Genomic DNA, 55,667 nt, shown 5'->3' with positions numbered 1-55,667 from the left:
CTGACGGGCATCACATTGGTTTGCCAAGACTGGGGCGGACTCATTGGCTTGCGGCTGGTTGCGAGTATGCCCGAGCGGTTCTCTCGTGTGGTTGTGGCGAACACGGCCCTACCTACCGGTGACGTGCCCTTGGGTGAGGCATTTCTTTCATGGCGGGAATACTCGCAATCCGTGCCGGAATTTAATTCGGGACGCATCGTATTCGGTGGCACAACATCCAAGATTTCAGATGAAGAGGTCGCAGCCTATAACGCACCGTTCCCGGATGCGCGCTATCTGGCAGGCGCTCGTGAGTTTCCAGTGTTGGTGCCCGACACGCCTGACAATCCAGCTTCAGAAGCCAACCGAGCCGCATGGGAAACCCTCAAGACCCTGAACACTCCGTTTCTGACTGTTTTTGGAGAAGATGACAGCGTCATGGCGGGGGTAGACAAACTGTTCCAAAAGTCGATCCCCGGGGCAGTTGGTCATAATCATATCGTTGTGCCAAGAGCCGGGCACTTCATTCAAGAAGATGCTGGCAGAGAGCTAGCACACGCAACGTTGAAATTCATTGAGCAAACATAGCGGCTGTCAGATTAGTGACTTCCCCTACGGCTTTAACGCACACCAAATTTGCGACGCAAATGCTCGGCCAAGGCCGTTATGCGACGTGGTTGGGCTCGGCTCGGCGGAAACATCATTTGCAAAGGTTTCGGCGGTGGGAGGAAGTTGCGCAAGACAGAAACAAGTCTGCCAGATCGAACATCGTCGCCGACATCCAGCTCGGACTTCAAGACGACCCCATGGCCTGCGATCGCCCAATCGCGGATCAGTGAACCATCATTGACTATTCGACTTCCCTTTACCGATACGCGCTGGGCATTTGGTCCTGATCCAAACTCCCAAACGTTGTCAATCACGTCGCCAAACCTCATAATCAGGCAGTTGTGGTTTAATAGATCTTCTGGTTTTTCAGGCGTTCCGAATGAGGCCAGGTAACTTGGGGACGCACATACGAAACGTTGGTAGCTTCCTAGATTTCGTAACCTGAGCGAGCTGTCTGTTATGTTGCCGAAGCGAACGGCGAGGTCGAAACCCTGGCCGACAAGGTCGACATAGCCGTCCGAGAGGGACAGTTCGATTGAGACGGCAGGGTTCTCTTCGGTGAATTCGGCGATAACCTTGGAAACAATGCTCCGTCCCAAGTCAATGGGCGCGCTTATGCGAATTGGACCAGACAGAGTTTCGGCACCGTGCCGAACTAGCGTATCCAGGTCCGCAACCGCACTGAGTACGCTTCTTGCGCCGTCAGCTAGTGTCCGGCCTTCTTCGGTCAAGCTAATAGAACGGGTGGTGCGGTTGAACAAAACCACACCGTAATATGCCTCCAGAGCCGCGAGCCGCTCGGACACTGTCGTGCTAGAAATCCCCGTCTCGCGCGCCGCGGCCACAAGACTGCCTTTCTCGGCTATCGTCAGAAACAAGCGAAGATTGTCTAAAAGCATTAAACGGAATTTCCGGATTATATGTTCGATCTTGCCCTGTTTATCCCGAAAGGGCTGCGGCGTAAATCTTGCGCATCGCTCAAGAACACAAGGGATCCATTCCAATGGCCAAGCTGACAATCGTCGCGAACATCAAAGCCAACCCCGACAAGATCGACCTAGTAAAAGGTGAGCTGATCAAGCTCATCGACACAACCCGAGCCGAAGAGGGTTGTATTAACTACGACCTGCACCAGGACAACGATAACCCAGCTCATTTCGTGTTTTACGAAAATTGGGAAAGCCGAGAGCTTTGGCAAACCCACATGGGTGCTCAGCACCTTACGGCTTACCTGGAAGCAACCGAAGGCGCCGTTGCAGAATTCACGTTGAATGAAATGACAGTCATCGGTTGATACAGAACCGGACAAAGGAGCACGCCATGAAAGCCGTGGGATACCGCGAGACAGGGTCAATTGATCGGGCGGACGCCTTAGTCGACTTCGAGGCCGACAAACCGACGCCGAAGGGGCGCGACTTGTTGGTGAAGGTGCAGGCCGTGTCAGTGAACCCGGTCGATACGAAAATTCGGCAAAAACGTGCTCCTGTAGGTCCAGCACCTGATATTCTGGGGTGGGACGCGGTAGGCGTCGTCGAAACCGTTGGTGAAACGGTTGGGACTTTCAGTCCGGGAGATACAGTTTGGTATGCCGGGGCGATCAACCGACCGGGAACCAATGCCGAGTTTCATCTGGTGGATGAACGTATTGTCGGAGCCGCGCCAAAATCCATACCGGCGAAAGCGGCTGCGGCTATGCCGCTCACGACGCTTACTGCTTTTGAGATGCTGTTTGACCGCTTGCGAGTCCTGGATACCGTTTCCGGCGGGACCAATACGTTGCTGGTTATTGGTGGCGCAGGTGGTGTCGGGTCAATCACCATTCAATTGGCGCGGGCTCTCACTGACTTGACGGTGATTGCAACTGCGTCCCGACCCGAGACACAAGACTGGGTTCGAGAGCTAGGCGCGCACCATGTCATCAATCACGCGGAACCTTTTGGCTCACAACTCAATGCGCACGGCATCGAAAGCGTGGATTTCATCTATTCGACAAACCATTCCCAGCTTTATGCGCCCCAAGCTGGAGAGGTGATGACACCCCAAGGGCGCTTTGGGTTGATCGATGATCCTGAGACCTTCGACATCGCGCCGTTCAAACCTAAGTCGATCTCATTGCATTGGGAGTTCATGTACACTCGGTCGCTTTTTGGGACTGGAGATATGAGTCGTCAAAGCGAAATCCTGAATCAGGTCGCCGGGTTGATAGATGATGGAAAGATCAGATCCACAGCGACTGATACACTCGGTAGGATCAATGCTACAAACTTAATGAAAGCCCATGCTATCCTAGAAAGCGGCAAGGCCAAAGGGAAGCTTGTGCTTGAGGGTTTTTAGATGAGAATTGAGCGGCTGGATCATGTGAATATCGTTACGACCAGATTGCCTGAGATGGTTACTTGGTATGAAAAGGTCTTGGGTTTGAAACTTGGGGCCCGCCCTGATTTTCCGTTTCCCGGAGCATGGTTGTATGCGGGTGATGACGCCGTGGTCCACCTTGTGGGTCACGAAGGAACGCCAAATGTCGGCTCCGAAGTGAAGCTCAAGCTCGAGCATTTTGCGCTCTCAGCCACGGGCTTGAGCGCATTCGAAGAAAAACTGAACTCGAGTCAGGTCCAGTATCGCAAAACTGACGTCCCGGGGACTGGAATGGTCCAAATCCACGTGGCCGATCCTGATGGAAATCATATTCATATTGATTTCGAAGAAACCGAGTAAGTGCAAACCCTCGGAATAGTCGGGCCGCAAAATCAAGCTCGTAACTCTTTGCCGATCAATGATCGAGATCCTTGCCGGGTTGCTTCCAAGAATTACTCGGACCAACATTTTTTGGCGGTACAAACGTCAATTTGGAGATCAGCATGCCGGACCTCGAAACAAACAAGAAAAACGTCATAGCTTTCTACGAAATGATGTTCAACGCGTGTCGACCCGCCGAGGCCATCGCAACCTTTGTTGGGGAAACCTATACGCAGCACAACCCGCATGTTGGCGACGGTAAGCAAGCCTTTGTCGAGTACTTCGAGCGCATGGCCGCCGAATACCCGGGAAAGCGTGTGGATATCAAACGTGCCTTTGCTGAAGACGATCACGTTATTCTGCATTGCCATCAAATCTGGCCCGATGGTCTCGAGTACGCAGGGATCGATATTTTTCGCCTAGATGCTGATGGCAAGGTTGTCGAACACTGGGACGTTCTTCAGGAAGTTCCAGCAAACAGCGAGAATGACAATGGCATGTTTTGACTTCGCCGTTCTAACTGCAGAGCATGGAACTTCGAAAGCTGCTGTCTGCTAAACCACGATAGTCAAAGGGTATAAGTCTGATCCAGGAGACCCGCCGAGGCGTATCTATCAAGAACCGTTTAATTAGGAGATAAATATGTTCTCGAAGAGTATTCTTACGGCCACCGTTGGACTATTTGCAGCCACGTCCCTTCAAGCTGGTGTACAAATTCGCTTTATAGAAGGCGCACCCAAGGACCGTTTTGTTCTGACAAATGTCGGAGCTTGCGAAGTAGAAGCCTCGACCCTCAAAATTGACTTGTCGCAATCTGCCGGACGTCTGATTTTCGACGTTACCGAAAAGGGTGCTGGCGTGGAGGTATTCCAACCTCTCGAATTCGTTGAGGGTGCGGATGCTCTGCGGCAAATCCCAGGGGTCGTGGACGGGCAAGATACAATTGAACTTGAGATCGCCTCCCTCGCAGCCGGGGACACACTCGCCTTTACCATCGATGTCGATGATACTATCGGGCAACGCGAAATCACCGTAACGGGGTCGGAGATCGAAGGCGCCACGGTGTCATTTACCGATGCGGATGAGACCAGTACTGCGACCTTCTCTTCCGAAGCATTTGTGAACGTGGCGACACAGGACTGCTGAAAGCTATCCCAAAATGTCGAACTGGTTAATCCGCATAGCATTCCTTGCGCTCATGGTGGGCGGCGGCATCCTGATCGGGACACTGACTGCACCCGGCGATTGGTATGCGCAGCTTTCTAAACCGGCTTTCAATCCACCAAATTGGGTTTTTGGGCCGGTTTGGACGGTGCTATATGTCTTGATCGCTATGGTGGGTTGGCGTCAGTTCGAAACAGACCGAAGCTCGACCGCCATGAAGCTGTGGTGGGCGCAGATGGGTCTGAACTTTTTGTGGTCCCCAGCCTTTTTCGTACTTCAACTGCCGTGGATTGCCCTTGTTGTCATTGTCGCGTTGTTGGCTGTGATCGTCATGTTCATTGCTCGGGTCAGGAATTCAGATCGGGTTTCCGCACTGGCCTTCCTGCCGTATTTTGCATGGGTCGCATTTGCCACGGCGCTGAACCTTTCCATTGCGATATCGAACTGAGAAGGAACTATATGCGTGCCAACTTCATTGGGCTTGTTTCAGGTCTTGTTATCATCGGATGCACAATGGCTCAGGCTGATGAAAAATTAACTGAAGACTTCTCCAAGTCTCCGGAGACGCGTTGGGATTACGTTGCTGACACCGTCATGGGAGGAGTGTCCTCAGGTCAGGTGCAGTTTCCTTCGGAAGGTGATGTTGCATTCGCGCGGTTGACCGGAACCGTCAGTACGGAAAACAACGGCGGCTTCATCCAGTTCCGGCGCAAGTTGTCTGATCGGCCAGATGAGGGTGTATCAGGCGTCAGGTTATTGGTACGGGGGAACGGTGAGCAATATTTCGTTCATCTCAGAACCCGCGGCACGGTGCTTCCGTGGCAATACTATCAGGCCGCTTTCGCAACTTCCGACGAATGGACCGAAGTTCACTTGCCTTTGTCAGGTTTCAAGGCTTCTGGTGCCATGTTGCGCGCTATTCCCGTTGCTGACGAAATTACCTCAGTTGGAGTTGTAGCCTTCGGGCGCGATCACGAGGCCCGCATAGATGTCAGTGAGATTGGTTTCTACTGAAGGCCTCTCAAGAAAGGGCTGTGATATTCAGATAGGTCTGCTTGACACCGGTTGAGATCGAGTTGTGCCAATGCCTGAACGCGGATGTGCTGTTTCTTCATTTTGGGTGCTGAACCTGTCTTTTCTGAGCGAACATTTGCAGCGTGCGGCGTTCCGAAGAGACAACTCCACAGGCAGTCTTCAGTTAATGAAACTTAATCAAAGCAAAATACATTCAGCAAAAGACAACTCCCACATGAAGCTCATCTAAAGGAGTGAGTATCATGAAGAGGATTACAGCTTTGGGCCTTGTTGCCCTGACCCTATCATTTGTTGGCACTGGTGCGTTTGCGGACTGCTATTTTGGAAACGATGCGGTAACCGGGATGGAAACGATCATCTGTGAGACGGACGCTGGCTTTTCCAGTTGGGGCACATTGATCGCCGAAGCTTAAGCGATTCGGGGTTCGACACTAAATTGTCTGTGAATTTGGTTAAATCAGATCGAACTCTGCAATTGGTAACACCAAAGCTAAGGAAAACTCAGCGCCAAGAGTGGTGACGTGAAAAACTCGTCTATAGTTTTTGCGCGATACGGGTCTCGCTGCGATGCAAGAAACTGCTCTAGTTCTTCACCTTGGTTTGCATCGCTGTAAATCTCCAATTTGAGTAGCCTGGCACCGATTCTTGGCGTCTGCGTCTCTCTGACCTGGCAATGTGGTGACCTCTGTTGTGGGGAGCTCGATCGTGCTTTGCATTGACCCGTCACGACACCGCCCCACCTTTCTAACTCAGTTAGGAGCATCCTGAGTGTTTGTGAGGACCATTGCCTTATTGTTTTTTGCTGTGTCGACCCCGGCCACGGCATTGCAGCTTCGCGAAACAGGGCGGTATGAGCTCAATCAACCCGCAAGTCTTGACTACGATCCGACGTTTTGTGGGTTGTGGATTGCGAACGAGGGGCCCGATGCCATTCTCGTTACATTGCAAGGTGATGAGTTGCGCCGCATATCCAGCGATCTCTTCCGTATCAAAGCAATTGCTATTGAAGGGGATCACTTGTTGCTGGGAGATGGTCTCGGCAGTCTTCAACGTGTCACCAAAGATGGAGAGCCACTCGGAGCGCCTTTCAAACTGGACGGCGGATTCGCAGACACCGAGGGGATCGCGATCAATGCGGAGGGGCAGATCGTGACCGTAGAGGATGACCCCGAACGGTTGTCTTGGTTCACTTCAGAGGGTGCTTTGACTGCGAGGTTGGATACCATGAAGCTCTCTCCCCCCTTAAGTGAGGCACAGGGTATCGCGATTGACCCACGCACCGGCCACATGTTGATTGTTGATGACTGGGAAGGGTCAAACAGCTTGTATGAGTTCACGGCAAATGGCCAACTGCTCGCCCAGCAAAGCCTTTTGGAATTCGGAACGGACCCGGAAGGCATCGCCATTAGGCCGGGATCTAACCAACTGTTTGTAGCATTCGACGGCGGCGCGAAGATTGTGACATTTGACTACACGCCCACTTTGCCTGAAGGATCACCGCCGCTTCCCCCGGGCGGAGACTGCATGATGTTCTGAGAATTTGGCTTCGTATTCATGCCAATACTGGTTTTTGCCTAGTCCCGTTCGCTGTCCAAAACTTCGCGTATGAGCGTCAGATTCGGCAGCGAATTGTGAAATGGATCTGGCCCGAGTTCAGACAAAACTGGAGCCAGGGATTCCGACATCCGCTTCGTACAAGCTTTCAGAAACTCCGCACCTTGCGGCGTGGACCGGGCTATTTTCGAACGCTTGTCATTGGGGTTGGTTTCAAGGGTAATCAGGGTATGGTTTTCGAGGCTCGCGAGCATGTGCGTCATCGACGTCTTGGGCACTTGAAAAGCGTTCGATAGCTGTAGTGGCGTTTCCCCCTCGGGGCGCCGGACTAGGTGGCCCAATATGCCAAATTGGGTTGCGGTCATTCTGCCAGGTAAGAACTCCTCAAGCTTGGTCGAAATCAGCTGGTTGATGATCCCGACCTCGGTGAAGAACCGGTAAACTTCGTTGGTCTCTTCTTCAGGCTTCATTCAGAATTCGTGTCTCCAGTGGCCAGCGGGGTGTGGCAATTGGTTCAGGCCCATACCCCAAACGCAGCAACATTTGCACCGTGTGGCCCGGTGGCGCAAGAAGCTCATGCGCCAGAGCGTATTCATCGGCCATCTCAGGATATTCCTGAAGGGCCTGACTGACCGGATGCACGCCCAGACCCATTTCGGTTGTTTTCAGGTAGAAACGCATCAATTGACGTCCGGCTTCGAGTTGATCACTTCGCGTATTTGTAGCTGTCGTGAGGACTGCGTATTGCGGCGTCGCGTCTAGCATAGCGAAGTAGCCTCGCATGTGAGACTGAGTGCCTGGGTGGTCAACATTCATAAGGGTTTCATTGTCCAATAGGCCGGTAAGTCGCAGCGTTTCCAGCATGGGATCGCGCAATTCAATCCCGTCCGGATTGGCGTTGATTTCTGCTTTCCCGATCCGCATGAGGTCTACGGATTCTTTCAGGGTCTGCGGTGTTCGCATTTCGATTTCGAAAGCGCGTTTCGTGAGGTCTCGAACACTCGCCACCAGATCTTCATCGGTAATCAAGGTTGCATAGTTGCCAAGCGTAGACACTTGGTCGGCTGAGAGGCGCTGTTCAGTGTACGGTTCTTTGTTGGAATGTCGGTTGAGGATTTGATCTGAGAGTGGATCGGGCGCTCCGCCGGGAACAAACACTGCTTCTGCGATAGGTCCGTCATCTCCATTTGGCAGTAGTTTGACCTTGGTATCAAATCCCTGTGCTCCTGCCGCCAGGATCATAGTCTCAACAAATGCGCCGAGGCCAATAAAGAGCTGGCGGTGGTAAGGATCGGTTTCCGGAAGCTCGCGATCAGGATCACGGTGGATGCGCACCGTGTCTTGCCCAACCAACTCGACCAGCCAAGGTTGCAAGTTGTGCGGATTGGGGGCGAGAATTGCGTAGGACAACGCGGCTTTGCGTGGGTCGTCATAAGGTATTGGCGTCCACGGAGCCAACGCGTCATGCGGCGTGCGTGTCGCGAGGAACCCAACCGCGCCCGTTGCCGCCAGAATTGTGCCTCCGCCCAGAACCTTAAGAAAACGTCTTCGATTTGGCATCTTGAGTCTCCAATAGTACGATATCGAACTAAATAATACGAAATCGTACTAATTCAACCCCAAGCGATGCAGTGACTGGTTAAGTGATTTGAAAAAAGGAAAGCAGAACAGTCGGACGCAACCACGAACTGCCGCTATCGACAAGTACTCGGAGCGCCTTTTATATCGCCAAAAAAGCAGTTATTTTAGTTGATTAACGACCGGATACGAGAAGATCAGAGGCTGTTGAGTCGATGCTTTTCGAGTATCCCGCAAAGCATAGCCTGTGCTTGCAGCCTGTGTTCTCGATGACGTTCACGGGCAACATCCGGTCGACCTTCACTAATCGCTTGAAAAACAACCCGGTGATCTTCGTTGGATTTGACGGGCAGGGGCCTGATGAACAACGTCGTTGCGCGTGCGCGGCGCACCTGGTCGCTCATCATGGCGACAATCGCTTCGACCCGTTTGTTGCCGCCCAACCGAACGAGCTCCTGATGAAACAACTCGTCAGCCTCGGCCCAGGCTTCAAGGTCTTCGGTTTCGATGGCTTGATCCATCTTTGCAATTGATCCAGCAAGGACCGACAGTTCATCTTCTGAATGACCCGCTTCGGCAGCGCGCTGTGCCGCGAGACTCTCTAGTTCTGTCAGTATGTCGTAAATTTCACGCATATCATCTGATGAAACAGGCAGTATACGCACGCCCTTTCGGGGCCGCATTTCTAGCAACCCCTTACTTTCCAACATCAGCGCAGCTTCCCGTATCGGGGTGCGGGACATGCCAAGGGTCTCGGCGAGTTCTGATTCCAGATGGTCAGTTCCGGCTGCTAGTTCGCCAGACAGGATCATCTGTCGCAAATCCCTAACAGCGCGTTGGGTATTGGAAAGAGTTTTTGCGTCCTGACCCTTCACGGCGTCTCCAGGTTGATCTTTCGTCCCTCCGCAGCCGAGAGATAGATGTTCTCTTCGATGCGGATCACGTCCAAATAGTCTCGGGCCGTGTTTTCCAGCGGCGTGCCCTCTACAAGGCCTGAAACGACGTGACTTTGCAAGGCGTGTACGCAGTCTCCTCCAAACCCATCATGATCGCTCGGAGGTAAAATCTGCTGTCGCTCCTGTTTACCAAAAGCGCGGAGGTCAACTGAACCGTCGCCGTTGAGAACCAGTGATCCTTCGGTTCCTTCGATGAGAGCCTCACCCATGGTTTGACGCAGGTTTTCGGCACTGTGGTCAAGGCATCTGTTGCCATCGAAAAGGGCTTTCAAGCCGTTGGGGTGATCAAATAGGATGAAACCTGCATCCTCGCCAGCGATAAAGGGGTTAACTTGGCGCAAGTCCGCATAAACTGCGCTGGGCGCATCGAACAAAAATCGGAATGTATCTACCCAGTGAATCGCTGTTTCATGCACCAGGAAACGCGGCATTTCCTGAAAGTACGGCTGCCGGTCAAGGTAGGCTCGTGGTCCCTGTCCGTCGCCTGGCCGAAGCCGGAAAGTCGCTTGAAGAGGTGTGCCAATTCGACCCTCGGTCATTGCCACCTTGATCGCACGATACCAGGGCTGAAATCGAAAATTCTCATGCACGACAATAGTTGCGCCTACCGCTTCAGCCTCGGAGACGATCTTCTCCGCTTCATCCAGAGACATGCAGAATGGCTTTTGACAGATCAGCCACTTGATACCAGAGTTCAGTACCGTTCGGATGGCTTCGGCCTGCGCTACAGGTGGAAGGATGATGTCCACGAGATCTGGTTTTTCCGCCTCCAGCATTTGTGACAGATCATCGTAAGCGGCAAGTCCTGTTTCTTTAGCCTTGTTGATATCACGGTTGCAGGACGCTATCGGAACCGCTCCGGGCATTCGGGACCAGCTTTCGTAGTGGAACCTGCTGAAATATCCCGCGCCCACACAAGCAACCCTGATGGTTTGTCGAGTATTCATGCCCGTAGTGCTTCCAATACCGATGCGGCTGCATCCTGCGTTCCGGCGGTGCCACCTAGGTCACGCGTCAGGTTCTGTCCGTTCGCAGTCACCTTTTCCACGGCTTCACGCAATCGTTCGCCGTCGTTGGACAGGCCTGGGTGATCATGGGTCAGCCCCAACCATTCAAGCATCATTGCTGCGGACAGGATCATTGCAAAAGGGTTGGCGATACCCTGTCCCGCAATGTCCGGAGCGGAACCGTGGCAGGGTTGGAATACTGCATGATTCAACCCGATATCCGCTGAGGGAGCCAGCCCAAGACCACCCATGAGACCGGCACCAAGGTCGGAGAGTATGTCTCCGAACATGTTCTCAGTGACCAAAACATCAAATTCCCAAGGTTTTTGAACCATCCACAGAGCGGTGGCATCAACATAAGCACGGTCTGCCTGCAATTCGGGATGATGGGTGGCTTCTGCATCAAACATCGATCTGAAAAACGCAAAGGCGCGGAATACATTGGCCTTGTCGACACATGTAACTCGCCCCCGGCCGCGCCCGGTTCTTTTGCGGTTCTGGGCAAGTTCAAACGCGAAACGGAATAGTTTTTCAGACACCTCACGCGTGATCAGCAAGGTCTCACGTGCTTCATGTTCGGTGACTTCGCCAGCGCCTTGGGTGAAGAACAGCCCTTCTGTGCTTTCGCGTATCAAGACAAAGTCGATCTCTTTTCCGGGAGGCAGTGCCAATGGGGTCATTTGTCCGCTGCTTACCTTTACCGGTCGTACACCAGCGAAAAGTCCCAGTTGCTTTCGCAGATCGATCTGCGGTGAAATCTCGGTTCCGTCCGGGTATCGAACATCGGGCAAACCCATTGCCGACAGCAGAATCGCGTCAGCATTGCGCGCAGTCTCGAGTGATCCAGCCGGAAACGATTCTCCAGTTTTGGCGTAGTGGCCTGCGCCTGCCGGCGCGTCTGTAAACGCCAGGTCGTAGGTAGGATTGCTGAGCGAGAGCTGGCGCAGGATTTCAAGCGTGGGGCCCATAATTTCTGGGCCAATCCCGTCCCCGTGGAACACTGCAATATCGTAAGTCTTTTTCATTTTGCCCCGCTTCCTTCCTGTTTCGCATTCATAGCGCGATCGCAGCTTTCACTACAGTCCGTTGACAACGCATTCTTTAATGTATACGCAAATAAATGCAATAATAAACGCGAAGTTGTTTGGGAGGACTTGGAAATGAAACTAATGCTAGGGCGGTTGGCGGCCGCAGCTGTGATGGCGACCAGTATTGCAGGCGCAGCTGCTGCGCAGGATTACCCCTATCGTGATATCACCACAGCTGTGGTTTGGGGGGCCGGTGGCGGTACGGACACGATCAACCGTATGATCATGGCCGAGATGGAAAAACACCTTCCGGTCTCGATCAATGTGATCAATCAAACAGGTGGTGTCGCAGGCTCCAACGGTATGGTCTACGTTATGAACCAACCAGACGATGGCTACACACTGGTTGGTCTGTCTGAATCGAATGTCACCGCTGCTGTGCAGGGTGGTTGGGATAAGAAATTTGACTTTTGGTATCCATTCATTGTTGGCGGATCACCTGATCTGATCTCGGTTCCGGCGGACAGCCCTTACAATACTTTGGAAGAACTGGTCGACGCCGCGAAAGCTGCTCCGGGCACTATTCCAGCCGCGGCTTCGGGCGCAGGTTCGATCCACCACTTGAACCTTCTGGCCATCGAAAAAGGGTCCGGTGCAGAATTCAAGTTTGTTCCATACAAAGGCTCCGCGCCCGGGCAGGAGGCAGCGATAGCGGGTGAAGTTGCGTTGGTTGTGACGTCAATGGCTGAGCAGGCTCCGTTGATCGAAGGCGGTCAACTTAAACCGCTTGCTATGTTGACGCCCGAGGACGCGCAGATCGCAGGGGCAACCGTGCCGTCTGCCTTCGGCATCTATGACGGTCTTGATCAGTATCTGCCGCTTAAACAGGCCATCGGGTTTGCTGTTCACAACTCGGCCGGGGAAGACGTTAAGGCTGCGTTGGGCGATGCGTTCGAGCAGGCTATTGCGTCTGACACTGTCGCTGAATGGGCTGCGGCAAACAATTACGACGTCGGTGGTCAGCACGGTGAAGAGGCTCAAGAGCTGTTTGCGAACCTCGAAGCTACCTTTGCCTACACCTTGCAAGATTTAGGCGCCGCGACCGTCGATCCGGCCTCGCTGGGTATTGAGAAGCCCTAATCCGATCACTTTTGAAAGGGCGCGCTGGATCGCGCCCTTTCCCTCAGGAGGCAGGCAATGGACAAACCTGACGAAACACTGGTCATGCGGACGCGCGACTTTTGGGCAGCAATTGTTCTTATATCAGTGTCCGTCTTTTTTCTTTGGAAGACGTTGGACATCCCCCTTTGGGGTGAAAACCGCGCAGGTGTAAGTGGGTCGGATTGGTACAACTCGGCTGCAATTGTGCCGCTGTTCATCTTCGGAGGGTTGCTTGCGTTGTCCTTCGTTTTGTTGGCTGTTTCAATTCGCTCAGGTGGAGCCCAAAGCGCGCTCAGTGCTTTGGGGATCGGGTGGGACAAGTCGGAGGCCTATCGAGCTTCAACAATAGGCCTGATCCTTCTTGCATATGTCGTTGGGCTCGTTCCCAGAGTGGACTTCATTTTGTGTTCTGGGTTGCTGATAACAGCTTTGACGTACGGCTACTACGGCGGCCATGCTCGGCGTGCTTTGGTTGCCTGTGTCGTGGTTGCTTCTGCCGGGCTTTTTGCGTTTGCCATTTTTCCCGCGCAGGCGGATTGGAATGCACACGGCGATGATTGGTTTACACTGGCCTTATGGGTCTCGCTCACACTTGTGGTGCTATCCAAAGCGGCTTCCGAGCCTGTTTTGCGGGTCGTGCCAATCGTCGCAATATTGGCCCCGCTGATCCTTGTTTGCGCGATGGCCTTTGTCTTCCACCAGAACGTTCCTGCGCGCGGCGGGCTTATCTTCAAGCAAATCGAATACCACTACTACGTGACGCTTCGTCCGCTATGGAAAGACTGACCGGATGGACTTTATCCTTTCGCAACTGGCCGGATTTGGGGCCGCTTTCGTGGGCCTGGCAGTGGACCCGCTGACCTATCTGTATTTGATCGCATCCGTTTTCCTTGGCATCACGTTCGGTGCATTGCCCGGCCTAACGGCAACCCTGGCGGTGACGATCCTGACAGGTTTCTTCGGCAACAAAATCCCGCTCGACTATTCGCTCATCGCTTTGCTCGGGGCCTATGTTGGTGCGATTTACGGCGGCTCTTATCCGTCTATTCTGCTGAACATACCTGGCACAGCAGCCAGCGCGGCCACGGCCATGGATGGCTACCCTCTGGCCAAAGCAGGTCGAGGGGGCGAAGCACTCGGGCTGACCACAACGGCCAGTTTCATAGGCACAGTTATCGGGACCATCACTCTTCTGATTTTTGTCTGGGCGCTTCTTTTGGTTTCAAAGAACATCGCAAGCCCGGAGAAAGCACTTCTGGCCCTTTTCGGCATTCTGCTTTCTGGCACTTTGATGAGCGAAGACCTGGTGATTAAGGGATGGATCGCCGGTCTGATCGGGCTTGCGATGTCCATGGTGGGCCTCGACCCTCTGTTGTCTGAGCCGCGCTATACCTTCGGCTGGTCTTACCTTATGAGCGGATTTCAGGTCGTGCCAGTTTTGATGGGGGCTTTTGCCATTCCCCAAATCATAGACGGTTTGAGGCACGTTGAGGCCGGCAAAGTTCTGGCCCTGAAAGGCCGCATTCTTCCGAACCTTTGTTCTATTCGGCGCTACCTGCCCACCATTTGCCGGTCAGGCGTGATCGGGACAGGGGTCGGAGCACTTCCCGGAGTTGGCGAAGATGTCGCCGGTTGGGTCAGCTACGGTGTTGGCAAGACCGTATCTACTGAGGGCAACAAGTTCGGCAAAGGGTCATTGGAAGGTCTGCTGTGTTCTGAGACCGCAAATAACGCCTGTATTGGCGGCGCGCTGATCCCGCTTTTGGTGTTGGGTATACCCGGTTCACCACCTGCGGCCGCTTTGATGGGCGCTTTCAAGATTAACAATGTGATCCCGGGGCCGACGATTGATCCCGAGATCATTCTCCGCGTGGTTGCAATCCTGGTGCTGGCATCGCTGACAATGTTCCTGATGGGGCTTTTCACCGCTCGGGTATTTATCAAGATACTCGCCATCCCGCAGACCATCTTCTTGCCCGTCGTGATGGTTCTGACAACAATCGGGTCATTCAGCGTTGGTGGCGGCATTAATGATCTCTACCTGATGCTTGGTGTCGGTGCCGTTGCCTATTTCATGAACCTGATGAAGTACCCAATCGCGCCGCTGGTGATCGGGGTTATTCTGGGCAGTCTGTTCGATGAAACCTTCCGCCGGTCGCTGTTCTTGTCGGATGGGGATCTTGCGGTCTTCTTTTCACGACCTGGTGCCGCCATTCTGTTGGTGCTCAACACTGGTCTGATCCTAAGCCAACTGCCTGTTGCGAAGCGCGCTTTCTCACGTCTGAAAGGACTTTCCGTCTGATGTTTGTGGTTACTGTCACCTTCACTCTCAAACCCGGTACGAGAGACACCTTCTTGCCGCTGATGGTCGAAAACGCTTCAACCTCTTTGCGTAAAGAACCCGGATGCCAGCAGTTTGACGTATGTCTCGGCGACGATCCTGAGACAGTTTTTCTCTATGAGGTTTATGATGACAGCGTGGCATTCTCTGCCCACCTAGAAAGCGCGCATTTTCAGTCCTTTGATACGGCAGTGGCTGATATGATCGCCACGAAGGCAGTTCACCAGTTCTCCGAGGTCATCCGATGAACGATTGGGAAATCCACGCCGTGAAATACGCGGATCGAAACGCCCGGACGCGAGCTGATAGTTTCATCATCGATGATAATCACGACGCTCCCCATGCGATGGACTATTTCGTTTGGGTACTCAAACGCGGCAACAAAGTCATTCTGGTCGATACTGGCTACGACTCCGATGAGGCCGCCGCTCGTGGTCGTCCCATCGCGATAGACCCTCGCGAGGCTTTGCGGCCCCTAGGCATTGCACCGGAAGCGGTGACTGAGGTTATCGTTACCCATCTTCATTATGACCACGCAGGGGGGCTGCATATGTTCCCTAACGCGAAGTTGCACATGCAGTCGGCGGAAATGGCCTTCGCTACAGGCCCCTGCATGTGCCATGACCATCTGCGCGCGCCTTTCACGGCCGGCCATGTCTGCGAGGTCATAAAGCGTCTCTATTCAGGCAAGGTCGTGTTCTACGATGGAGATGCCGAGATTGCAGATGGGATCACGGTGCACTGCATCGGTGGGCATTCGCGCGGGTTGCAATGCGTTCGCGTGAGAACGGCAGCCGGGTGGATGGTACTCGCCTCTGATGCCTCGCATTACTACGAGAATTTTATGGCGCGCAAAGCGTTTCCCATCGTCGTCGACCTGCAAGACATGATGGATGGTTTCGAGACGCTCGAAAAGTTGGCCTCGCACCCTCGACTTATCGTGCCCGGCCATGATCCACTTGTGCGTGAGGTTTTTCCCGTCGGAGCGGCCCCCCATATCCATAGGCTGGATTCCGGGCCAACCAAGGACATCAAACTATGAAGATCGGCGTCATAGCGGACGACTTTACTGGTGCGAGCGATATTGCGAACACCTTGGCGAAAGGCGTTAAGCCGGAAGGCGGATTAAGAACCGCGCAGTTTCCGGGTATTCCGAATATCCCAGCCGAAGAGGAGATCGAAGCAGGCGTCGTCTCGCTCAAGAGCCGCACTGCACCGGTCGAGGAAGCCATTGCAGACAGCCTGAGTGCCTTGCGGTGGCTCGCGGGTCAAGGGTGCCACCAGTTCATCTTCAAGTATTGCTCGACCTTCGATTCCACTATGGAGGGAAATATCGGCCCGGTTGCGGAAGCGTTGGCCAACGAACTGGGCGCGCAAAAGGTGGTTTTTTGCCCGGCCTTTCCGACAACGGGGCGAACGATCTATCAAGGCCATCTTTTTGTGCTCGGCAAGCTGTTGAACGAGTCTGGGATGGAAAATCACCCTCTTACTCCGATGACGGATGCCAACCTCAAGCGATGGTTGCAACATCAGACCGAAGAAGCGGTTGGGTTGGTGCCAATTGACACTGTGAAGCAAGGGCCAGAGGCGATTGCGACAGCTTTGCAGAACACCGACGAACGATTTGTGATCGGTGATGCGATTTCGGACGAAGATTTGTTGGCTTGGGGTGAGGCTCTAAAGGATGCCCAGCTCATTACTGGGGGATCCGGCCTAGCACTGGGGTTACCAAGAAACTTCTTGAGAGAGGCTTCATCCAAAAGTGTTGGCATTGCGTTCACTGGTATCGCTGGGCCCGCCGCTATCCTTGCAGGGTCTTGTTCAGGTGCGACACGCGGGCAGATCGATGTTCATGCGGAATCCAATCCGACGTTCGCCATTGATGTTCCAGGTGTCATGTCCGGGGAAGTGACCACGCAAACGCTTCTGGATTTCTTTAAAACGCATCCGGATCAGGCGCCACTCGCGTTTTCATCGGGAAGCCCGGATGATGTGCGCGCGATCCAAGGTCAATTTGGCCAAGAAGCCGTGGCGGAAAAGCTGGACAATCTCTTTGCAGATACAGCACGACAACTTGCCGAAACGGGGTACAAGCGCCTTGTGGTGGCAGGAGGAGAGACGTCTGGAGCTGTCGCCAAGGCTGTATCACAGGCACTGGGGTCACCGGCCATGTCAATTGGGCCAGAGATTGATCCGGGCGTGCCAGTCTTGAGCGTTGGAAAATCTGAACCCATTGCACTGGCTTTGAAGTCTGGAAACTTTGGCGCTCCAGATTTCTTCTCGAAAGCGCTGAAAATGATGGAGGCAGGCAAATGAGTTCTGAAGAACAGGCACTGCGACGGCAAATGTCGGAACTGTGCGCCTCGCTTTTTGCGCGTGGCTTTTCCGTCGGCACTGCGGGCAATGTCTCCGCGCGTCTACATGACGGGATCCTCATGACGCCAACGAATTCGACCTTCGGCGATATCGACCCAGAGCGCATCGCCAAGATTAGTTTGGATGGCAGCCACGTCTCGGGCGATAAGCCGACAAAGGAAGTCTTTCTGCACCAAGCCTTCTACGAGACGCGGCCAGAAGCGGGCGCCGTGGTGCATCTGCATTCAACTTGGGCCACTGCACTGTCGTGTTTGGAAGACACCGATCCCAATGACTGTATTCCACCGCTAACACCATACGTGGTGATGCGCGTTGGCACGGTCAAACTGGTTCCATACGTTAAGCCGGGTGACCCGAAATCCGGTGATTTGATCCGCGAATTGGGCGGCAAGTACAGTGCGGTTCTGTTGGCTAATCATGGCCCGGTCGTGTCGGGAAAGGACCTCTTCTCTGCTGTCTGTGCAGCAGAAGAGCTAGAAGAAACGGCCAAGCTGCTCGTGGCTTTGCGCGGTCTGCCAACCCGCCTACTGGATGCTGAACAAGTCACAGAACTCAAAGAGACTTTCGGAAGGATGTAGTCAGACACCGGTAGGGGGGAGTTTGCAAACTACTGGGCAAATCGTGAAGAGTTATTCGCAAACACGCTTGAGCTTAATCAATGCAATCAATTGCAGGAACGCACCGTTATGAGCGCGCTTACATGATGCTTAGGTTTGCGCATAACACTACGCTCACCCCATAAGTTTGCGTAGTTTGCCTGTAGTCTTGCGCTGCGCGATTCTCTGCCTTAGCGACGAATTTAATCAGTTTTTGTCGTAGTCATGCGGCCATGGTTCTTTGCGGCGCTCAACCCCACAAAGGGCCTCTCTAAGGCCCCTTGGGTTCCATGCGGCTTTTCTGCTTGGATTCTCGCGAAGGTCTGCAATGCGCTGAAAGCGAAGTTTGCAAATTCTGGCGGGCGGATGATTCAAATGACCGGCTGGAAAGGAGCAACGGACGTTTTGAACCCAATCCAGCCGTTTTTGCAGGCCGGAGTTCTCTGGTAGCGTCGGGTATTTGCCAAAATACCTACAGCTGAGACCCAATCGGTAAAATACTTAAAAATCCGGCAACTATGTGATCCCAGGTCGATCCTGTCGGTTCCGATTGGTACTCAAGAACGTTGCCATCATCGCCTCTTGTCGTCCATTTAAGCTGACCAGCTTTCTCGAGAGTCACGTTATATGTGTATGCGGGTAGCGCGTCGTCCAAGGCACCCATGGTCTGTGTCGCCAATACTGGCGAGTCAATCAGAATTCCCATCTCGGTGTTGATGTTGACAGATCGCGGATCCCAGTTGAACGATCCTACGAACAAGTATCGGTCATCGACTGCAAATGCCTTGGAATGCAGGCCTGACCTGGATTGAGCCCAGTTAATACCGCGGCGTTGGACCTGATAGGCGTCCGGTCGCAGCTCATGGAGCTCTACTCCACCGCGTAGAAGTGCACGGCGTTTCTTGGCATAGTGCGCGTAAACGGGTGCGACGTCGTTAGATGCAAGTGAATTGGTTACAACCTTCACGTCGACACCACGGTTCTCCAGTTCGGTCAGCCATTTAACGCCGTTGTTGCGCGGCACGAAATAGGCAGAGACGATGTTCACTTCGCTGCTGGCATTCTCGAAGTACGGAAGCAATTGAGATGCCAGAACGGGACCTGAGTTCTCGAGACCTGCGGTTTTTGACGGCGGATCAGCATAGAGCTTCGCATGCAGCCAATCCAATGACAGGGCTCCATCTGCGAAGTTCTCTTGTGCCGACTTTCTGAGGGCCGCGCCATACTGCGTCTGCTTCGCTTCCTCGAACAGTTCGTTCAACCTGACTCGCGCATCACCAAGGTCAAATTCCTGTGGTTCTCCAACGACTACCCGAGCCGGAACGGCGAATTCGCTGTTCCAGTATGAGTCAAAGCTTTGCGACACCTGGCGTACGACGGGGCCTGCTGCCAGCACATCTAGATCAGCGTAGTTCATTTCTTCTCGCGCGAGAAAGTACTCGTCACCGATGTTTCTCCCGCCCACAATCGTGAACACGTTGTCTGCGGTCATGGACTTGTTGTGCATTCTGCGATTGATGCGTTTGAAATCGGTCAAACCTGCGATCAGAAGGCTTTGTTCCCGCCAGAATGGATTGAATAGCCGGATCTCAATATTTTTGTGATTGTCCAATGCGGCTGTCATCGCGTCATAGCTGGACGTATCCATGTCATCCAGCAACAATCGGACACGAACACCCCGATCGGCTGCCTGCAAAAGACTGGCGGCGAATAGGTGACCCGTTGGGTCGTCGTGTAGAAGGTAGTATTGCGCGTCTATCGTTCTCTCGGCCGCCGCAGCGAGCAATAGTCTTGAGACAAGAGCTTCTTCGCCGTCACTGATCAGCTTTACGCCCGACCGACCGTCTTTGGGATCGCCAAGCCGATTGGCCGCCCGACTGAGAGCTGTGCGCGAGTCCGCCGGCAGCGAAGCCGATACCGTCTTTTCAAATGTGCGAGTTTTGGGGGCGCAAGCAAGAAGGGTCAGCGTGCATAAAATACAGACCACTAACTTCCATCGTGTCATCAGCTTCCTCCATCCCCTAAAGTTAGGTGACTACGCCGAGACGGGTGATTGCAAGTCTGTTCTGTGAAGCATGAGACTGTTTCGCTGGGCGTTGTTTTGGTGAAACCCTCAGCTTTCGCATGCTGGCATGTGATTTTGACGCAATCTCAAATCAAACGTACTCTACCAGCGACCAAGTGCGAACGAGGACCATGCCTGATCCCGAACACAGAAATAACTCCGCTGCGGAGCCTTCGCGGCGTGCTGTGGCCGACGGTATCGGCGTGGCAACGGAGGAGTTCAAAATCTCGATGCCAATCGGGATCGGAGCTGTCTTGGCTGCTTTGGCTTCTTTGGCCACGTGCTATTCCGGGATTTTACTGACCTATTTGGTTGGCTACGAAGCGCTTTCCATAAACCCTCATGCGCAAGCGGTGCTCATGTGGGTGTTTGCATTGTTGGCGGTTAGTTTCTTATGGAGAGACCGGAAACGGCATGCCAAGGAGCTTCCACTCGTCCTTGGTGGGATTGCTGCCGTCATCCTGATTGTCACACTGTACTTCGGCTATGATGAACGCGTCGAAGCTTTGGCCTATGTGCTTTTGGTGATCGCGGCTTTGCTAAACCAGAACTTCATACTCGATGCTTTGAACCACACGGTTCGCAACCAGACGCATGAAATAGAAGCATTGAACGAAAGACTGACTGAGAAGGTAAAGCGCCAGGAAGGTGAGATTGACAGGCTGGGGCGTCTCAAACAATTCCTTGCGCCTCAAGTTGCGGAGCTTGTCGTCGAAGAAAACGCTGACGATCTTTTGAATACTCATCGTCAATACATCGCTTGCCTTTTTTGCGACATCCGGAATTTCACAGCGATTTCCGAGGCGATTGAGCCGGAAGATGTCATTACGCTTCTCCAGCATTTCCATGATGAGGTTGGCCATTTAGTTGCCCGACACAAGGGAACAATCGGATACCGAGCCGGAGACGGATTGATGGTCTTCTTCAATGACCCGGTTCCGTGCGATCAGCCCGTTCTGCAAGCCGTGCGGCTGGCCAAGGCAATAAGCGAAGCTTTCGAAGGAATCCGAGCACCCTGGCAGAAACTCGGACATGCGATGGGTTTAGGTATTGGGATCAGTAGTGGTTACGCGACGCTTGGGCTTATCGGGTTTCATGGTCGCGCCGACTACACGGCAATAGGTGGGGTTGTGAACACCGCATCTAGGCTTTGCGACTTTGCCAGCGACGGGCAGATCCTTTTGAACCAACGGGCGCTTCTAGACATAGAAGAACATGTGGAGACAGAAGAAATGGGAGAACGGGAACTGAAGGGCATCGGCAACCCTGTGCAGATTTTTCGTGTTATCAGCCTATCCCACCAAGCCAAATGATGCTCTATCTTTTTGGGAATCCAATGGATTTTCGTATTTTCTAGGTCTGCCTTACGCTGCTAGCGGCCTTTACGTACTTTTCGGAGAACGGCAGCACTGAACGCGCGGCGGCAATCCTACGGATCGCTAAACGCTACACTCAACGGGCGTAGCCGATGGATTGGAAGTTTTTTCCAAGCATCTTGGAGAAGTGACAAGTGGCGGAAAAACCGCGCAATACATCAAAGTTCACCGACCACTCGGCCAAGGAAATTTCGTGGTCGCTTTTAGCCATTTAAAACAAGACGAGCACGACTGGGCCGTTTTTGACCTATTCCGGCTCTAGGGTGGAAAGATCGTCGAACACTGGAGTGTTCAGGAACAGATTGGCCGGAAAGAGACTTGGAACAACTCTGGCAAATTCTAGGGGAGGTGAGCGTCATATTTTCTATGGCGGAGGCTGAAGATGAATTCTTTTCAGGGCAACGTCGCATTAGCGATGGTTCAACATTCCGGAAATCGAATGGTTGTATTTGATTGACCCCGCGCGATAATCTGATTGCATCAAAGGATTGGCCGAACACGTGTGGAGCTTTTAATGAACAGGTTGGCGCTGACAGCAATGGCATTGATCTCCACTGGCGCGGTGTGGGCTGCTGGTATGGAGCGGTGGGGTGAATCCGGGGACTGGACAATCCTGATTGATCCCGAAAAGGGCAATGGCTGTCTCGCGTGGAAGCCCTTTGAAGACGAAATGACTGTTGAAATTGGCGCGTCTCCCAATCAGGCTGGTGGTTTTTTTGCCGCCTATAATCCGGCCTGGGTGCAGATCGAGGACGGCGCGACCGGCATCGTAAAGTTCGACTTTGGTGATGCAAAATTCGAAGGCGAAGCGGTTGGTGTCTACAAGAATGGAGTTCCCGGAGGCTACGCCTTTTTCGACAACCCGGCGTTTGTGACCGAGTTTGGAAAACGCCAAAGCGTTAAGATTATTGGTGAAAGTGGCGCCGAGGTTGAACTCGACCTCAGCGGGTCTGCAAAAGCCATTGAGGCCGTTCTGACGTGTCAGGCCGAACAACCGGAACAACTGAAGAACTAGGTCGCGCCCGATTACTGCAATTGATTGATGTCCGGCACACAAGGTTGCCTGTTGACAGGCATAGCGTCAGCGCCCTCTGGAGCCTTGCTTCTAGACCCACCCACATCCAGCTTGAACTTTGGCGACGAAAGCTGACCCGTTACATCAAATGGCCAAGCACTCCGGGATAGGGGTTTGCCGACGCGACGAGGCTCCGCTCTTAATGCGATGCTATCGTTCAGCCAGTCCACTTGCCCCCTGGCCACCAATTGAACTGACCCTGTTTCGATGACGATGGAGTTTGAACTGACCCGTCCGGCCTGGATATCAACCGGGGCGACTACGCAAGTGATGTCGGTATAGCCTTGTCGGAACTCTTCTGAAAAGAGCCATGGGAAAATACCTAGCCCGGCCAACTCTAGTAGGCTGGTACTAATGTAACCTTGCGACATCGACAACGACGCATTGCCACGCATCGAATTGACGAAGGCCTTGCCCGAGGCGGTACTGCCAGAAACGTTGAACTCACCGCTCAAACGCCCATAGGCCTCAATACCAATGCCCAACTCATCAAGGATCTCACCGAATTCCCATCCCGAGGTCGATCCCGATAACGAAAGCCAATCAGGTGAGTCAATCAGGTCCATGACAGCCCGCAGGCTGAAGTTTCCGCCACCATAAGCCATCTGAAGAGGCCCGAAATCCACGGTTCCGTCTTTGGCAGACAATTGGCTTGAAACAGACGTTACCCCTTGCTGGCCTACAATCTCTTTGAATTCGATCTGTACCTCGACGTCAGCTTCTCGCAGTACGCGCTGCACATCCAGAAGATCGGCAGGTTTCCCTTTTTCCTTTGGCAAAACCAAGGGCTGGACGTCTGTCTCCTTCGGCAAAACCAAAGGCTGAACTTCGGTTTCAGGTTCCTTTGTAGTCTCGCCTACCAAGCTTTTCAGTTGGTTCAGCACGGCAGTCAGGTTTTTCAGGTCGTTGAGATCGAGCCTTTCGCTCGTGATGTTGCCCCGAACAACAGAAGCACCCTCGGGAAATTTTGCGTCCAAAGCCGCAAGAAGATGCGAGGACCCTGCTTCGAACTGGATTGCGGCATCAAAGTCCTCGCCCTGTTTGGAGGTTTCAGCATTGATAGCTAGTGATCCGATTTCGACAGGTTGCAGATTCACTGCGGTCAGAAAATCCGCGCTGTCGTCGACGTCCAATTCCACGTCGAAATCGAGACCGGCAAGGCCTCTTATCTCGTTGACAGATAGTGCGAGATCGAGTGCCCAGAGATCGGTGCCGTAGGTGGTCGCGTTAAACCTGTTGAGTGAAACCGGCCCACCCGCGTTGGATATGTTGAAATCGGCTTTGATGCCGCCGAACTGGTCAACGTAGTCTTCATCGAGGTTGGGCAAAATCAACTTGGCGGGCCCGTTTAGCTCCCCATCGAAAGTCACGTCCTGAAGCTGAAGCAGATCGAGGATTTCACCTTCGGCTTTCAGGACAGGCTCTTCAATTGGACCCGCTTGTAGTGCAATGCCCAGCATGGCAAGCCGTCCGTCTGGCATGCGGCGAATACTTTCGATTGAGGCTGGGCCGATTACGTCCAGCCCTTGGTCGAATGCATTGGTTTGGAACAGCAACTTCTCAAATTCGAAGGAAGCCAGGGATCCGACCATATGCATTTCAAAGCCAGTGAATTTAAGTTCCTGGATACTTTTTGCTGCTGGCGGCGGCTGTCCTTCAGGATGAAGCCGCGCGTTGAAAAGCAGATCAACGCCCTGAGCGGTGTAGAGGTCATCTATTGAACCCTCAGCTTCGAGTTTTTGCCCATCCTCCAGGCTTACAGTTGTTGTAAACGCCTCGATCTTCAGAGCGTCCTGAGACACGAGCTCTGCTTGCAGCTGACCATTGCCTTCCAGAACGCGTTCCAGCCCGATGACGTCCAGAAAATCACCGAACTCACCTGTGTCCATTTCTAAAACTGCGCGATAACCGCCCCCTTCGTCTGCCGAGAAGGGCTCGCCATCGTAGCTTACGGTCATTTCGCCAAAACTGGCGCGTGTCGTAAACGGTGCGGCGTGTGGGTAGTCGCCTTCGATTTCGAAAACCTGACCGTTGACGGAGCCGGAACCAGAGACATTTGTTCTTTGTCCATTATCTACTTGTTCGAGCGCGAGTGACTGAAGGTCAAATACAAAAGAGAAGCCCGAGACCTTGTCGTCAATGTTTAACCCGATTGACCTGAAGCTGACGTTCTTGTCGCTCAGGAAGTTCAGGATTCCACTGCTTTCCGTGTCGGTCTTATCGGTACCATCAGCTTTAGCGACGTCTTTTTGATCATCCGCTGATACAGTTTCCTCTGAAGTTGGCTTGGGTGTTGGCTCGCCTTTTCGCCAGCTTGTGGTGCCGTCTTCTGCCGTCAGAAGATTTGCTTGGAGGCCTTCCACGACGAGATTGTCAAAGTGCAGGCGCCTGTTGGCCAAAGCGGCAATATCCAGCTCCAGCTCCAGCAGGTTCAATTCCACAAGAGCTTCCTCCGGCATTGTCAGGCTCGGGATGACCACACCACCGACGTAAATGTAACTCGTGCGGCCAAGCACGACGCTTACATCATCATTGACAAGAAGTGGCCGACCAATTTGTTCCGAAAGAACTCTTTCCACAAGGTCGCGCCGCATGTCCGAGAACATCGGAGCAGCAAACAACAACCAAACAAACGCGACTGTTGCGAAAGCGAGAAGTGCGACAAGCCCAATTATCCTAAAAAGCCAAACCCTCATGCGCTCCCCTATCGCCGCCTTCGCCGTTCAGTCTCTCACAAGCAGATATTCGGCCCACTAAACTGAATGCCCTTTCTGAACCTTATTCGGGTCAGTTGGGCCGTGTCACTATTCGTCTTTGATAGCCCCGCCAGTCGCTTTTATTCTTCCCATCAGTACACTTGCCCTATTGGTCGTAGCCTCTTCGGAAGTCTTGGTTGGTCCAAAAATCTGAACGTCATCGACCTCCAAAGTAAACGCAGCCTTCATGAGGACGGGACCATCAACAACCAGCATTTCTTTCTGCGTCGGGTCGATCCTGATTTGACCGGTTACAACGATGGGCTCGTAAACCGTCGAGGGCTTCCAGGAATCACTAAGGCGCAAACGCACCATCTGGTTCGGAGGCGGAGGCGGTGCGTGGCTGCACATTCCACGTTCCGGCACGATATACGCCATTTGGGAGCCATCTTTGTCGCGGGGTGCCGGGATCACAAATCCGCCCAATGAAACGGTCACGCCATCGATGTCAACATTGGCGGCCGTGCCCGCCATCTCGCGTCTTTCCATCACAACCCAGCGTTGGGAAATCAGCCAGTTCGCATCAATTCCTCCCTCAGCAAGAGTTGCTTCGGTCGCCTCGATATCCACTTGAATCTGGTCCAGCTGTTCTGGCGTGGCTCCGCCTTTTTCTTGCCGTGCGCGCAACCGGACCAATTTACGAAGCGCGTTAAGCTGTTTGTCAGTCAATTCAACGAAAGGATCTTCGTAGTCTTGAGCGGATTCATCAATCAGGTCTGACCACTCGACACGCGTGACCTCTGAATGAACCGGCAAAGCCAAAAAGCACGCGGCTGTTACTACAAAGGAAAGACGCATTGTCTTTTGCTCCTAAATTTCCGGCAAAGCAGCGCCCAATGCCACTTGCTTCGGCAGGTCATCATTAAGCTCCAACGGATTCCTGCGCGAGCACGACGCGTTCTGGCGAAAGGGTAGCAAGCGCAAAAAGTACAAGAACGGTTTTTCCATCGCTAGGCCTGGTGTCCGGGTTTTGACCTTGGGCCGGGGTTCACAGAAAGGTCGCCCCGGCCAGCGTCAGGGCAAACGAGGTAATTCTTGCCCTGAAACATCGTACTTTCGTCTAGTTGAGAAGATCACCGACGATGCCGACGGCATCAACAACGGTAGACAGATCATTCGTAACTTCGAGGACTTCACCATCGACCTGAATGTAGCGGTTTCCGTTGCCCGGCTCCTTCAGCTTCCATTTGGAAAGGTCCCCGATTTCCTCGAACTCCAGATCAGATGGGAGCTTGGCACCGCGCGTGTAGCGCTTGATCTGACCAGGTGGCACAGCCTTTGGACCTTTGCCGGGTTTGTCTTCGATCTGAATGCTGACATCACGGTCCTTGCCTCCCTTGTTCGGCTTCTTACCCTTGTTGTCTTTGGCATAAGCATCGCTGCCTCCAAGGATGAAAAACACAACTGATAAGGCTGCGAGAATTCCGTATACGATCTTCATAGACTGTTCCTTTGCTTCCTAACTTCATTCGACCGGAGTTGAAAATTCCGGCACGCGCTTCAGGGCTTCAACCATGTCCGCGCTCGTCATCAGTTCGATGAACCTGTAGTCTTTCAGAACCCCTTGGCTCAGACGCGAAACATACATGGCCTGCACCATGCCCGGATCGTCTGGGAAACGGACGGTGATGTAGTTCTTGCCATCGGCCAGTCCCCAGAAATAGCTGATCATCTCACCGCCCATTGCGGCGAGTGCAGCGCCCATGTCCTTTTCCCGGTCGGTCGGGTTGTCGATCATGATTTGCCAGGTATCGGGGTTTGGTTCCCCGATCCCCAGATAGTATCGGCTTTGGGTTTGTTCCGCTGCTGCTTCAGTAACGCCGATCCCAAATACGCAAAGAGCTACTGCGATTACTTTGTTCATTGATCGCTCCCCTGTTCAGGATCGACGATGGAAGGCGCAGGTGTCAAATTCCCGCATACTCCGCTCACTCGAGTGTATTCTTGTAGAAGACGCCATCTTTCATGATCACGCGAATGGTCTCGAACCCCCGATCCCGCGGTGCTGCATCAAACCACTTTGGATTTGCTCCAAGAACCGACAGGTCCTCCAGCGGATTTCCATCGACAATCAGGATGTCTGCATAGGCCCCTTCTTCGATCACGCCCAGTTTGTTGGGATAAGGGTTCCGACGCCCTGTCAGTTGAGCGAGTTCACCACCAGTCGAGGTCGCTGCAACCAGGAAAGCATGGTTTCCCAGCAATTCAGCGAAATAGTACTTTTCAAAGTCCCGGTGTGCGCGGCCAAATCCAATGGTGGATAGCACGGTGTCGACGTTATGCACGATCTTGGGCTTGTACTTCTTGATGTACTCAATGACGTTTTCTGACCCGACCAAATATTCTTCCAGTTTCGGCTTAACTGTCGGCATAGAGAAATTGGGGTGATCAAGCAGCGCTGGATCCATTCCAGCTACATTCAGGGCCCAGAAGATACCTTCATCCGCAATACGTTTGACGGTCTCTTCGCTCACCATCTGAGCGTGCTCCAGTGACTTGACGCCCGCGTTCAGAGCCATTGTGACCGTTTCGTCGGTATAGGCGTGGACAGTCACATATGTATCAAAGAACGACGCAGCCTCGACCGCTGTCGAAATCTCATCAACGTTGTAAGCAACGGACCAGAGCGGATCGAGCTCGGATGACACACCGCCACCGGCCATCAGTTTCAGGAAACTCGCCCCGTGCGCGAAGTTAAGCCGCGATGCCTTCCGGATTTCCTCGGCACCATCAGCAATATAGGACAGGTTGAACGTATTGGCGACGTCGTCCGATCCCATGTTGAAGGTTCGCTGCTCGGGGTTTCGCCAGTCACCATGCCCGGATGTCGGGCCGATGGCCGCACCTGACGCATAGATACGTGGCCCGTCTACAATCCCCTTGTCGATCAGTTCGCGCAGACCTGATCCCATTCCGCCGGTATCCCGCACCGTGGTGCAGCCGTCGTAGAGATAGTCGCGGGCATTTTCGGCTGCTGTGGCCCCGATTTGATCCCATTTGGCGGCCTGAAGGCCCGAGAAGGATTGCACGAGCCCTGTGGCATAAAAGTGCACGTGACTGTCAATCAAGCCCGGCATCAGCGTGCGCCCACCTCCGTCAACAAGCGTCGCGTCAGGCGCATCAATACCGTCGGTCGAGACTGTCTTTATGAGATTGGCTTCAACCAGAACATTCGCGTTTTCGATCCGCTCTTCACTAATTCCGTCAAAGATATGCACGTTGGTGAACAAGGTTTGTGGGAGCGCGTCCTGCGCCAAGGCACCGCTTGCTGCCATGGAAACAAGTCCAGCGATTGCTGTCAGTGAGGCCAGTATTTTCACGTGTCAGTACTCCCATTTTCCAAGTTAAGGGAGCGCGGGATTTCGAGGTAAATTCACCCCGCGCGACACTCAATCGAGTGTATTCTTGTAGATCACGCCATCTTTCATGATGAGGTCGATGTTGTTGGTGTAGTCGACCAGGATCTCGGCATCTTCGACCGGGTTTCCTTCAACAAGCAACAGATCGGCGTATGCGCCCTGTTCGATCACGCCCAGCGGGCCTGCTGTGTAGGGATTGAGTTTTCCTGACAGTGCCAGAAGTTCGGCCGATTTTGACGTGGCCTGTTGCAGGATTTCGTACGAAGTCCACGCCTCCAGCCGGTATTTGAACTCGTCATTCTGCTTGGTCAGAGCCACCGGGTCGCCGATGATGTCGGTCGAGAATGCGACGTTTTCGATCTCATATTCTTGCAACAGTTTCATCTGGTTGCGTGCACCGGCCTGAACATCAAGGAATTTGGGCGCTGCCGCAGGGCCAAGCGCCTTCTTCACAACTTCCTCATCAAGCCCAAGCAGGGAATAAAACGGGACAATCCAGGCACCAGAATCCTTGATGGCCTGTGCCGATACTTCAGTCATCAGTTGCCCATGTTCTATGCTGATGACGCCCGCTTCGAGCGACCGCAGGATCGAGTCGTCGTTATAGGCGTGGACCATGACATAGGTTCCCCAATCAGCCGCCGCGCGAACCGATGCCTCCAACTCTTCCGGCAATCCTTGAACAGTGTGCAACGGATCAACCGAAGATGACACACCACCGCCTGCCATCACCTTTATTTGCACCGCGCCCATGCGCAGCGCTTCTCGCGTTGCCCGCAGTACTTCGGGCACGCCATCGGCCAAGAACTCGACATGCTGGTTGAAGAAAGACGGCTGCGCCCCCATGAAGTTCGGGTGGGGTTCGGTATAGACCCGATGCTCGCCATGTCCGGAAGTCTGCGAGATGACCGGCCCTGATGCGTAAATCCTTGGCCCTACGGCCTTTCCACGATCAATAGCTTTTTGCAGACCAATTGCGGGGCCACCCGCATCCCGAACGGTTGTAAAACCACGCAGTAGCATTTTCTCGGCTTCAATTGTGGAAACCGCGCCCCAATACATCCAGTCAAAATTGTCCCTCAGGTCCGCGACGGGCTCGGTGATTGCCATATGTACATGCGCATCGATCAAGCCCGGCATCAGCGTGCGACCTCCGCCGTCAATGATCTGGGCATTGGCGACGGCCAGTGGTTCCACCGATACTTCTGCGATCAGGTTGTCTACGACCAGAACGTTTGCGTTCTCAATTCGCTGTTCATCGACACCGTTAAAAACGTGCACGTTGGTAAATAGGATCGGAAAGCTCTCTTCCTGCGCCAAACCTTGGTCCGCGATTGCCAGGCCTGCAGAAAAGGCTGTCATGGCCACCAGGTGTTTGAATTTCGGTGTCATTGAGGCCCTCCAAATACGAATCACAGATGTATGTTTCTGAATATGATTTTAGAGTGATTGCCGGATTTTGCCTGACAGTATGGCGGGCTTGGCCAAATTGATTTGGCATTCTGCATGCTTTTGGCACCTTTTTGTGTGCTTTCTGTCTTTCTGTCGTTACCTTCATGATATTTGAGGTCGGCATGGACGCATTTGACCAAAACGCCAAAAAGGCCTTGCCGTTGGTTCGGGCATCAGTTGCTGCACCCGTGGTAGCTGCTTTGCGTGGCGCCGGTGTTGAACCGGCTTTTGTTCTGGACCCTCTGGGCGTGAGCGAAGCTCAGGTGATGGATCGCCAGAATTTCCTGCCACACGAGACGATTTATAAAATCCATCAAGCCGCTGCTGACGCAACATCACCAGACTTCTGCGCGCAAGTTGGTCAATCAATTGACCTTGTTCGGTTTCTGCCTCTTGGTGACATGTTGGCCGAGGCGTTGACGCTGGGCGACTTCTTTACGCGCTACACTCAAGCCGTCTCGAAAGAAACCAACGCTGTCACACAATCGCTGCTTGTCGAAGGTGAGCACGCTTATTTCAGTGCCAAGCGGAATTTCAACATTTCGGTTTCGCCCGGACAAACCGACGCATTTCTGGCGAGCATCTGGGTATCCTTGCTGCATCGGGTTCTCGATTTCAGGTGGGACCCGAGCCAGATCATTTTACGGGTTAGCGAACCTGACGTGCTGCCCAAGCACTTTCATGGTGTTCAAGCCATCAAGTGCAGCCCACAGGGATTTTCGATCCGGTTTCCCTCACCCTGGCTGAGCCATAAGTTGCTCCCGGAATCACTGAAAAACCCGTCAGACCTGACAAGCGATTCCCTCGACCAGCATGCGCCTCAAGATTTCTTAGCCGGGCTTCAAGGCCTGATCCGGATTCATCTTGGCGATCCGGGATTTGGTGTTGAAGAACTGGCGCGCCTATGCGGTTTCCACCGGGAGACTTTGAACAATCGGCTGGCCCCTTATGGGCAATCAGCCTCTCAGGTCATATCTGGTGTCAAACTGGAAGAAGCAAAGAAGCTGTTGGGTCCGGTAGGGAAGTCCGTTGGTGAGACCGCATTGCGGCTTGGTTACGCAGACTCCACCGCATTTTCGAGGGCCTTCCGAAAATGGTCTGGAATGTCCCCGTCGACTTATAGGAACGAGGTGAAAGGGCGGGGCTGACCAGCTCGGTTCCAACGCTGATCAAGGTTTCTGTTCTTGTAACAAGACTGTACCAAATACTGGTCTTGATGCTCGGCAAGAAGATCGGTGAGCTAGTCCCAAGTCGTTGTCAGTTGCCTTGCATCCTTCTCGAAGGGACTGGACTCTGCTAGTCAAAGTGCAACTTTGATTGAGAAATAATGCCTATAATTGATGGGTTTGCCTGACAACTGCCAGCAATTGAATAGGCTCTTTGAACAGAGCAGCGTTTTGGGTAAATTGTGCAAACTTTTGCGCAAACGGCGCGCAAGGCTATGGGTGTGTACTCAGTTGTTTTCTGAATGTAGTCAGTGACGGCGGCGCAGCGTTCCGCGCTCACCTACACAAGATTTAGGTGTGTGAAATGCAATTCGTAAACCTACAATCCACCAAACCGGGTCACCGCTGCTTTCGTTTGACCGATATAATGCAGCCAGAGTGTTTTGGATGCCTTGCAGGTACATCCCGTGCCATTGCGTCCACGTTTCCAAGGTGCCGCAACGCTCCGTTGTTCAGCAACACGCCTCGACCAGCATCATACCGGCGCTGTCCAAATCCGCTGGCAACGCATTCCCAGTTTTCCTTGGCCGCAGCGTTGCGGAATCTCGGTAGGTCGTGCGGGTCATGCCGTCCAGGTGTCGCTGCGACATGATCGTGTTTCTTTGAATTGCTTTGGTGGGTTAAATGGTGGGTCACTTGTGTTGAGCCAGGTTGCTGAACAGTACCGGTTGTCGGCCTCGGCCTTGGGCGCATGATTGTCACGACACCTTGTGGGTTCTGATGTCCTGGGACGGCTACATGAGTTGCCGTGGGTCTTGGCGTCAACTGTGGAACCTGGCCAGGAACCGCGATTGGAACCTGATTGGGGGTCGCGGTTGGGACAAGCGGTGGCACAGCAGGTTGGCCGGTAGGCTGAGGCGGGATTTGACCAGGAACGGCGACTGGTATTTGGTTGGGTGTCGCTGTTGGCACAAGTGGCGGTACATTGGGTTGAGGCGGAACCTGGCCAGGGACAGCTATCGGAACTTGATTAGGAGTCGCAGTCGGAACTTGCGGCGGCACAGTAGCCAATGGCGGAACCTGATTGGGTACGGCTGTCGGAACCCGGTTTGGTGTCGGATTTGGCACCAAAGGCGGAGCTAGGGTCGGCGCTACGACCAGCGTTGGGACTTGACCGGGAACCGCTATCGGCGTCGCGATAGGAACCCGACCGGGAATTGCGTTCGGGACCGCGCCCGGCGCAAGGACGGGCACAGCAACGGACGTGGGCGTTTGCGGCGTTCCTCTTGGTGGCAACTGATTTGCCACCGGCTGCGTTGGGCCGGTAATTTGATTGCCTACCCCTTGCCCACCGGCCTGCCCACATCCTTGGCTCGACCGGTGCGGATTCCCTACGCCACGGCACCAACCGTAATGATTTCCCTGCGCGGCGACCTGCGTCGCGGCCAGTTCTGCAAACAAACAAGCTGCGGCAATTAAAGCAATGCGGTTCAGTTTCATAACATCCTCACCAACTTGTTGTCAGAGCAAGATACGCGCCAGGATCGCCAGAGTCAGTCAACGGACCGTCTCTCAAAGGGACACCGACATATCCGGACAGGAATAAGTTTTGCTTAAACTCAATGTCCAAACCCAGACCAGTCGAGGCCAGTGTAGCATTATCAACTTCAAAACTCGCAGGGTCATTGTTCGAGATGTAGCCCACGTCGAAAAAGACAAAGGGCGTTAAGCGATGAATGCTTTGGGAACTTGGAAAATAGGAGTGAGACACTTCGAAAATCGCGGAAATCCCGGAATCACCATCCACTTCGTCAAACCGATATCCACGCAAAGCATAACGATCACCAAGGAAGTACTCCTCGACCGAGGGCAGCCGATCGGTTGTGTACTGCCCCCAAATCTCAGTGCGCCAAGCTGTGTTGGGCGACAAGCTCGATAGCGGGCTTTCGTATCCAATGCCGCCCCGCAGATGCCAGAACGAAGAGTCTCCGTCGTCAAAATTCGCGTCTGTCGTGTCGTTGTCATTGTCACCAAAAGACAAGGTTAGCCCCGCTTCCAGAGCTTGTCCTTTTGGATAGTTTTGCCCGTAAAGATATGTCAGGCCAACGACACTTGCGTCACTGGATAGTGGAACGCCACCACTGACTGAGTCCGCTTCGGAAATGCGATAATCCAGCAGAAGGTACCCATAGCGGGCCACATCGCGGATCACGGGATATCCCAACGCGACGGTGAAGTTCTCGCCATCAACATCTGTTCTTGCAAAATCACCCGAGAGGTCACGTTTTGCGTTTATGTTTCCGTAGAAAATCTCACCGTACAGACCATTGCTGTTCAGCGGCGTGCGATAGGTAACAGCGCCCCACAATGAGTGTTCGTCGTCTTTGTCCCAATTGTAGTTGCCTGACCCCTCAAATCGAAGCAAATCCCCGACGGTCAGCGTCGAAAAAAATTCTTGTACGATATAGAAGCTGAGCGCTTCTCCAAGCTCACGCGGAGGGTTGTCGAGTGTCGCGCTGCCGGCTTGTTTGCGCAAAGGCTCTCCCAATACCCTCAGCCGAGCACCAGCTTGATCCGGGTAATCAAGTTCGGTCGACACGTCCAAGTCGGGTATGTCCTCGGCCAACATAACGGCCCGCTCAAATCGTTTGAGAGTTATGGGATATGCGGTGGTGAGGGGGCGAAAGATCTTTTCCAAGGTTTGGAACGTGCGCGTATCTACACCTTCAATTTCGATGGTTTGAATACGCCCTTCATCAACAACAATGCTCTGCCCATCGGGACCAGGCCAGGCTTCAGCCAAGAAGTAACCGTCCTCTCGGTAGATCTGCGTTATCGTTGATGCGACATCCACCGCTGTGATGCGCCCCGACCGATCAAAGGCCAACTGACCTGCAAACGTTAACAGCTCATCCGTATCATACACCGTTACGCCGCTGACAGAGTGCTGAGATGCTATGTCCCAGGTTTGGGCCAAGCTGTATTTTGGGACTGATACAATGGCCACAAAAGTGCAGATGATCGCAAATACAACCGAGTGTGATACGGGCATTTTCCACAACCTTAGCATGATTGAGCAAGTTAAAGCCCAATCCTATTACGAGGTTAGAATGTCTGAGCTTACCGGTATTCAAATTTGATCACGACTGGTGCTTTCGAGATACACAGCGAGCAGACTACAATGCGCCTTCGTCGCCCAGGAACTCGATACCAGCCGTCGCGCCATCGGTGTAAGCAATACAATTCCAAGGAGCGCGATCCTCACCAACACCGACAGTGACTTGTGTTCCAGCTTCGCTAAACGCGGACGAGAGAACAACGACTTGCGAATTGTTCGTGGTTTTGGCCACATCTCGCAAACATGCCTGCTGAGCAGGTGTGGGTTCGGCAGATGCGCCCGACGTGCTCGTTTCGTCACATGCCGCAAGCAATGCAAACAAAGTTGTGCCTGCAATCATCACTGTCTTTTTGGTCATTTTCTTCTCCATCAGGGTCCTTCGAACTTAATGAATTTGGACACTCCTTTTTGAAGCGCCCGCTTCTATTCAGCCAATTGAGTACAGCTCGATCCGGTGCCCACCTTTCCCAAAACCTTGTCGCCAACGGATTGGTCGGCAGAACGATATTGAGTTGATTGCCGGGGCCGATAACAACGGGGGTCAAATAAAGCTTAGTCGAATTCGCATGTTTGAATCTTATTTTTCATAAATCAACATTTTTTCCGCGCGTAAATTTCGCTACCTTTTTGAAAGATAGGTTTTTGGCGTTCAAACAAAAATAGAAGGCGGGAAAACCCAGAAGGGCGAAGGTGTGCTTTTGGGTCCGCGAGGCGTTCTGAGGCCGCGCAGAAACGAAGAAAGGATTGAAAAATGGGATTTGGTGAAGCCGTCAAAACGTGTTTCTCGAAATACTTCCAGTTCTCCGGTCGGGCTATACGCTCAGAATACTGGTGGTTCTTCTTGTTTGTGGTGCTCGTGAGTGCTGCTTTGGCTGTGCTGGACACGATCCTATTCGGGACCGACCCCGAAACGGGGCAGGGATCTCGGGTTCTGTCCTCGGTTTTCCAACTGGCCGTTCTCATACCAATGCTGGCCGCCGGTTGGCGGAGGTTGCATGATACAGGACGACCTGGCTGGTACTTGCTACTGCCGATTGCGCTCAGCATTACAACGCTTTTTGTTATGCTGGGTGGGGTGGCGTTCTTTTCGGTATTGGAGCAAGGGACCGAAAATCCCGATGCATTGCGAGGACCTGCGGCCGTCCTGGGCGTTACCGGTATTGTTGTTGTCTCAATTCTTCAATTGGTTCTGTCCATCCTGATGATCTGGTGGCTGACGCGACCTTCCCAAGAAGGCGCAAACGAATACGGCGCACCTGTTTCCTAACTTTTTCGCCCGGGTAACGGGCCGGAAACCCTGGCTGAATGACAGTACGAACCACAACACCATGGAGAGAGAAAATGAGTTTCAAAACGATTTCCATTGGAACACTGATGATGGCAATGGCGACCACAGCATCAGCGGAGTGGTCGTTCAACTCCGGGCCTAACCCTAATGCTTTTATTCAAACCGGAAACATGACGCTGGAACTTCAGTGTAATCGTATCCGCTTTGCTCCGGCCGGATATGAGGACAGCCAGGACATCGTGGAAAAGCAGGGGCTCTCCATTCGATTTTTGAAGAACGGCACCACCGAAGTTGGCGCATTTCAGGTTGGCGCCGAAAACGCTGCCTTGCAGATCGTCGACAATTATCCTGTCGAGGTCAGTTTCAATAGTCAGGAGGATTATGGTTTTGTACTGGACCAACTTGCGGCCAATGCTTCAGTTAATCTGTCGATGATTGATCAAGATGTCAGCTACGGAATCTTTGACTTGAAAGGTTCCAGCACGGCAATTCAGTCCCTTCGTTCAGTCTGCGATTCAGGTACTAGCCAGGGGGCCTCCTACGAACCCCCAGAAGGCATCGTTTATTGTGGGGGCGGAGCGGTAGAGCGAGTCATCGAACCCGTAATTTTGGATAACCCGGAGGGAGAATGGGACGCGCGAGTAACGGTCAACGGCGAGTCGATCAGAGCCATGACGGCCTACAGTTACTTCGGAAACTATGAGCCGCCCGCCGGATTTGTCGTTGCCCTGCTTGGGGAAGACAGGTCCGAGTTTCTGATTTTTAGCGAAGGCTCGTCAAACTGGCTGGAGTACGGGGACTACAGGTATGATCAATGTAATTGATCCCACCCTCCAGCGGGCACCTTATCTTGTTTCCGAAGGCAGCTCGCCGAAAAACAGTCGGTAGTCTTTCGCAAACTGGCCCATATGCCAAAACCCGTGGCGGTTGGCAGCATCCGCTATTGAGCCATCGAAGGATCTGTTCAGAAGGTCCTCGCGAACCCGGTTCAGCCGGAGCCTCATGTAATATGACTTCGGGCCAAGGCCGAACTGTTCCTTGAAGGCGCGGTCCAATGTGCGCCACGAGGCTGCGCATTCCGAGCAGATCTCTTCGATTGAGATCGGGTCCTCCAGATTGGCAAGCATAAGATCAATTGCGCGGCTCAGGGCGCGCCGCCTGGTTTCGGCTTGGCTTTTGTCAAAATGCGCGTCCGTATCGGTCAGGATCTTGAGGGCCTCAAGCATCAGCGCCTCTTCAGTGTCCTGAGACCAGTTGGCAGTCGCGTCGTTCAGCAATCGGACGACGGCCCCCTGCAGTCGCGCCATGCTGGCCAACCCCGCTTTGGTGCCCAATTTGCGGGCTTCCGGTTCGTCGCCCTCGATGTAAAACCCGCAGGTTTCGGCCAGCTTTTCTAGCCTTTGGGTTGCAAACGAAACAACGCTTCCTGAAAACCCTGCGGTCGTGATGCCATCAAAACCATCCCGATCACCGAAGACCAGAAAGGCGCTGTCAGTGACGTCATTGGCCTGCCACTTTTCGATGGCACCACGCGTGGGGATGCCAAACGTTTTCCATCCGTCAGGCGAAACACCAAGCTGGTGGACACGCTGGTTCATCGCGATGTTGAGGGCAGAAACAGCCTGACCTGAACGCACGGTTATCGCTGTGGACAACCGCCCGGGATCGAGCTGCCGAAAGTCGATCTCCCAAGGCGTGAGCTCTCCGATTCTGTTTGGATGATCAAGAGATAGGGCCATCGCCGGTGACTCTCCGTCCCAACCGGACGGCGCCGCGTTTCGCATATTTGGCGAATTCTTGATGTGGTCCACCCCCAGATCCTGACAGTTTACCGGTAATGTAACGAATTCGATAGGTGGAATGTCAAGTGAAGCCGGAGTCTTCAAGCGATACGACAATGGGCCGCCCTCGGCTACCGAAGGGGGATGCCCGATCCGAACGGGTGGTGACGTTCCTGACGCCTTCGGAACATTGCCAGCTTTCAGAGCTGGCAAAACGATCAAATCAATCCCTTTCCGCAAAATGCCACGAACTGATCGTTCAGGCGTTGGAATCTACGAGTGTCAAAAGGAGGTCCGAGAGTGACTAAAGCCTTAGGTAAGACCAGTGTCGCAGCCTGTTTGTTTGCCATGCTGGGCGTCATGCCTGCAAGCGCGCAGCAAGAGGCGATCGTTCATGATGGTGAGTTCGAATTCCTGCGGGCCCAGTTCGGGGATCAATGGGACGCGCAGGATGCTGAGATTGAGGCCAGGTTGGCCGAGATCCGCGAGGCCAATGACGGCAAGCCTCCGAACTTTCTGTATATTCTTATCGACGACATCAGCTTCGGCCAGATGGGCGAGCGCAAGATGAACTATGTGATGGGGATCGAGACCCCCAATATCAACGACTTCGCCAGTGAAGGCATGTCGCTGATGCGCATGTATACGGAGCCCTCCTGCACGCCAACACGCACGGCCATGCTGACCGGTCGGCACCCGATCCGGGCCGGTGTAGAGGAAGTTAAGGTCGCACTTGTCGGCGAGGGACTGCCCGCGAGCGAGGTTACCCTGCCGGAGATTCTTAAACAGGCCGGGTACAACACCTCGCATGTGGGGAAGTGGCATCAGGGTGATATCGAAGAAGCCTATCCGCACAATCAGGGCTTTGATTACGCGGTGTTTCCGCTGCACCAGCAGGTTCAACTCAGCCTGATGACCCGCGAGGCCATGGAGGCCAACAACATGCTGGGATATCACTCCTCGGGGCAGAACAACCAGTTTCTGCTGGATGAACGGTTCAAGCCCTATGGTCTGGTCACCGGTGTCGAGGCACAGGCAGGCGGCACCGCGCGCGAAGTTGACATGGAAGCGGGCGAAGAATGGACGCAGGCCAAGTACGAACAGATGAACGAACGCTATCAGGCGCAGGCATTGGAGCAGATTGAACAAGTCGCCGCGCAGGATGAGCCGTTTTTTCTGCAATACTGGCCGCTTTACCCGCTGAACTTCGCCTACCCGGATCAGGCGCTGTCGCGGAACGGCGGCTTCCATGCCGACAAGCTGCAACTGCTCGACGGCTGGATCGGAGAGGTGCTGGCCAAACTGGATGAGACCGGCGAGGTCGACAACACCATCGTCATGATCATGGCGGACAACGGGTTGATGTATCACTACGAGGGGACCTCGGGCCTGAACCAGTTGATCTATCGCGGCGGCAAGACCCAGCATCTTGAGGGCGGGGTCCGCACCGATGCCTTCATCCGCTGGCCCGGAGTGATTGAAGCCGACAGTGCTGCCGGCGACATCTTTCACGTCTCGGATATCTACACGACGATGGCCCGCATCGCAGGTGCAACGGATTTCATCCCGCGCGACCGAGTGATTGACGGGATCGACCAGACCGCCCTGCTTCTTGAGGGTGAGGGCAATGGCCGCCGCGACTACGTGTATGTCTATGAGGGGCCGGTTCTGCGTTCGGTCGTTAAGCAGGAGTTCAAGATGCATCTGCCCGCGCCGGGTGCCCCCGGAGCTGCAGCGCCGACCTATAACGTCTATCGCGACCCCCGCGAAGAACACCCGCTGGTTGGATACTCTCTTTGGGCCGGTGCCTCTTTTCAAGATATGATCAAGCGCCATCAGAAAATGATCGCCAAATATCCGAACTCCGAGATCGGCAAAGATATCCCATATGGCGGCATCGAGAACCTGCGGCCTGAAAGCCAAGAGGCCCGCGAGGTGTTCATGAGCTGGCAAGAATAGCCTACAACGGCGCGCCCTTCGGGGCGCGGCGATCACAGTCCCGCTCGATACAGCAATGGAGAGAGACATAAGACTATTCAGATCTATCGGTGCTGCGACTCTGCTGTTTGTCGCCGGTACCTTTCATCCTGTTCTCGCGGCCGAAGATCGCGCCATCCCGCTAGAGGGGGTTTTGAATACGCGCGACCTGGGTGGCCTTACAACCGAAGACGGTCGCACCGTACGGGCAGGGCAGCTCATCAGATCCGGTGAGATCGACCAGATCAGCGCACCCAGCATGCAGCGCCTGGACGACATGGGTGTCAGCGCAATCGTTGATTTGCGAACAACGTCAGAGGCAACGGCGCATCCCGCGCAATGGCCTGAAGGAGAGGGACCCGCGCGCCATCATTTCCCGGTGATGGAGAATGAAAGCCAGATGATTGATGATATGCGTGCCAGCATCAAGGCGAGCACGGCAACCGAAGCAGAAACAGATGGTTTGTTCTTAGGGGCTTTTGGCTATATCGCAACTGACTACACTGAGGAATATCGAGATCTGTTCGATGTCTTGCTGGACCAGCCCGAGGGTGAGGCGGTTCTGTATCATTGTTCGGGCGGCAAGGATCGTACCGGTGTCGCGACCGCGCTCGTCCTGACAGCGCTTGGTGTTTCCAAAGACGAGATCCAATCGGATTTCATTATGAGCAATGCGCTCAAGGACGCGGACAACAAGGCCCAACAGATCGCGGCCGAGGTCAACGCGGCCGAAGGGACAAATATGACGTCGGAAGCAGTCTGGCCGTCGTTGGGGGTGCGAGAGGCCTATCTTGATGAGTTCTACAAGAGCGTTGAGGCTAGCTACGGCTCGGTGGAGGACTACCTGCGTGAGGGACTTGGGTTGACGGACGCGGATATTGAAACCCTCCGCAACCGGTATCTGAACTAGGCTGGCCGCGAAAATTCACTTGTGAAAACAATCGGTCGAAGGCTGGCGGTTTCGGACACCAAAGCCATGCGAAGCAAGCGTTCGTACCACATGCTAGCCAACGGGTTTTCACTGCGAAGGGCCTCAGGTACGTTTCTGCAAAAAACAAAACCGAGAGGAGGAAGAAATGCTGCGCTTTATGCCTTTGGCTTTCATCGCGATGGTGGGTTTTTTCCACTTTTCAAACAGCTCAGCTGCCAACGCACAGAACTTTTTGGATAAAGTGACAGAAGGGGTGTCTGATGCGGCCAAAAAGGTTGGTGATGTCGCTGAATCGGCAGGCGAGACCGTACTGCATGCAGCGGACGGTGCAACTGCGTCCGAGATCGACGCCAGTGTAGATGCAGCACTGGCGCAACTTCTCGCGAGTTCCCTTGAGGCGGCGGATTTGTCCAACAAAGCAGTCGCTGTTTTGGTTTTCCCCAGGATCACCAAAGGCGGCCTGATGGTTGGAGGTCAGTTTGGAGAAGGCGCGATGCGTGAAAACGGCATCACGACCGGGTACTACAATATTGCCGGTGCGTCCTATGGTTTTCAGGCTGGTATTCAGCATTTTTCCTACGCGCTGTTTTTCCTCAACTCTGACGCCCTCGCCTATATGCAGAACAACGATGGGTGGGAGGTCGGCAGTGGCCCCACGCTCGTTGGCGGTGATGAAGGCTGGTCGGCCTCGATGGGAACAAACGATTTGCAGGGCGACATCGTGCCAATCATCTTCGGGCAAGAAGGGCTTATGGCAGGCGCTGGTCTTCAGGGCACTAAGATCACCAAGATCGAAAAGTGAACTGCGGGGTGATTGCGTCACACAAGCACGGTTCGCTCATTTCTTGATACGAGGCACCCATGGCCTTTGTTCAAATAGTCCCGTTTGATCCGTCACGAGGGTCGCCTGCTTTCCGTCCGAAAACCTGACGACCTGGACAAATCAACTCAAAGTGCGTCTCCGGTCTATGGCTTTGGCGCTTGGTTGAGGACTTTGAACATGAAGGTTGTCGCCTCCAGTGTGGGTTCGAACGGGTTGCGGCAATAATTCGGAATCTCTCCTGCTGTTTGAAAGCCAAGACCTTGGTAGAGAATCCGCGATGGGTCGGTGCTGCGCGTATCGAGCACAAGCGTTGTTCTGCCCAGCTCAGATGAGCGAGCGAAGAGCGCGTTCATCAAGCTGCGCCCCAGGCCCTCGCGTCGCGCATCGGGATGGACCAAAAGCTTGGCGACATCGGCGCGGTGCGGCTGATTGGGCATTGAGGCCGGAATCAACTGTACCGTCCCACGGATACGCCCTCCGCTTTCCGCAACAAACAGGTCCAAGGCCCCTGCGCGCAGTTCAGGGCGAACGCGAGTCTCCCAATAGCGCTGGGCGTCTGCGTGGTGGAACGGCAAGATGAACCCGATACTCGCGCCCGCATGCACGCAACCATGCAGGATCTCGGTCAGGTCATTGAGCGCCGCGTCGAAAGTGGCATTGGTCAGTCGTGTGATCATATCAGTACCAGCATGTAGCGCGCGCCTCGGCTGGCGCCGGTTTCAAATTGTGTCGGGCCGGATAGGTGGTATCGCAGGCAGTCACCTCCACCGAGCGCGTGCGCCGTGCCGTCCACGGTGAGCGTCAGGCTTCCATCCAGAACGATCAGGTGGTGTTCCTGCCCCGGTTTCGGAGGCGTTTCGTACCGAACCACCGTATCCGGCGGCAGGTGGCATTCCAGCACCTCACCGCTCAACCCGGTGGAAGGGGGTGAGACGGATCGGCGCGTGAAACCTGTTTCCGGATCGCTCCATTCGGGTTGCCGTTCAAAGGGGACCTTGGTGTCGAAACTGTCCTCGACCATCATCAACAGGCGCGACATGGGCAGACCATACGCGGCGCAAAGTCGGCCGAGTGTTTCTGCCGTCGGGCTGACCCCAGCCTTTTCCATACGCGATAGGGTTGCCCGGCTGACACCGCTGTTGTCCGCCAGTTGATCCAATGACCAACCGCGACTTTGACGCAGCTCCTTCAGGCGGATGGCAAGGCGGTTCGTGAGGGAATCCAGCATTGATCAATTATGAGAATAGTTTCCGTATGTGGGAATAATAGCTTCAAAATATATTATTGCAAAAGAAAAAGGGCGCAGAATTTACCGCGCCCTTTATACTTCGTAGGTATGGAGGAGTCTTACTTCCAGCCAACCTCGTTAAAGGTTTTCTGCGCTTCGGGCAGGTTCTTGGCGACGGCAGACAGATCAACATCGTCTGCTTTGAAATCGCCCAGCTCGGCCACGGACTCGGAAACAGCGACGCCCTCAACCGTTGGGTATTCGTCGTTGCCGGCCGAGAAATACTGCTGTGCCTGATCGCTTGCCAGGTACTCAAGGAATTTGATGGCGTTGTCCTTGTGCGGCGCATTTGCGGCAACACCGCCACCCGAAAGGTTCACATGCGCGCCATTGCCGTCCTGATCCGGGAACACCCAGCCGATCACGTCACGCTCGGCCGAGACGCCATCGACGTCTTTCCGGATTGCGCGGGCAAAATAGTAGGTGTTGGACACGGCAAGGTCACACTCACCCGAAACGACGCCGCGCAGCTGGTCTGTGTCACCGCCTTGCGGGTCACGCGCCATGTTGGCCACGACGCCTTCGGCCCAGGTTTTGGCGGCTTCGGATCCGGCGTTTTCGATGATCGAGGCCAGCAGGGTCTGGTTGTAGACATTGGTGCTGGAGCGGATGCACAGCTGGCCCTTGTATTTGGGGTCTGCCAGATCAGCGTAGGTTTGCGGCGGCTCGGAGACTGCGTTCTTGTTGTAGAAAATGATGCGCGCCCGCTGCGAGAAACCGAACCACTGGTTGTCACTGTCCTGAAGGTTCGACGGGATACGCTCTTCCAACACGGCGCTGTCAATTGTCTGCAGCACACCCGCGTTCTTAGCGCGCTCAAGCCGCGAGGTGTCGACGGTCAGCAGAATATCCGCAGGGGAGTTCACGCCCTCGGCTTCCATACGCGCGATCAGCTCATCTGCCTTACCTTCGATTCGGTTGATGGTGATGCCGGTTGCATCCTCGAAATCCGAATAGAGACGCTCGTCGGTGTCGTAGTGGCGCGACGAATAGATGTTCAGCTCGCCTTCTGCTGCTGCAGATGTAGCGATCATGGCCGCAAGGCCAGCCGCGATACAGGTCGTGGATTTAAACATGATTGCTCCCAATATTGAGTATTCCACCGGGGTAAACCCGAGTTAAACACTCAATTAACGGATTGGATTTGGTTTGCAAGTAAAACCCGACAAAAATTGTGCGAAATCTCGGGCACTTTGATCAGCGACGCCGATCAAAGCCAGCAGGCACAAAAAAACCGCACCCAAAGGCGCGGTTCTTTCGAAGGATATGTGCAGTTCTTAGCCCTGGCGAGCTTTGAACTTGCGCTGCGTCTTGTTGATCACGTAGACGCGGCCTTTGCGACGCACAATACGGCAATCACGGTGCCGGTTCTTGAGCGAGCGGAGCGAGTTCTTGACCTTCATGGGTCTGTCTCCAATCTGCGGCGCCTTCATCAAAGACGTGGCCAGCGCCTGGGTTTGTCGGGTGCCCCGGCAAGCCGAAGCAGTGAATAGATGGTGGGCGGTACAAGGATCGAACTTGTGACCCCTTCGATGTCAACGAAGTGCTCTACCGCTGAGCTAACCGCCCACGTCCCTTTGCGTGTCCTGCCCCATAACGAAATGGGGCGCGGATACCCGCGCCGGTAGCGGGGTCTATAAAAGGAGTCGCAAAGGGGTTCAAGGGGTTTGGAAGAACTATTTTCCAGTCTATGTTAATCCCGAACACGGAGAGACCATGAAGAACCCTTCCTATTTTCTGGATATGCCCGAAAACCGCCTTTCATGCGTGGTTTTTTCATCGCCGCATAGTGGCCGTGACTATCCAGAGGCGTTTCTGACGCGCTCGGTTTTGGGGTCTGATGTGATTCGATCCTCGGAAGATGCCTTTGTGGATCAACTCTTTGCCTCGGCCTCGGATTTTGGGGCGCCGCTGATCAAGGCGGCGATGCCACGGGCTTATCTGGACCTTAACCGCAGCGCGGATGAGCTGGACCCGGCCCTGATTCAAGGCGCAAAACGGCAAGGGCACAATCCGCGTGTGGCCTCGGGGCTGGGGGTGATTCCCCGCGTGGTGGCGAATGGGCGGGCGATTTATCGTGGCAAACTAACCATGGATGAGGCGCGCCTGCGCATCGACACCTATTGGCGTCCCTATCACAGCCGCCTCAAGGCCTTGCTGGCGGAGTCACACGCGAAATTCGGGCAGGCGATTCTGGTCGATTGCCATTCGATGCCGCATGAGGCGGTGGCCATGGCCAGCACCGCGCGCAACACACGCCCCGAGATCGTGCTGGGCGACCGTTTCGGTGCATCGGCATCAACCGAGATCGTGGACCGAATTGAAGCTGCCTTTACCTCGGCGGGATTGGTCGTCGCGCGGAACGCGCCCTTTGCCGGGGCTTATGTGACCCAAACCTACGGCCGCCCCGGTCGTCAGCAACATGCGATTCAGGTTGAGATCGACCGCTCGATCTACATGAACGAAGACACGATCTCGCCCAATGCCAATTTCATGGCGTTCTCCAAGATATTGCGGCAAGTGATCGCCGAGATTGCCGAGATCGGTTCCGAACCGCAGCGGCTAGCGGCAGAGTAAGCCTCACCGCAGCGCGCGGCCTTTCACGATCGCATCACTTCCGAACCGTTTGCGAATCTCATCTGTGGCGCGCTCGGCCTGAGACCTGCGTGTCGCGTTAGGGTCCAGCAAGTCGCCAGAGATATCTGCCTGATCCGCCGGGCACAGATCGGACAACCCGCATCCCAACAGACGATAGGGACCTTGATCTCCCACCTGATCAAACAGCCCGCGCGCGGTTCTGTAGATGCGATCCGCGATCTGAGTCGCATCGCGCAGCGAAGCGCGGCGGGTGATGATCTTGTGATTGGCCTTTTTCAGCTTAACCGTCACTACCCGACCCGCCAGATCCTTGGCCTTGGCCCGGTCCGAGACCTTCAGCGCCATGCGCCACAGATGCCCATCCAGAATCTCGAGGTTGGAGGTGTCTTCGAAAAACGTGGTTTCGTTGCTGATCGACTTCATCGGTTCATGGGCCGATACCCGGCGCTTGTCCTGACCGCGTGCCAGATGCCACAGGCGATACCCCATCGATCCGAACCGCGCGGTCAGCGCCTCCTGATCCCAGCGCAGCAGGTCCGAGAAGGTACGGATCCCGGCGCGTTCCAGCGATTCCTGCGCTGCCGGGCCGATGCCCCAGATCAGCCTGACGGGTTTGTCGTGCAGGAAGTCAGCCGTCTCGGCCTTCCCGATCACGGAAAACCCCCGAGGCTTGTCCAGGTCCGAGGCGACCTTGGCCAGAAACTTGTTGTGGCTCAACCCGATGGAGCCGGTCAGCCCCAGCTCATCCTTCATGCGCTTGACCAGACGCGCCAGCATCACCGCTGGCGGCGCGCCATGCAGACGTTCGGTGCCGGAAAGATCAAGGAAAGCCTCGTCCAGCGATAGGGGTTCTAACTTGGGTGTCAGCTCATCCATCATCGCACGGATCTGACGGGATACCTCGGCGTAGACCGACATGCGCGGTTTGATCACCACAGCGTCCGGACACAGTTGCAGCGCCTTGAACATCGGCATTGCCGAGCGCACGCCCCGGATGCGCGCCACGTAGCAAGCGGTTGAAACGACACCGCGTCTCCCACCGCCTACAATTACCGCCTTATCCGCCAATTCAGGATTGTCGCGCTTTTCGACCGAGGCATAGAACGCGTCGCAATCCATATGCGCAATCGACAGGTCAAACAGCTCAGGGTGCGATTTCAGCCGCGGGCTACCGCAAGACGGGCAGCGCTGCGCGTCCGGGAAACTGGTCAGGCATTCGCGGCAGATCGTTGGCATGGTTGCTTTTCCCGACCCGAAAAGGGTGGCTCCGGGTGTTCGAAGCTATAGTGTCTATCGGCTTTCGTCTGAACGCAACAGAGGCTTCGACGGTCTTCAGAAATCTGGCGGTTTGAGCTGAGAGTCGCACTGTCAAGAAAACCCCCCGCTTGGGGCGGGGGGAAGGTAACGAACCACAGGAAGAGGTAGTTCGTTGGGGAGTAACTCCGCCCTAGATTCGCTCAAAACGCTATATTTAGATAGGTGGCCGCGTTATTCCCTAAAAGTTGTGCCGGGTTTGTGTGTTTTCGGGCACAGGGGGAAAACGGGGAACATTCCCCCTATTGACCTAAGGTAAAGATATCACTGTTGTTTCGAGGTCTGAGGCGTTGAATGCCCGTCCGCGATCAATGGCGTGTCAATGATTTTAACTCGGCCAGAACGGCCTCGGCTGCGGCTTTCGGGTCCTCCGCTTGATAGATAGGACGCCCGACAACAATATGATCCGCCCCATCTCCGATCGCACTGGCCGGCGTTGCGACGCGTTTTTGATCGCCCAGAGCAGCCCCGGCAGGGCGCACGCCCGGTGTCACGATCAAGCGGCCCTCGGCCTGGGGCAGGGCGCGGATCAGCGCGGCCTCTTGCGGGCTGGCGATCACACCGTCGGCTCCGGCCTCCAGCGCTTTGGTCGCGCGCTCAACCACCAGATCCTGCACATCGCCTGCCTTCAACAGGCTGGCATCCAAATCATTGCGGTTGAGCGAGGTGAGGATAGTTACTGCAAGGATCTTCAGGTCTTTGCCGGATGCGCCTTCTTTCGCCGCGCGTACCACATGCGGGTCGCCATGAACGGTCAGGAAATCCAGATCGAACTGCGCCAGACTACGGACAGCGTTTTCTACCGTGTTACCGATGTCGAACAGTTTCATGTCCAGAAAGATGCGCTTGCCATGGTCCTGTTTCAGCTCATTGGCCAAAGCCAGACCGCCGCCCGTCAGCATTCCCAGCCCGATCTTGTAGAACGAGACCGCATCACCCAACCGTTCGGCCATCGCCAAACCTTGCAGAGCGTTCGGGACGTCAAGGGCTACGATCAGGCGGTCATCGGACATGTTGGGTCTCCTTGCTGGCAAACGTCTGCCTCCTAGCGGGTTCGGGCGCAACTGTCCATGCGGGTCCGCTCAATCGAAAGAGGATGATCTGTGTTACAGTGGCTCAAATCGATCAATAGGTCACATGAAGGGACAGAACATGAGAAAGCTTGCCTTGCTGGGAGTGGCGCTGATGATGGGCGCCTGCGACGAACCCGCCTCAGGCACATCCGACACAGGCGCGGCGCCCGCGCCGACCAATGACAACCTGCCTCTGGTCCGGGGCTACCGATCCGAGGATGATTGGTGCCAGCTTACGGGTGAGAGCGCCTTTACCGTCGAATTTCTGGATCACACCGCCGATCTTGTCTCGTGCCCGACCGGCAGCAGTGCCGAACAATCCTTGGTCGAGACGTATACGTTGGAGCCAGTGGCGCAAACCGGCGGCTATTCGGTGTATTCCATTCCGCGCGGCTGACGGCGTCTGCCTACCCATGTTGCATTCGCCGCGATCAGGGCGATTCCGGACAGTTCCAGAAGCCAGTTCATTCGGATCGACATGATCTCGGCGCCCAGAAGAGCATCGAAGTTGTGAAACCCGGCGGCACGGATCAGCACAAAGCAGATCAGGGTGACAAAGCCGATCAAGGCGATGCCGACCTCTCGCAAGTGTTTGCGTAGGAACCAGAGGCTGACGAGTGCAATCCAGAAGCCGCTGAACGCGACCACAAGGATAAAGCCGATCTGAACAGACCTGCGATCCTCGTACCAGCCTTGCATTTGCGACAGGCAGCGGGCGCTGGCCGTAAGTGCGGATTGAAGATCCAGCTGTTTGTTGATCATCAAAGCAAACAGCAGCAGCGCGAGGATCAGCCAGAACCACCGGACGTGGGAATTGCGCCTTGCGCGCAGGCATAGCAGTGCGGCGAAACCGTATGCGGCAACCGTGAGCCAACCGATCACGCTTGGATCGCCAATGGTGGGCGACCATTGTTCTGCAATGCAGCTGCGTAGCGCAGTGGCTGAGATCATAGAGGCGCGCTCCTAACACGGTTTTTTTCGCAATTGACCGAGATCATTCAGCTTCCCAGCATGCATCATGTTATTCTGCCAAGACAATCTTGAATACACGCCGACATTACCCAAATTGAATGTGAGGCCTCAATCGACGCGTGCCGCCAAGCGGGCGCATCAAAACGGGGCGCTTGAGAAAAGGAGAATGCTATGGACTTGAACAAGTTCACCGAGCGGGCACGGGGATTCGTGCAGGCGGCGCAGACGATTGCGCTGCGCGAGGGGCACCAGAGGCTGGAGCCCACACATATACTTAAAGCATTGATGGACGATGATCAGGGGCTGGCGAGCAACCTGATCACCCGCGCGGGCGGCGCGCCGAACCGCGTGGTTGAGGCGTTGGATGCCGCGATGGGGAAAATCCCGAAGGTCAGCGGTGACGCTAGCCAGATTTACATGGATGGCCAGACCGCCAAGGTTTTGGACGAGGCCGAGAAGATTGCCACCAAGGCGGGCGATAGCTTTGTGCCCGTGGAACGGGTGCTGATGGCGCTCTGCATGGTCAAATCCAAAGCCAAGGAAGCTCTGGAGGCCGGGGCCGTTTCTGCTCAGAAACTGAACGAAGCCATCAATGATATCCGTAAGGGTCGCACCGCGGACACCGCGTCGGCGGAAGAGGGCTATGACGCGCTCAAGAAATATGCGCGCGATCTGACCGAGGCCGCGGCCGAGGGTAAGATCGATCCGATCATCGGGCGGGATGAGGAAATTCGCCGCTCGATGCAGGTTCTGTCGCGCCGTACCAAGAACAACCCTGTTCTGATCGGGGAACCCGGCGTTGGTAAAACCGCGATTGCCGAGGGTATGGCCCTGCGCATCATCAACGGCGACGTGCCGGAATCGCTGAAAGATAAGAAGCTGCTGGCGCTTGACATGGGCGCGCTGATTGCTGGTGCGAAGTATCGCGGTGAGTTCGAAGAGCGCCTCAAGGCGGTGCTGACCGAAGTGACCGAGGCCGCTGGTGAGATCATCCTTTTCATCGACGAGATGCACACGCTGGTCGGTGCCGGCAAATCTGACGGCGCGATGGATGCCGCCAACCTGATCAAGCCTGCGCTTGCTCGGGGTGAGCTGCATTGTATCGGCGCGACCACGTTGGATGAGTATCGCAAGTACGTGGAAAAAGACGCGGCCCTTGCGCGCCGGTTCCAGCCCGTGATGGTCACCGAACCGACCGTCGAGGACACGATCAGCATACTGCGTGGCATCAAGGAAAAGTACGAGCTGCACCACGGCGTGCGTATTTCGGATTCCGCATTGGTGTCGGCGGCGACCTTGTCGCATCGTTATATCACCGACCGGTTCCTGCCCGACAAGGCCATTGACCTTGTCGATGAGGCGGCGTCGCGGTTGCGGATGGAGGTGGACTCCAAGCCGGAAGAGCTCGATCAGTTGGATCGCCAGATCCTGCAGATGCAGATCGAGGAAGAGGCGCTGAAACTGGAAGACGACGCGGCCTCGAAGGATCGTCTGGAAACCCTGCAAAAGGATCTGGCCGATCTGCAGGAGCAATCGGCTGAGATGACCGCCCAGTGGCAGGCCGAACGTGACAAGCTCGCGGGTGCGCGTGATCTGAAAGAACAGCTCGACAAGGCGCGCGCTGATCTGGAAATCGCCAAACGCGAAGGCAATCTGGCAAAGGCAGGTGAGCTGTCCTACGGCATCATCCCCGAGCTTGAGAAAAAGCTGACCGAGGCCGAAAACGCCGAAAGCAACGCCATGATGGCCGAGGAAACGGTGCGCCCGGAACAGATCGCATCCGTGGTCGAACGCTGGACTGGTATCCCGACTGCCAAGATGCTGGAAGGGGAACGCGAGAAACTGCTGCGGATGGAAGACGATCTGCACTCCCGTGTGATCGGCCAGGATGCCGCCGTGACCGCCGTGTCCAACGCCGTGCGCCGCGCGCGCGCGGGCCTGAACGATGAAAACCGCCCGCTGGGCTCGTTCTTGTTCCTCGGGCCCACCGGCGTAGGTAAAACCGAACTGACCAAGGCCGTAGCGAACTTCCTGTTCGACGACGACAATGCGATGGTGCGCATCGACATGTCCGAGTTCATGGAGAAACACGCGGTTGCGCGTCTGATTGGTGCCCCTCCGGGCTATGTCGGTTATGACGAAGGCGGTGTGTTGACCGAAGCCGTGCGGCGCAGACCCTATCAGGTCGTGTTATTTGACGAGGTCGAAAAGGCGCATCCGGATGTGTTCAACGTACTGTTGCAGGTTCTCGATGATGGCGTACTGACTGACGGTCAGGGCCGTACAGTAGACTTCAAGCAGACGCTGATCATCCTGACGTCGAACCTCGGGTCTCAGGCGCTCAGCCAACTGCCCGAAGGTGCAGACAGCGCGCAGGCGCGGCGCGACGTGATGGACGCGGTCCGGGCACATTTCCGGCCGGAATTCCTGAACCGACTCGATGAAACGATCATCTTTGACAGGCTCAAGCGGGCCGATATGGATGGTATCGTCGATATCCAGATGGCACGTCTGCAAAAACGTCTGGCCGCTCGCAAGATCGAGCTTGTTCTGGACGAGGGTGCCAAGGAGTGGCTGGCGAACGAAGGCTATGACCCGGTCTTTGGCGCGCGTCCCCTGAAGCGTGTGATCCAGCGCGCCTTGCAGAACCCGTTGGCCGAGGCTCTGCTGGCTGGCGAGATCAAGGATGGCGAGACCGTCCCCGTCACCGCTGGCGCTGAGGGCTTGATCATTGGCGACCGGCTGGGCACCTCAGACCGCCCCCGCCCGGATGATGCCGTAGTGCATTAAACACGTTGAGTGAAAGGCGACCCGCCAAACACGGTGGGTCGCCACTTTAAGGTGTTGAGTTCCAGACCGTTCAATCTGGACTGTAAAATAAAAGGTTCGCAGATCTACTCATAGTCACGCAGATGAGCAAAAGATTGGCAATCTGCTACTGTTTTCTGACCAGCACCCGATCCGTACCACCTGTTTCAATGTCAATAAGGCTAGAAACTGATCCAAGTTCTTTGAGGATCCGCCTGCCCTCTCTTGATTGACGCGGTCTCAGGTCAAGAATTATGGCACCGTTCGGTTTGACGGCGGTCTTGAAGAACGTCTCGTAGGTTTTTACCGGATAGTGAAAGCCGCAGGAGATGAAACTCATGGCAAGGTCGATCGGTCCAACCTCGCCCAGATCGTCTGTTCTGGGATTCAAGCAAGTTATGTCGCTACTGTCGACGCCATTTTGTGTCAAAAACGAATGAGCGACAGACAAGCTCGAATAGGCTGCTCCCTTTTCCTGATAACCGAAATGCCTTTCCTCAGAGGTTTCTAGATCAATGAGGTTCAGGCTGCATTGGCGATCTTTCCACAAAAACAGATCAAACATGGCGTAGCCGCACCCGATGTCGGCGACAGATCGTGGATTCAGGTCCTGGATCGTGTCTCGGATCTGCAGGTATTCAAGATAAATGACAGCAGCGGCTCGTTTGGCCAACTCGATACCGTGTTTTTCGACCAGCGATAGAGCGGGGTCAGTGTTTCCGGCGCTCCACGCCTTGGTTATTCTGCCAGAGCGAGGCTGATCGAAAATAATCTTGGATCTTTGCATGATCAGGTTTACGAGATCCTGCTCGGAAAAAGCATCAAAACAGAGTTCGGCCACGGGGGGCAGGGCCGTTGCATCCATCATTTGTTGACTTGTGATCATTGGTTTTGCGTCTTCTCAAGGAACCGGGTGGATTTTGAACGATGATGCAGATCCACCCGGCTTACAAGAGAACGTAAACAAGTCTCTGCGTTTAGATACCTCTAGATCAACGCGAAAATCCGGGCGGGGCCTCCGGTGCCGCCTTTGTGTTTGGGCGCTCCTATCACCAGGGTGGCCCCGGCGGCTGGGACGCGGTCGAGATTGGCCAGACACTCGATCCCGAACCGGCCGGTGGGCAGCCAGGCGTAGTGGGTGGCGAAATCGGCGGACATGCCGTGATCCAGCGACAGCGTGTCGACCGCCATGGATCGCGCGCCGGTTTCCTCCATCAGCATCTGGGCGGCCTCGGCGTGGAAGCCGGGATAGTGCTGCGCTTCTCCGTCGAAATTGCGAAACGCGTCGGTCGCAGTTTTCCCACCCCAGCCGGAATGCATGGCGACACAGGCGCCGTCGGGGATGTCTCCGTTCGCCGCGATCCACGCCTTGAGGTCATCGGGCGTCACGCGAGTATCGGCATCTTCGGCGGCGCGGGCGGCGATATCCACGACGCAGAGCGGCGCAACCAGATCTGTCACTGGAATCTCATCGACTGAGGTTCCGTCGGCCGAGAAATGCAGGGGCGCATCGATATGGGTGCCGGTATGTTCGTTGATCGACAAGTTGAACAGGTTGAACCCGTGATCCGCAAAGTTGAACGCCTGTTCGGCGGAGACGCCGGGTTCTCCTCCCCATGTCGGAAACTCGGGGCTGAGGGTGTGGGTCATGTCCTCGACCCCGCCATGCCCTGCGGCCAATGCCGCGGGAGCGCTCGCGCCTGTTGCGGCGGCTGCCACGCCAGTGGCTGCGGCGGCTTTGAAGAAGCTCCGACGGGACAGCATCTTGTCTTTGACGGCATTCATTACGCAGATATCACACATACGGTATCCTCCCTGATGGGTGGCAGGGTCGGGCGACCGGTGTCGCGGACCGTACCACCTATCAGGCAGAGTGCCGCGCTGACCCCTTCTGTGTAAAGGGTGCTGTCTGTTAAGACGCGCTGGGCGTCCTAGCGGAACTCACGGCTTTTGCGTAGGGCGCGCAGCTCTTCCGAACTCATTTTGGGGCCTGAGCTGGTCGTGGGCTGCGGCGTGGGCTGAATCAATGTCTCAGTGCTTGGGGTCTTGCGCACGGTGCCACCGCTTAGACGCAGATAAGCCAGAACCCCGCCGGCGCATTGATAGCTGAAGGCCCAGCTAGCCAGAAGGACATAGGCCACGACAGTTGCGATCATCGGCGCAGTGACTGAAAACGGGGCCGCTCCGGTCGTCATCTCGCCGATCAATTGAATGTCGTCGACCAGAGCGCTCGGACCGTAGATTGCGGCAAGTCCAACGATAAACAGAGCAAAGAAAAAGACCGCACCGACAAAGCTGATCGCCACCACAGCGAAAAGCGGCAGGAAGAACGCACCGAAATGGTTGAATGGCGTATAAGGGCGGCCATTGGGGTCATGCCCGATTGAGGCCGCTGCAATCGGCACCAGAAATCCGGCCCTCAGCGCGCAGATCGCTGCAAAGAGCAGGATCACAACACCCGAGAACATCATAATATGCACGGGCGTCAGGGTCGCGAAGAACGCGGCCGGGTCCTCGGGAACGCCGCCCCCTACACTGACGGCACCGACGGCCAGCGCGGCAATCAGGGCGGCGGCCACACTGATCCCAATGGCTTCGACGGCGCCGTAGATAACCGCTGGAAAGACAAACTTGCGGTAACTGTTACTGGGGGAAACCTCGCAGGCCTGCAGGCCCAAACGGCTGCCGACCAGCATCGGGATGACGCCAGAGGATGCGCCTACAAAAAACGAAATCAAAACCGACAGTCCCGGAATGAGCAGCCCGATCAGCGCGCTCAGTATTCCGCCTATCAACCCGTAGACGATAAGCGCGACCAGCAGGACGGGGAAGACAATAATATAGCGCCACAAAACGGACAGCGAGAAAGGAAAGGCCTGAAATACGAGCACGGGACCAACTCTGATCAACTATTGGATGATTCCCGCATACTTGATTGAGACTGCTAGAACCAGCCGCCAAAAACGTCTTAGTCACGGGCTGACGCAGTTGCGTTACAGTCTGTTCGCTCAATCGTGACGCCTGTTTCCTTGGCTCTATGTTATCAGCGGACTACCTCACTCTGAGGCGGATTCATTACGGAGACCCAAATGGCGCATCGCTGGACCAACACTTTGACACATGCCGACGTCACCCCAAGGGCGGCGTTTCTGAACCGGCGGCAAGTAATGGCCGGGCTGGCAGGTGTCGGGCTGACTGCGATGGCCCGCCCCGCTACGGCGCAAGAGGCGCTGGAGCCGAACACCTGGGAAGAGATCACCAGCTACAACAATTTCTATGAATTCGGCACTGGAAAGGACGACCCAGCCAAATATGCCCATACCCTCGTGACTGAACCCTGGAGCATTGAGATCGACGGTCTGGTGGATCGCCCCGGCACCTATGACTTCAAGGACATCATGTCCGAGATGACAGTTGAAGAACGCATCTACCGCTTCCGCTGTGTCGAGGCTTGGTCGATGGTGATTCCGTGGAACGGGTTCGAACTGGCCGACCTGTTGAATATGGCGGGTGTGCAGGAGGGCGCTAAATACGTAGCCTTTGAAACCGCCTACCGTCCCGATGAGATGCCCGGCACGCGCTTCCCGATTCTGGAATGGCCCTACCGCGAGGGTCTGCGACTGGATGAGGCGATGCACCCGCTCACCATAATGGCGACAGGCATCTATGACCGCCCGATCCCGAACCAGAATGGTGCTCCGCTGCGTTTGGTGGTGCCGTGGAAATACGGGTTCAAGTCGATCAAGTCGATCGTGAAGATCACACTGACCGAGGATGAGCCGCCAACCAGTTGGAACATGTCTGCGCCCCGTGAGTATGGCTTCTATAGTAACGTGAACCCGAATGTGGACCATCCGCGCTGGTCTCAGGCGTCCGAGCGCCAGATCGGCGGCGGTCTGTTTGCCAAGCGTATTCCGACCCTCATGTTCAATGGCTATGAACAAGAGGTCGCCAGCCTGTATGAAGGTATGAACCTCAAGGAATACTATTGAGCCATGCAGGCGGTGAACCAGGCCATACGCAAGATCCCCATTTGGGCTGTCTATCTGGCTGGGGCCCTTCCGGCCCCTGGGTTCCTGTATCTTGCGCTCACAGGGGGGCTCGGGGTCGAGCCGATCACAGCGCTCGAACACAAGCTGGGGGAGCTGGCCCTGCAGCTGCTCATTCTTGGTCTGGCGGTAACCCCGCTGCGCCGGCATCTTGGCTTGAACCTTATGAAGTTCCGCCGAGCAATCGGCGTGCTGGCCTTTTCCTATGTCGCGCTGCACCTGCTGGTCTGGTTGGTGCTGGACGTTCAGCTGCTTGGCCAGATTTGGGCTGATATCCT

The 55,667-nt window shown here is 55.0% G+C and carries 57 protein-coding genes and 1 tRNA gene (2 of these 58 running past the window's edge); 30 read left to right on the top strand and 28 right to left on the bottom strand.

Annotation, left to right across the window (positions count from 1 at the left end; genetic code table 11):
* Positions 1–567: the 3' portion of a haloalkane dehalogenase gene (locus ACR3FB_RS15750; protein ID WP_425085423.1), read on the top strand. The gene continues 339 nt to the left of window position 1, outside the view; only the last 567 of its 906 coding nucleotides appear in the window; its start codon lies off the left edge, out of view; the stop codon is at positions 565–567.
* 32 nt (positions 568–599) lie between these two features.
* Here ACR3FB_RS15750 and ACR3FB_RS15745 read toward each other — a convergent pair whose 3' ends face one another.
* A complete protein-coding gene (locus tag ACR3FB_RS15745) occupies positions 600–1,487 on the bottom strand; it encodes a LysR family transcriptional regulator (protein ID WP_480566250.1) in 888 nt (295 codons plus the stop codon).
* Positions 1,488–1,591: 104 nt separating this feature from the next.
* On the opposite strand from ACR3FB_RS15745, the gene ACR3FB_RS15740 reads away from it, so the two are divergent.
* The 9 genes from ACR3FB_RS15740 (at position 1,592) to ACR3FB_RS15700 (ending at position 7,059) form a co-directional block, all read left to right on the top strand.
* Positions 1,592–1,882, top strand: coding sequence for a putative quinol monooxygenase (locus ACR3FB_RS15740; protein WP_480566248.1), 291 nt, complete (start codon positions 1,592–1,594; stop codon positions 1,880–1,882).
* Between the two features lie 26 nt (positions 1,883–1,908).
* A complete protein-coding gene (locus ACR3FB_RS15735) occupies positions 1,909–2,922 on the top strand; it encodes a zinc-binding alcohol dehydrogenase family protein (RefSeq protein WP_480566246.1) in 1,014 nt (337 codons plus the stop codon).
* Positions 2,923–3,303 (top strand): VOC family protein, encoded by a 381-nt coding sequence (locus ACR3FB_RS15730; protein ID WP_480566244.1) that lies wholly within the window; start codon positions 2,923–2,925, stop codon positions 3,301–3,303.
* A gap of 143 nt (positions 3,304–3,446) precedes the next feature.
* Complete coding sequence (locus ACR3FB_RS15725) at positions 3,447–3,830, top strand: nuclear transport factor 2 family protein (protein WP_170471114.1); 384 nt, start codon at positions 3,447–3,449, stop codon at positions 3,828–3,830.
* Between the two features lie 136 nt (positions 3,831–3,966).
* Entirely contained in the window at positions 3,967–4,470 is a 504-nt protein-coding gene (locus ACR3FB_RS15720; protein ID WP_170471116.1) for an aggregation factor core, read from the top strand.
* Positions 4,471–4,483: 13 nt separating this feature from the next.
* Positions 4,484–4,936 (top strand): TspO/MBR family protein, encoded by a 453-nt coding sequence (locus tag ACR3FB_RS15715; RefSeq protein ID WP_480566242.1) that lies wholly within the window; start codon positions 4,484–4,486, stop codon positions 4,934–4,936.
* A gap of 11 nt (positions 4,937–4,947) precedes the next feature.
* Entirely contained in the window at positions 4,948–5,502 is a 555-nt protein-coding gene (locus ACR3FB_RS15710; RefSeq protein WP_480566240.1) for a CIA30 family protein, read from the top strand.
* 263 nt (positions 5,503–5,765) lie between these two features.
* Positions 5,766–5,936, top strand: a complete 171-nt coding sequence (locus ACR3FB_RS15705; RefSeq protein ID WP_480566238.1) for a hypothetical protein — start codon at positions 5,766–5,768, stop codon at positions 5,934–5,936.
* A gap of 355 nt (positions 5,937–6,291) precedes the next feature.
* The gene (locus ACR3FB_RS15700) at positions 6,292–7,059 is read left to right on the top strand and encodes a hypothetical protein (protein ID WP_480566236.1); all 768 of its coding nucleotides are present in this window, start codon (positions 6,292–6,294) and stop codon (positions 7,057–7,059) included.
* Positions 7,060–7,097: 38 nt separating this feature from the next.
* Here the strand turns inward: ACR3FB_RS15700 and ACR3FB_RS15695 are convergent, their stop codons facing one another.
* The 5 genes from ACR3FB_RS15695 to ACR3FB_RS15675 all read right to left on the bottom strand — a co-directional run bounded on the left by ACR3FB_RS15695 (position 7,098) and on the right by ACR3FB_RS15675 (position 11,643).
* On the bottom strand, positions 7,098–7,547 hold the full coding sequence (locus ACR3FB_RS15695) for a MarR family winged helix-turn-helix transcriptional regulator (protein WP_480566234.1): 450 nt from the start codon (positions 7,545–7,547) through the stop codon (positions 7,098–7,100).
* Positions 7,537–8,637, bottom strand: coding sequence for an Acg family FMN-binding oxidoreductase (locus ACR3FB_RS15690; RefSeq protein ID WP_480566232.1), 1,101 nt, complete (start codon positions 8,635–8,637; stop codon positions 7,537–7,539). Before ACR3FB_RS15690 ends, ACR3FB_RS15695 begins: the two co-directional genes overlap by 11 nt.
* 215 nt (positions 8,638–8,852) lie before the next feature.
* Entirely contained in the window at positions 8,853–9,467 is a 615-nt protein-coding gene (locus ACR3FB_RS15685) for a GntR family transcriptional regulator (RefSeq protein ID WP_480523924.1), read from the bottom strand.
* A gap of 59 nt (positions 9,468–9,526) precedes the next feature.
* Complete coding sequence (locus tag ACR3FB_RS15680) at positions 9,527–10,558, bottom strand: Gfo/Idh/MocA family protein (RefSeq protein ID WP_480566231.1); 1,032 nt, start codon at positions 10,556–10,558, stop codon at positions 9,527–9,529.
* Positions 10,555–11,643 (bottom strand): isocitrate/isopropylmalate dehydrogenase family protein, encoded by a 1,089-nt coding sequence (locus ACR3FB_RS15675; RefSeq protein ID WP_480566229.1) that lies wholly within the window; start codon positions 11,641–11,643, stop codon positions 10,555–10,557. The genes ACR3FB_RS15680 and ACR3FB_RS15675 overlap by 4 nt, the downstream gene beginning before the upstream one ends.
* 135 nt (positions 11,644–11,778) lie before the next feature.
* On the opposite strand from ACR3FB_RS15675, the gene ACR3FB_RS15670 reads away from it, so the two are divergent.
* From ACR3FB_RS15670 to otnC, 7 genes are read left to right on the top strand one after another with little or no spacing between them, the layout of a single operon-like run.
* The gene (locus ACR3FB_RS15670; RefSeq protein WP_480566228.1) at positions 11,779–12,786 is read left to right on the top strand and encodes a Bug family tripartite tricarboxylate transporter substrate binding protein; all 1,008 of its coding nucleotides are present in this window, start codon (positions 11,779–11,781) and stop codon (positions 12,784–12,786) included.
* Positions 12,787–12,843: 57 nt separating this feature from the next.
* The gene (locus ACR3FB_RS15665; protein ID WP_480566226.1) at positions 12,844–13,593 is read left to right on the top strand and encodes a hypothetical protein; all 750 of its coding nucleotides are present in this window, start codon (positions 12,844–12,846) and stop codon (positions 13,591–13,593) included.
* Between the two features lie 4 nt (positions 13,594–13,597).
* Positions 13,598–15,109: a tripartite tricarboxylate transporter permease gene (locus tag ACR3FB_RS15660; protein WP_480566224.1), complete on the top strand. Its 1,512-nt coding sequence runs from the start codon at positions 13,598–13,600 to the stop codon at positions 15,107–15,109.
* On the top strand, positions 15,109–15,396 hold the full coding sequence (locus tag ACR3FB_RS15655; RefSeq protein WP_480566222.1) for a putative quinol monooxygenase: 288 nt from the start codon (positions 15,109–15,111) through the stop codon (positions 15,394–15,396). The genes ACR3FB_RS15660 and ACR3FB_RS15655 overlap by 1 nt, the downstream gene beginning before the upstream one ends.
* Entirely contained in the window at positions 15,393–16,190 is a 798-nt protein-coding gene (locus tag ACR3FB_RS15650) for an N-acyl homoserine lactonase family protein (RefSeq protein WP_480566220.1), read from the top strand. Before ACR3FB_RS15655 ends, ACR3FB_RS15650 begins: the two co-directional genes overlap by 4 nt.
* Positions 16,187–17,464: a 3-oxo-tetronate kinase gene (gene otnK / locus ACR3FB_RS15645; protein ID WP_480566218.1), complete on the top strand. Its 1,278-nt coding sequence runs from the start codon at positions 16,187–16,189 to the stop codon at positions 17,462–17,464. The genes ACR3FB_RS15650 and otnK overlap by 4 nt, the downstream gene beginning before the upstream one ends.
* Complete coding sequence (gene otnC / locus ACR3FB_RS15640) at positions 17,461–18,102, top strand: 3-oxo-tetronate 4-phosphate decarboxylase (RefSeq protein WP_480566216.1); 642 nt, start codon at positions 17,461–17,463, stop codon at positions 18,100–18,102. The genes otnK and otnC overlap by 4 nt, the downstream gene beginning before the upstream one ends.
* 490 nt (positions 18,103–18,592) lie before the next feature.
* Here otnC and ACR3FB_RS15635 read toward each other — a convergent pair whose 3' ends face one another.
* Entirely contained in the window at positions 18,593–20,125 is a 1,533-nt protein-coding gene (locus tag ACR3FB_RS15635; RefSeq protein WP_480566214.1) for a phospholipase D family protein, read from the bottom strand.
* Between the two features lie 191 nt (positions 20,126–20,316).
* Between ACR3FB_RS15635 and ACR3FB_RS15630 the strand changes: the two genes are divergently transcribed.
* Positions 20,317–21,498 carry an adenylate/guanylate cyclase domain-containing protein gene (locus ACR3FB_RS15630; protein WP_480566212.1) on the top strand — a complete coding sequence of 394 codons (1,182 nt, stop codon included), beginning with the start codon at positions 20,317–20,319 and terminating at the stop codon, positions 21,496–21,498.
* Positions 21,499–22,075: 577 nt separating this feature from the next.
* Complete coding sequence (locus ACR3FB_RS15625; RefSeq protein WP_480566210.1) at positions 22,076–22,576, top strand: hypothetical protein; 501 nt, start codon at positions 22,076–22,078, stop codon at positions 22,574–22,576.
* Between the two features lie 11 nt (positions 22,577–22,587).
* Here ACR3FB_RS15625 and ACR3FB_RS15620 read toward each other — a convergent pair whose 3' ends face one another.
* The 6 genes from ACR3FB_RS15620 to ACR3FB_RS15595 all read right to left on the bottom strand — a co-directional run bounded on the left by ACR3FB_RS15620 (position 22,588) and on the right by ACR3FB_RS15595 (position 30,143).
* Positions 22,588–25,332 carry an AsmA family protein gene (locus ACR3FB_RS15620; protein WP_480566208.1) on the bottom strand — a complete coding sequence of 915 codons (2,745 nt, stop codon included), beginning with the start codon at positions 25,330–25,332 and terminating at the stop codon, positions 22,588–22,590.
* A 108-nt stretch (positions 25,333–25,440) separates the two neighbouring features.
* Complete coding sequence (locus tag ACR3FB_RS15615; protein WP_480566206.1) at positions 25,441–26,190, bottom strand: DUF3299 domain-containing protein; 750 nt, start codon at positions 26,188–26,190, stop codon at positions 25,441–25,443.
* Positions 26,191–26,452: 262 nt separating this feature from the next.
* Positions 26,453–26,833: a hypothetical protein gene (locus ACR3FB_RS15610; protein WP_170463054.1), complete on the bottom strand. Its 381-nt coding sequence runs from the start codon at positions 26,831–26,833 to the stop codon at positions 26,453–26,455.
* 24 nt (positions 26,834–26,857) lie between these two features.
* Positions 26,858–27,256 carry a hypothetical protein gene (locus ACR3FB_RS15605; RefSeq protein WP_425085445.1) on the bottom strand — a complete coding sequence of 133 codons (399 nt, stop codon included), beginning with the start codon at positions 27,254–27,256 and terminating at the stop codon, positions 26,858–26,860.
* 64 nt (positions 27,257–27,320) lie between these two features.
* Complete coding sequence (locus ACR3FB_RS15600; protein ID WP_480566204.1) at positions 27,321–28,667, bottom strand: metal-dependent hydrolase family protein; 1,347 nt, start codon at positions 28,665–28,667, stop codon at positions 27,321–27,323.
* Between the two features lie 114 nt (positions 28,668–28,781).
* Positions 28,782–30,143, bottom strand: coding sequence for a metal-dependent hydrolase family protein (locus ACR3FB_RS15595; RefSeq protein ID WP_480566202.1), 1,362 nt, complete (start codon positions 30,141–30,143; stop codon positions 28,782–28,784).
* A gap of 164 nt (positions 30,144–30,307) precedes the next feature.
* Here ACR3FB_RS15595 and ACR3FB_RS15590 point away from each other — a divergent pair, with 164 nt between their 5' ends.
* Positions 30,308–31,351: a helix-turn-helix domain-containing protein gene (locus tag ACR3FB_RS15590; protein WP_480566200.1), complete on the top strand. Its 1,044-nt coding sequence runs from the start codon at positions 30,308–30,310 to the stop codon at positions 31,349–31,351.
* A gap of 530 nt (positions 31,352–31,881) precedes the next feature.
* Here ACR3FB_RS15590 and ACR3FB_RS15585 read toward each other — a convergent pair.
* From ACR3FB_RS15585 to ACR3FB_RS15575, 3 genes are all read right to left on the bottom strand, one after another.
* On the bottom strand, positions 31,882–32,019 hold the full coding sequence (locus ACR3FB_RS15585; protein ID WP_480566198.1) for a hypothetical protein: 138 nt from the start codon (positions 32,017–32,019) through the stop codon (positions 31,882–31,884).
* Positions 32,020–32,876: 857 nt separating this feature from the next.
* On the bottom strand, positions 32,877–34,421 hold the full coding sequence (locus ACR3FB_RS15580; RefSeq protein WP_480566196.1) for a ShlB/FhaC/HecB family hemolysin secretion/activation protein: 1,545 nt from the start codon (positions 34,419–34,421) through the stop codon (positions 32,877–32,879).
* Between the two features lie 124 nt (positions 34,422–34,545).
* Positions 34,546–34,845 carry a hypothetical protein gene (locus ACR3FB_RS15575; protein WP_170550033.1) on the bottom strand — a complete coding sequence of 100 codons (300 nt, stop codon included), beginning with the start codon at positions 34,843–34,845 and terminating at the stop codon, positions 34,546–34,548.
* A 393-nt stretch (positions 34,846–35,238) separates the two neighbouring features.
* Here ACR3FB_RS15575 and ACR3FB_RS15570 point away from each other — a divergent pair, with 393 nt between their 5' ends.
* Both ACR3FB_RS15570 and ACR3FB_RS15565 read left to right on the top strand, forming a co-directional pair.
* Complete coding sequence (locus ACR3FB_RS15570; RefSeq protein ID WP_480566194.1) at positions 35,239–35,754, top strand: DUF805 domain-containing protein; 516 nt, start codon at positions 35,239–35,241, stop codon at positions 35,752–35,754.
* A 74-nt stretch (positions 35,755–35,828) separates the two neighbouring features.
* Positions 35,829–36,599, top strand: coding sequence for a hypothetical protein (locus ACR3FB_RS15565; protein WP_480566192.1), 771 nt, complete (start codon positions 35,829–35,831; stop codon positions 36,597–36,599).
* 21 nt (positions 36,600–36,620) lie between these two features.
* Here ACR3FB_RS15565 and ACR3FB_RS15560 read toward each other — a convergent pair whose 3' ends face one another.
* Positions 36,621–37,514, bottom strand: a complete 894-nt coding sequence (locus ACR3FB_RS15560) for a helix-turn-helix domain-containing protein (RefSeq protein ID WP_480566190.1) — start codon at positions 37,512–37,514, stop codon at positions 36,621–36,623.
* 342 nt (positions 37,515–37,856) lie between these two features.
* On the opposite strand from ACR3FB_RS15560, the gene ACR3FB_RS15555 reads away from it, so the two are divergent.
* The 3 genes from ACR3FB_RS15555 (at position 37,857) to ACR3FB_RS15545 (ending at position 41,266) form a co-directional block, all read left to right on the top strand.
* Positions 37,857–39,515, top strand: coding sequence for a sulfatase-like hydrolase/transferase (locus ACR3FB_RS15555; RefSeq protein WP_480566188.1), 1,659 nt, complete (start codon positions 37,857–37,859; stop codon positions 39,513–39,515).
* A gap of 55 nt (positions 39,516–39,570) precedes the next feature.
* On the top strand, positions 39,571–40,443 hold the full coding sequence (locus ACR3FB_RS15550; protein WP_480566186.1) for a tyrosine-protein phosphatase: 873 nt from the start codon (positions 39,571–39,573) through the stop codon (positions 40,441–40,443).
* A 166-nt stretch (positions 40,444–40,609) separates the two neighbouring features.
* Positions 40,610–41,266: a lipid-binding SYLF domain-containing protein gene (locus ACR3FB_RS15545; RefSeq protein WP_480566184.1), complete on the top strand. Its 657-nt coding sequence runs from the start codon at positions 40,610–40,612 to the stop codon at positions 41,264–41,266.
* 164 nt (positions 41,267–41,430) lie between these two features.
* Here the strand turns inward: ACR3FB_RS15545 and ACR3FB_RS15540 are convergent, their stop codons facing one another.
* The 5 genes from ACR3FB_RS15540 to ACR3FB_RS15520 form a co-directional block, all read right to left on the bottom strand.
* A complete protein-coding gene (locus ACR3FB_RS15540; protein WP_480566182.1) occupies positions 41,431–41,964 on the bottom strand; it encodes an N-acetyltransferase family protein in 534 nt (177 codons plus the stop codon).
* Positions 41,961–42,515 (bottom strand): helix-turn-helix domain-containing protein, encoded by a 555-nt coding sequence (locus ACR3FB_RS15535; protein ID WP_480566180.1) that lies wholly within the window; start codon positions 42,513–42,515, stop codon positions 41,961–41,963. Before ACR3FB_RS15535 ends, ACR3FB_RS15540 begins: the two co-directional genes overlap by 4 nt.
* Before the next feature lie 119 nt (positions 42,516–42,634).
* Positions 42,635–43,651: a Fe(3+) ABC transporter substrate-binding protein gene (locus tag ACR3FB_RS15530; protein ID WP_480566178.1), complete on the bottom strand. Its 1,017-nt coding sequence runs from the start codon at positions 43,649–43,651 to the stop codon at positions 42,635–42,637.
* A 201-nt stretch (positions 43,652–43,852) separates the two neighbouring features.
* A complete protein-coding gene (ykgO, locus tag ACR3FB_RS15525) occupies positions 43,853–43,978 on the bottom strand; it encodes a type B 50S ribosomal protein L36 (protein WP_008755722.1) in 126 nt (41 codons plus the stop codon).
* 91 nt (positions 43,979–44,069) lie between these two features.
* A tRNA-Val gene (locus ACR3FB_RS15520) sits at positions 44,070–44,144 on the bottom strand.
* 147 nt (positions 44,145–44,291) lie between these two features.
* Here ACR3FB_RS15520 and ACR3FB_RS15515 point away from each other — a divergent pair.
* The gene (locus tag ACR3FB_RS15515; RefSeq protein ID WP_480566176.1) at positions 44,292–45,152 is read left to right on the top strand and encodes an N-formylglutamate amidohydrolase; all 861 of its coding nucleotides are present in this window, start codon (positions 44,292–44,294) and stop codon (positions 45,150–45,152) included.
* A gap of 3 nt (positions 45,153–45,155) precedes the next feature.
* On the opposite strand, the gene ACR3FB_RS15510 is transcribed toward ACR3FB_RS15515, so the two are convergent.
* Both ACR3FB_RS15510 and pyrF read right to left on the bottom strand, forming a co-directional pair.
* Positions 45,156–46,409 (bottom strand): DNA polymerase IV, encoded by a 1,254-nt coding sequence (locus ACR3FB_RS15510; RefSeq protein ID WP_480566174.1) that lies wholly within the window; start codon positions 46,407–46,409, stop codon positions 45,156–45,158.
* Positions 46,410–46,795: 386 nt separating this feature from the next.
* Positions 46,796–47,500, bottom strand: coding sequence for an orotidine-5'-phosphate decarboxylase (pyrF, locus tag ACR3FB_RS15505; RefSeq protein WP_480566172.1), 705 nt, complete (start codon positions 47,498–47,500; stop codon positions 46,796–46,798).
* Positions 47,501–47,639: 139 nt separating this feature from the next.
* On the opposite strand from pyrF, the gene ACR3FB_RS15500 reads away from it, so the two are divergent.
* Positions 47,640–47,957, top strand: a complete 318-nt coding sequence (locus tag ACR3FB_RS15500) for a hypothetical protein (RefSeq protein ID WP_170689306.1) — start codon at positions 47,640–47,642, stop codon at positions 47,955–47,957.
* Here the strand turns inward: ACR3FB_RS15500 and ACR3FB_RS15495 are convergent.
* Complete coding sequence (locus ACR3FB_RS15495) at positions 47,927–48,511, bottom strand: isopropylmalate isomerase (RefSeq protein WP_480566170.1); 585 nt, start codon at positions 48,509–48,511, stop codon at positions 47,927–47,929. The genes ACR3FB_RS15500 and ACR3FB_RS15495 overlap by 31 nt on opposite strands.
* A 192-nt stretch (positions 48,512–48,703) precedes the next feature.
* Here ACR3FB_RS15495 and clpB point away from each other — a divergent pair, with 192 nt between their 5' ends.
* The gene (gene clpB, locus ACR3FB_RS15490; protein WP_480566168.1) at positions 48,704–51,322 is read left to right on the top strand and encodes an ATP-dependent chaperone ClpB; all 2,619 of its coding nucleotides are present in this window, start codon (positions 48,704–48,706) and stop codon (positions 51,320–51,322) included.
* A gap of 145 nt (positions 51,323–51,467) precedes the next feature.
* On the opposite strand, the gene ACR3FB_RS15485 is transcribed toward clpB, so the two are convergent.
* From ACR3FB_RS15485 to ACR3FB_RS15475, 3 genes are all read right to left on the bottom strand, one after another.
* The gene (locus ACR3FB_RS15485) at positions 51,468–52,226 is read right to left on the bottom strand and encodes a class I SAM-dependent methyltransferase (RefSeq protein ID WP_480566166.1); all 759 of its coding nucleotides are present in this window, start codon (positions 52,224–52,226) and stop codon (positions 51,468–51,470) included.
* Between the two features lie 101 nt (positions 52,227–52,327).
* Positions 52,328–53,143 (bottom strand): cyclase family protein, encoded by an 816-nt coding sequence (locus ACR3FB_RS15480; RefSeq protein ID WP_480566164.1) that lies wholly within the window; start codon positions 53,141–53,143, stop codon positions 52,328–52,330.
* A gap of 128 nt (positions 53,144–53,271) precedes the next feature.
* Complete coding sequence (locus tag ACR3FB_RS15475) at positions 53,272–54,231, bottom strand: hypothetical protein (RefSeq protein ID WP_480566162.1); 960 nt, start codon at positions 54,229–54,231, stop codon at positions 53,272–53,274.
* A 198-nt stretch (positions 54,232–54,429) separates the two neighbouring features.
* Between ACR3FB_RS15475 and msrP the strand changes: the two genes are divergently transcribed.
* Both msrP and msrQ read left to right on the top strand, forming a co-directional pair.
* Positions 54,430–55,332 carry a protein-methionine-sulfoxide reductase catalytic subunit MsrP gene (msrP, locus tag ACR3FB_RS15470; protein ID WP_480566160.1) on the top strand — a complete coding sequence of 301 codons (903 nt, stop codon included), beginning with the start codon at positions 54,430–54,432 and terminating at the stop codon, positions 55,330–55,332.
* Positions 55,333–55,335: 3 nt separating this feature from the next.
* Positions 55,336–55,667: the 5' portion of a protein-methionine-sulfoxide reductase heme-binding subunit MsrQ gene (gene msrQ / locus ACR3FB_RS15465; RefSeq protein WP_480566158.1), read on the top strand. Its footprint extends 283 nt past the window's final position; only the first 332 of its 615 coding nucleotides appear in the window; the start codon lies at positions 55,336–55,338; its stop codon lies beyond the right edge, outside the window.

This window comes from Ruegeria sp. AO1 (assembly GCF_056535985.1).
Note: the sequence above shows the minus strand (reverse complement) of the source record. Positions and strands in the feature narration are given on the sequence as shown.

Excerpts from the sequence above, each read along its gene's own strand:
- otnC (WP_480566216.1), top strand. The coding sequence starts at position 17,461 with ATGAGTTCTGAAGAACAGGCACTGCGACGGCAAATGTCGGAACTGTGC.
- ACR3FB_RS15725 (WP_170471114.1), top strand. The coding sequence starts at position 3,447 with ATGCCGGACCTCGAAACAAACAAGAAAAACGTCATAGCTTTCTACGAA.
- ACR3FB_RS15595 (WP_480566202.1), bottom strand. The coding sequence starts at position 30,143 with ATGACACCGAAATTCAAACACCTGGTGGCCATGACAGCCTTTTCTGCA.
- ACR3FB_RS15590 (WP_480566200.1), top strand. The coding sequence starts at position 30,308 with ATGATATTTGAGGTCGGCATGGACGCATTTGACCAAAACGCCAAAAAG.
- ACR3FB_RS15560 (WP_480566190.1), bottom strand. The coding sequence starts at position 37,514 with ATGGCCCTATCTCTTGATCATCCAAACAGAATCGGAGAGCTCACGCCT.
- ACR3FB_RS15675 (WP_480566229.1), bottom strand. The coding sequence starts at position 11,643 with ATGAAAAAGACTTACGATATTGCAGTGTTCCACGGGGACGGGATTGGC.
- ACR3FB_RS15480 (WP_480566164.1), bottom strand. The coding sequence starts at position 53,143 with ATGTGTGATATCTGCGTAATGAATGCCGTCAAAGACAAGATGCTGTCC.
- ACR3FB_RS15745 (WP_480566250.1), bottom strand. The coding sequence starts at position 1,487 with ATGCTTTTAGACAATCTTCGCTTGTTTCTGACGATAGCCGAGAAAGGC.
- ACR3FB_RS15720 (WP_170471116.1), top strand. The coding sequence starts at position 3,967 with ATGTTCTCGAAGAGTATTCTTACGGCCACCGTTGGACTATTTGCAGCC.
- msrP (WP_480566160.1), top strand. The coding sequence starts at position 54,430 with ATGGCGCATCGCTGGACCAACACTTTGACACATGCCGACGTCACCCCA.
- ACR3FB_RS15575 (WP_170550033.1), bottom strand. The coding sequence starts at position 34,845 with ATGACCAAAAAGACAGTGATGATTGCAGGCACAACTTTGTTTGCATTG.
- ACR3FB_RS15485 (WP_480566166.1), bottom strand. The coding sequence starts at position 52,226 with ATGATCACAAGTCAACAAATGATGGATGCAACGGCCCTGCCCCCCGTG.
- pyrF (WP_480566172.1), bottom strand. The coding sequence starts at position 47,500 with ATGTCCGATGACCGCCTGATCGTAGCCCTTGACGTCCCGAACGCTCTG.
- ACR3FB_RS15535 (WP_480566180.1), bottom strand. The coding sequence starts at position 42,515 with ATGCTGGATTCCCTCACGAACCGCCTTGCCATCCGCCTGAAGGAGCTG.
- ACR3FB_RS15685 (WP_480523924.1), bottom strand. The coding sequence starts at position 9,467 with ATGATCCTGTCTGGCGAACTAGCAGCCGGAACTGACCATCTGGAATCA.
- ACR3FB_RS15670 (WP_480566228.1), top strand. The coding sequence starts at position 11,779 with ATGAAACTAATGCTAGGGCGGTTGGCGGCCGCAGCTGTGATGGCGACC.
- ACR3FB_RS15580 (WP_480566196.1), bottom strand. The coding sequence starts at position 34,421 with ATGCCCGTATCACACTCGGTTGTATTTGCGATCATCTGCACTTTTGTG.
- ACR3FB_RS15615 (WP_480566206.1), bottom strand. The coding sequence starts at position 26,190 with ATGCGTCTTTCCTTTGTAGTAACAGCCGCGTGCTTTTTGGCTTTGCCG.
- ACR3FB_RS15625 (WP_480566210.1), top strand. The coding sequence starts at position 22,076 with ATGAACAGGTTGGCGCTGACAGCAATGGCATTGATCTCCACTGGCGCG.
- ACR3FB_RS15610 (WP_170463054.1), bottom strand. The coding sequence starts at position 26,833 with ATGAAGATCGTATACGGAATTCTCGCAGCCTTATCAGTTGTGTTTTTC.
- ACR3FB_RS15690 (WP_480566232.1), bottom strand. The coding sequence starts at position 8,637 with ATGCCAAATCGAAGACGTTTTCTTAAGGTTCTGGGCGGAGGCACAATT.
- ACR3FB_RS15655 (WP_480566222.1), top strand. The coding sequence starts at position 15,109 with ATGTTTGTGGTTACTGTCACCTTCACTCTCAAACCCGGTACGAGAGAC.
- ACR3FB_RS15680 (WP_480566231.1), bottom strand. The coding sequence starts at position 10,558 with ATGAATACTCGACAAACCATCAGGGTTGCTTGTGTGGGCGCGGGATAT.
- ACR3FB_RS15585 (WP_480566198.1), bottom strand. The coding sequence starts at position 32,019 with ATGTCGCAGCGACACCTGGACGGCATGACCCGCACGACCTACCGAGAT.
- ACR3FB_RS15710 (WP_480566240.1), top strand. The coding sequence starts at position 4,948 with ATGCGTGCCAACTTCATTGGGCTTGTTTCAGGTCTTGTTATCATCGGA.
- ACR3FB_RS15545 (WP_480566184.1), top strand. The coding sequence starts at position 40,610 with ATGCTGCGCTTTATGCCTTTGGCTTTCATCGCGATGGTGGGTTTTTTC.
- clpB (WP_480566168.1), top strand. The coding sequence starts at position 48,704 with ATGGACTTGAACAAGTTCACCGAGCGGGCACGGGGATTCGTGCAGGCG.
- ACR3FB_RS15515 (WP_480566176.1), top strand. The coding sequence starts at position 44,292 with ATGAAGAACCCTTCCTATTTTCTGGATATGCCCGAAAACCGCCTTTCA.
- ACR3FB_RS15730 (WP_480566244.1), top strand. The coding sequence starts at position 2,923 with ATGAGAATTGAGCGGCTGGATCATGTGAATATCGTTACGACCAGATTG.
- ACR3FB_RS15500 (WP_170689306.1), top strand. The coding sequence starts at position 47,640 with ATGAGAAAGCTTGCCTTGCTGGGAGTGGCGCTGATGATGGGCGCCTGC.
- ACR3FB_RS15695 (WP_480566234.1), bottom strand. The coding sequence starts at position 7,547 with ATGAAGCCTGAAGAAGAGACCAACGAAGTTTACCGGTTCTTCACCGAG.
- ACR3FB_RS15705 (WP_480566238.1), top strand. The coding sequence starts at position 5,766 with ATGAAGAGGATTACAGCTTTGGGCCTTGTTGCCCTGACCCTATCATTT.
- ACR3FB_RS15650 (WP_480566220.1), top strand. The coding sequence starts at position 15,393 with ATGAACGATTGGGAAATCCACGCCGTGAAATACGCGGATCGAAACGCC.
- ACR3FB_RS15635 (WP_480566214.1), bottom strand. The coding sequence starts at position 20,125 with ATGACACGATGGAAGTTAGTGGTCTGTATTTTATGCACGCTGACCCTT.
- ACR3FB_RS15550 (WP_480566186.1), top strand. The coding sequence starts at position 39,571 with ATGGAGAGAGACATAAGACTATTCAGATCTATCGGTGCTGCGACTCTG.
- ACR3FB_RS15530 (WP_480566178.1), bottom strand. The coding sequence starts at position 43,651 with ATGTTTAAATCCACGACCTGTATCGCGGCTGGCCTTGCGGCCATGATC.
- ACR3FB_RS15630 (WP_480566212.1), top strand. The coding sequence starts at position 20,317 with ATGCCTGATCCCGAACACAGAAATAACTCCGCTGCGGAGCCTTCGCGG.
- ACR3FB_RS15540 (WP_480566182.1), bottom strand. The coding sequence starts at position 41,964 with ATGATCACACGACTGACCAATGCCACTTTCGACGCGGCGCTCAATGAC.
- ACR3FB_RS15510 (WP_480566174.1), bottom strand. The coding sequence starts at position 46,409 with ATGCCAACGATCTGCCGCGAATGCCTGACCAGTTTCCCGGACGCGCAG.
- ACR3FB_RS15495 (WP_480566170.1), bottom strand. The coding sequence starts at position 48,511 with ATGATCTCAGCCACTGCGCTACGCAGCTGCATTGCAGAACAATGGTCG.
- ACR3FB_RS15605 (WP_425085445.1), bottom strand. The coding sequence starts at position 27,256 with ATGAACAAAGTAATCGCAGTAGCTCTTTGCGTATTTGGGATCGGCGTT.
- ACR3FB_RS15600 (WP_480566204.1), bottom strand. The coding sequence starts at position 28,667 with ATGGCAGCAAGCGGTGCCTTGGCGCAGGACGCGCTCCCACAAACCTTG.
- ACR3FB_RS15565 (WP_480566192.1), top strand. The coding sequence starts at position 35,829 with ATGAGTTTCAAAACGATTTCCATTGGAACACTGATGATGGCAATGGCG.
- ykgO (WP_008755722.1), bottom strand. The coding sequence starts at position 43,978 with ATGAAGGTCAAGAACTCGCTCCGCTCGCTCAAGAACCGGCACCGTGAT.
- ACR3FB_RS15665 (WP_480566226.1), top strand. The coding sequence starts at position 12,844 with ATGGACAAACCTGACGAAACACTGGTCATGCGGACGCGCGACTTTTGG.
- ACR3FB_RS15715 (WP_480566242.1), top strand. The coding sequence starts at position 4,484 with ATGTCGAACTGGTTAATCCGCATAGCATTCCTTGCGCTCATGGTGGGC.
- ACR3FB_RS15660 (WP_480566224.1), top strand. The coding sequence starts at position 13,598 with ATGGACTTTATCCTTTCGCAACTGGCCGGATTTGGGGCCGCTTTCGTG.
- ACR3FB_RS15570 (WP_480566194.1), top strand. The coding sequence starts at position 35,239 with ATGGGATTTGGTGAAGCCGTCAAAACGTGTTTCTCGAAATACTTCCAG.
- ACR3FB_RS15735 (WP_480566246.1), top strand. The coding sequence starts at position 1,909 with ATGAAAGCCGTGGGATACCGCGAGACAGGGTCAATTGATCGGGCGGAC.
- ACR3FB_RS15740 (WP_480566248.1), top strand. The coding sequence starts at position 1,592 with ATGGCCAAGCTGACAATCGTCGCGAACATCAAAGCCAACCCCGACAAG.
- otnK (WP_480566218.1), top strand. The coding sequence starts at position 16,187 with ATGAAGATCGGCGTCATAGCGGACGACTTTACTGGTGCGAGCGATATT.
- ACR3FB_RS15620 (WP_480566208.1), bottom strand. The coding sequence starts at position 25,332 with ATGAGGGTTTGGCTTTTTAGGATAATTGGGCTTGTCGCACTTCTCGCT.